Source organism: Flindersiella endophytica, from assembly GCF_054779015.1.
Map to the genome: position 1 here is coordinate 331,456 of NZ_BAAGYY010000023.1, position 56,433 is coordinate 387,888.

The 56,433-nt window shown below is 68.8% G+C and carries 54 protein-coding genes and 1 pseudogene (2 of these 55 cut by a window edge); 26 read left to right on the plus strand and 29 right to left on the minus strand.

Translation table 11 applies throughout. From position 1 onward, the window contains the following. The 7 genes from ACYVF6_RS25865 to sigE form a co-directional block, all read right to left on the minus strand. A protein-coding gene (locus ACYVF6_RS25865) for a DUF6973 domain-containing protein (RefSeq protein WP_460525119.1) crosses the window boundary here: on the minus strand, positions 1 to 647 show its 5' portion. Its footprint begins 460 nt before the window's first position; only the first 647 of its 1,107 coding nucleotides appear in the window; its start codon is at positions 645 to 647; the stop codon falls past the left edge of the window. An 11-nt stretch (positions 648 to 658) separates the two neighbouring features. Continuing rightward, the gene (locus tag ACYVF6_RS25870; RefSeq protein WP_460525120.1) at positions 659 to 970 is read right to left on the minus strand and encodes a hypothetical protein; all 312 of its coding nucleotides are present in this window, start codon (positions 968 to 970) and stop codon (positions 659 to 661) included. A gap of 99 nt (positions 971 to 1,069) precedes the next feature. Then, positions 1,070 to 1,525 (minus strand): sec-independent translocase, encoded by a 456-nt coding sequence (locus tag ACYVF6_RS25875; protein WP_460525121.1) that lies wholly within the window; start codon positions 1,523 to 1,525, stop codon positions 1,070 to 1,072. An 87-nt stretch (positions 1,526 to 1,612) separates the two neighbouring features. Then, a complete protein-coding gene (locus ACYVF6_RS25880; protein ID WP_460525122.1) occupies positions 1,613 to 3,181 on the minus strand; it encodes a S1C family serine protease in 1,569 nt (522 codons plus the stop codon). A gap of 81 nt (positions 3,182 to 3,262) precedes the next feature. Continuing rightward, positions 3,263 to 4,363, minus strand: a complete 1,101-nt coding sequence (locus tag ACYVF6_RS25885; protein WP_460525123.1) for a sigma-E factor regulatory protein RseB domain-containing protein — start codon at positions 4,361 to 4,363, stop codon at positions 3,263 to 3,265. Between the two features lie 7 nt (positions 4,364 to 4,370). Beyond that, the gene (locus tag ACYVF6_RS25890; protein ID WP_460525124.1) at positions 4,371 to 5,360 is read right to left on the minus strand and encodes an anti-sigma factor family protein; all 990 of its coding nucleotides are present in this window, start codon (positions 5,358 to 5,360) and stop codon (positions 4,371 to 4,373) included. After that, entirely contained in the window at positions 5,357 to 6,013 is a 657-nt protein-coding gene (sigE, locus tag ACYVF6_RS25895) for an RNA polymerase sigma factor SigE (protein WP_460525125.1), read from the minus strand. Before sigE ends, ACYVF6_RS25890 begins: the two co-directional genes overlap by 4 nt. A 221-nt stretch (positions 6,014 to 6,234) precedes the next feature. On the opposite strand from sigE, the gene ACYVF6_RS25900 reads away from it, so the two are divergent. Beyond that, positions 6,235 to 6,867 carry an O-methyltransferase gene (locus ACYVF6_RS25900; protein WP_460525126.1) on the plus strand — a complete coding sequence of 211 codons (633 nt, stop codon included), beginning with the start codon at positions 6,235 to 6,237 and terminating at the stop codon, positions 6,865 to 6,867. A 15-nt stretch (positions 6,868 to 6,882) separates the two neighbouring features. Here the strand turns inward: ACYVF6_RS25900 and glgC are convergent, their stop codons facing one another. After that, positions 6,883 to 8,109 (minus strand): glucose-1-phosphate adenylyltransferase, encoded by a 1,227-nt coding sequence (gene glgC / locus ACYVF6_RS25905; protein WP_460525127.1) that lies wholly within the window; start codon positions 8,107 to 8,109, stop codon positions 6,883 to 6,885. Between the two features lie 54 nt (positions 8,110 to 8,163). Between glgC and ACYVF6_RS25910 the strand changes: the two genes are divergently transcribed. Genes ACYVF6_RS25910 through ACYVF6_RS25920 form a run of 3 tightly spaced genes read left to right on the plus strand, consistent with a single transcriptional unit; the run spans position 8,164 to position 10,305 of the window. Continuing rightward, complete coding sequence (locus tag ACYVF6_RS25910) at positions 8,164 to 8,703, plus strand: GNAT family N-acetyltransferase (protein WP_460525128.1); 540 nt, start codon at positions 8,164 to 8,166, stop codon at positions 8,701 to 8,703. A gap of 55 nt (positions 8,704 to 8,758) precedes the next feature. After that, positions 8,759 to 9,913 carry an alpha-maltose-1-phosphate synthase gene (gene glgA / locus ACYVF6_RS25915; RefSeq protein ID WP_460525130.1) on the plus strand — a complete coding sequence of 385 codons (1,155 nt, stop codon included), beginning with the start codon at positions 8,759 to 8,761 and terminating at the stop codon, positions 9,911 to 9,913. A 5-nt stretch (positions 9,914 to 9,918) separates the two neighbouring features. Continuing rightward, complete coding sequence (locus tag ACYVF6_RS25920) at positions 9,919 to 10,305, plus strand: hypothetical protein (RefSeq protein ID WP_460525131.1); 387 nt, start codon at positions 9,919 to 9,921, stop codon at positions 10,303 to 10,305. Positions 10,306 to 10,333: 28 nt separating this feature from the next. Here the strand turns inward: ACYVF6_RS25920 and ACYVF6_RS25925 are convergent, their stop codons facing one another. The 4 genes and pseudogenes from ACYVF6_RS25925 to ACYVF6_RS25940 all read right to left on the minus strand — a co-directional run bounded on the left by ACYVF6_RS25925 (position 10,334) and on the right by ACYVF6_RS25940 (position 18,320). Further along, positions 10,334 to 10,762, minus strand: coding sequence for a nuclear transport factor 2 family protein (locus ACYVF6_RS25925; RefSeq protein ID WP_460525132.1), 429 nt, complete (start codon positions 10,760 to 10,762; stop codon positions 10,334 to 10,336). Between the two features lie 151 nt (positions 10,763 to 10,913). Continuing rightward, the gene (locus ACYVF6_RS25930; RefSeq protein WP_460525133.1) at positions 10,914 to 14,321 is read right to left on the minus strand and encodes a S8 family peptidase; all 3,408 of its coding nucleotides are present in this window, start codon (positions 14,319 to 14,321) and stop codon (positions 10,914 to 10,916) included. 337 nt (positions 14,322 to 14,658) lie between these two features. After that, positions 14,659 to 17,494: pseudogene (locus ACYVF6_RS25935) on the minus strand (S8 family serine peptidase). 658 nt (positions 17,495 to 18,152) lie between these two features. After that, complete coding sequence (locus ACYVF6_RS25940; RefSeq protein WP_460525134.1) at positions 18,153 to 18,320, minus strand: DUF3117 domain-containing protein; 168 nt, start codon at positions 18,318 to 18,320, stop codon at positions 18,153 to 18,155. A gap of 189 nt (positions 18,321 to 18,509) precedes the next feature. Here ACYVF6_RS25940 and ACYVF6_RS25945 point away from each other — a divergent pair, with 189 nt between their 5' ends. Next, positions 18,510 to 19,307, plus strand: a complete 798-nt coding sequence (locus tag ACYVF6_RS25945; RefSeq protein ID WP_460525135.1) for a PaaX family transcriptional regulator — start codon at positions 18,510 to 18,512, stop codon at positions 19,305 to 19,307. Then, positions 19,304 to 20,089: an enoyl-CoA hydratase/isomerase family protein gene (locus ACYVF6_RS25950; protein WP_460525136.1), complete on the plus strand. Its 786-nt coding sequence runs from the start codon at positions 19,304 to 19,306 to the stop codon at positions 20,087 to 20,089. The genes ACYVF6_RS25945 and ACYVF6_RS25950 overlap by 4 nt, the downstream gene beginning before the upstream one ends. Here ACYVF6_RS25950 and ACYVF6_RS25955 read toward each other — a convergent pair. Genes ACYVF6_RS25955 through ACYVF6_RS25965 form a run of 3 tightly spaced genes read right to left on the minus strand, consistent with a single transcriptional unit; the run spans position 20,086 to position 21,517 of the window. Beyond that, entirely contained in the window at positions 20,086 to 20,487 is a 402-nt protein-coding gene (locus ACYVF6_RS25955) for a RidA family protein (RefSeq protein ID WP_460525137.1), read from the minus strand. The genes ACYVF6_RS25950 and ACYVF6_RS25955 overlap by 4 nt on opposite strands. Further along, complete coding sequence (locus ACYVF6_RS25960) at positions 20,484 to 21,056, minus strand: DNA-3-methyladenine glycosylase I (RefSeq protein WP_460525138.1); 573 nt, start codon at positions 21,054 to 21,056, stop codon at positions 20,484 to 20,486. Before ACYVF6_RS25960 ends, ACYVF6_RS25955 begins: the two co-directional genes overlap by 4 nt. Then, entirely contained in the window at positions 21,053 to 21,517 is a 465-nt protein-coding gene (locus tag ACYVF6_RS25965) for a DivIVA domain-containing protein (protein ID WP_460525139.1), read from the minus strand. Before ACYVF6_RS25965 ends, ACYVF6_RS25960 begins: the two co-directional genes overlap by 4 nt. Positions 21,518 to 21,567: 50 nt before the next feature. Here ACYVF6_RS25965 and folP point away from each other — a divergent pair, with 50 nt between their 5' ends. Together folP and ACYVF6_RS25975 are read left to right on the plus strand one after the other, a co-directional pair. Further along, positions 21,568 to 22,440, plus strand: coding sequence for a dihydropteroate synthase (gene folP, locus ACYVF6_RS25970; protein WP_460525140.1), 873 nt, complete (start codon positions 21,568 to 21,570; stop codon positions 22,438 to 22,440). After that, positions 22,437 to 23,141: a nucleotidyltransferase domain-containing protein gene (locus tag ACYVF6_RS25975; RefSeq protein WP_460525141.1), complete on the plus strand. Its 705-nt coding sequence runs from the start codon at positions 22,437 to 22,439 to the stop codon at positions 23,139 to 23,141. Before folP ends, ACYVF6_RS25975 begins: the two co-directional genes overlap by 4 nt. On the opposite strand, the gene ACYVF6_RS25980 is transcribed toward ACYVF6_RS25975, so the two are convergent. From ACYVF6_RS25980 to ACYVF6_RS25990, 3 genes are all read right to left on the minus strand, one after another. Continuing rightward, positions 23,116 to 23,913, minus strand: a complete 798-nt coding sequence (locus ACYVF6_RS25980) for a hypothetical protein (RefSeq protein ID WP_460525142.1) — start codon at positions 23,911 to 23,913, stop codon at positions 23,116 to 23,118. The genes ACYVF6_RS25975 and ACYVF6_RS25980 overlap by 26 nt on opposite strands. A 145-nt stretch (positions 23,914 to 24,058) precedes the next feature. Beyond that, complete coding sequence (locus ACYVF6_RS25985) at positions 24,059 to 24,832, minus strand: LOG family protein (RefSeq protein WP_460525143.1); 774 nt, start codon at positions 24,830 to 24,832, stop codon at positions 24,059 to 24,061. 56 nt (positions 24,833 to 24,888) lie between these two features. Next, the gene (locus ACYVF6_RS25990) at positions 24,889 to 25,599 is read right to left on the minus strand and encodes a hypothetical protein (protein ID WP_460525145.1); all 711 of its coding nucleotides are present in this window, start codon (positions 25,597 to 25,599) and stop codon (positions 24,889 to 24,891) included. A 112-nt stretch (positions 25,600 to 25,711) separates the two neighbouring features. Between ACYVF6_RS25990 and ACYVF6_RS25995 the strand changes: the two genes are divergently transcribed. Continuing rightward, a complete protein-coding gene (locus tag ACYVF6_RS25995) occupies positions 25,712 to 26,830 on the plus strand; it encodes an NlpC/P60 family protein (RefSeq protein WP_460525146.1) in 1,119 nt (372 codons plus the stop codon). A gap of 96 nt (positions 26,831 to 26,926) precedes the next feature. Here ACYVF6_RS25995 and dapE read toward each other — a convergent pair whose 3' ends face one another. Then, a complete protein-coding gene (gene dapE / locus ACYVF6_RS26000; protein WP_460525147.1) occupies positions 26,927 to 27,982 on the minus strand; it encodes a succinyl-diaminopimelate desuccinylase in 1,056 nt (351 codons plus the stop codon). A 115-nt stretch (positions 27,983 to 28,097) separates the two neighbouring features. Between dapE and dapD the strand changes: the two genes are divergently transcribed. The 3 genes from dapD to ACYVF6_RS26015 all read left to right on the plus strand — a co-directional run bounded on the left by dapD (position 28,098) and on the right by ACYVF6_RS26015 (position 31,204). Beyond that, positions 28,098 to 29,051 carry a 2,3,4,5-tetrahydropyridine-2,6-dicarboxylate N-succinyltransferase gene (gene dapD / locus ACYVF6_RS26005; protein WP_460525148.1) on the plus strand — a complete coding sequence of 318 codons (954 nt, stop codon included), beginning with the start codon at positions 28,098 to 28,100 and terminating at the stop codon, positions 29,049 to 29,051. A gap of 49 nt (positions 29,052 to 29,100) precedes the next feature. After that, positions 29,101 to 29,958 carry a hypothetical protein gene (locus ACYVF6_RS26010; RefSeq protein WP_460525149.1) on the plus strand — a complete coding sequence of 286 codons (858 nt, stop codon included), beginning with the start codon at positions 29,101 to 29,103 and terminating at the stop codon, positions 29,956 to 29,958. Positions 29,959 to 30,043: 85 nt separating this feature from the next. Beyond that, positions 30,044 to 31,204, plus strand: coding sequence for a PrsW family intramembrane metalloprotease (locus ACYVF6_RS26015; RefSeq protein ID WP_460525150.1), 1,161 nt, complete (start codon positions 30,044 to 30,046; stop codon positions 31,202 to 31,204). A 219-nt stretch (positions 31,205 to 31,423) separates the two neighbouring features. Here the strand turns inward: ACYVF6_RS26015 and ACYVF6_RS26020 are convergent, their stop codons facing one another. From ACYVF6_RS26020 to fdxA, 3 genes are read right to left on the minus strand one after another with little or no spacing between them, the layout of a single operon-like run. Beyond that, positions 31,424 to 32,713: a type II citrate synthase gene (locus tag ACYVF6_RS26020; RefSeq protein ID WP_460525151.1), complete on the minus strand. Its 1,290-nt coding sequence runs from the start codon at positions 32,711 to 32,713 to the stop codon at positions 31,424 to 31,426. A 47-nt stretch (positions 32,714 to 32,760) separates the two neighbouring features. Further along, the gene (gene dapC, locus ACYVF6_RS26025) at positions 32,761 to 33,858 is read right to left on the minus strand and encodes a pyridoxal phosphate-dependent aminotransferase (RefSeq protein WP_460525153.1); all 1,098 of its coding nucleotides are present in this window, start codon (positions 33,856 to 33,858) and stop codon (positions 32,761 to 32,763) included. Then, the gene (fdxA, locus tag ACYVF6_RS26030; RefSeq protein WP_460525155.1) at positions 33,855 to 34,184 is read right to left on the minus strand and encodes a 4Fe-4S dicluster domain-containing protein; all 330 of its coding nucleotides are present in this window, start codon (positions 34,182 to 34,184) and stop codon (positions 33,855 to 33,857) included. Before fdxA ends, dapC begins: the two co-directional genes overlap by 4 nt. 88 nt (positions 34,185 to 34,272) lie before the next feature. Between fdxA and ACYVF6_RS26035 the strand changes: the two genes are divergently transcribed. Further along, positions 34,273 to 35,283 (plus strand): GNAT family N-acetyltransferase, encoded by a 1,011-nt coding sequence (locus tag ACYVF6_RS26035; protein ID WP_460525156.1) that lies wholly within the window; start codon positions 34,273 to 34,275, stop codon positions 35,281 to 35,283. Positions 35,284 to 35,608: 325 nt separating this feature from the next. Here ACYVF6_RS26035 and ACYVF6_RS26040 read toward each other — a convergent pair whose 3' ends face one another. The 3 genes from ACYVF6_RS26040 to ACYVF6_RS26050 form a co-directional block, all read right to left on the minus strand. Then, on the minus strand, positions 35,609 to 37,492 hold the full coding sequence (locus ACYVF6_RS26040; protein WP_460525157.1) for a VanW family protein: 1,884 nt from the start codon (positions 37,490 to 37,492) through the stop codon (positions 35,609 to 35,611). Positions 37,493 to 37,598: 106 nt separating this feature from the next. Further along, positions 37,599 to 38,183, minus strand: a complete 585-nt coding sequence (locus tag ACYVF6_RS26045; protein WP_460525158.1) for a flavin reductase family protein — start codon at positions 38,181 to 38,183, stop codon at positions 37,599 to 37,601. Then, positions 38,146 to 38,547 carry a DUF6113 family protein gene (locus tag ACYVF6_RS26050; RefSeq protein WP_460525159.1) on the minus strand — a complete coding sequence of 134 codons (402 nt, stop codon included), beginning with the start codon at positions 38,545 to 38,547 and terminating at the stop codon, positions 38,146 to 38,148. Before ACYVF6_RS26050 ends, ACYVF6_RS26045 begins: the two co-directional genes overlap by 38 nt. 148 nt (positions 38,548 to 38,695) lie before the next feature. Between ACYVF6_RS26050 and ACYVF6_RS26055 the strand changes: the two genes are divergently transcribed. Further along, positions 38,696 to 39,589: a dienelactone hydrolase family protein gene (locus ACYVF6_RS26055; protein ID WP_460525160.1), complete on the plus strand. Its 894-nt coding sequence runs from the start codon at positions 38,696 to 38,698 to the stop codon at positions 39,587 to 39,589. A gap of 87 nt (positions 39,590 to 39,676) precedes the next feature. Here the strand turns inward: ACYVF6_RS26055 and mshB are convergent, their stop codons facing one another. Beyond that, positions 39,677 to 40,570 carry a PIG-L family deacetylase gene (gene mshB, locus ACYVF6_RS26060; protein WP_460525161.1) on the minus strand — a complete coding sequence of 298 codons (894 nt, stop codon included), beginning with the start codon at positions 40,568 to 40,570 and terminating at the stop codon, positions 39,677 to 39,679. A 112-nt stretch (positions 40,571 to 40,682) separates the two neighbouring features. On the opposite strand from mshB, the gene ACYVF6_RS26065 reads away from it, so the two are divergent. From ACYVF6_RS26065 to ACYVF6_RS26090, 6 genes are all read left to right on the plus strand, one after another. Continuing rightward, on the plus strand, positions 40,683 to 42,809 hold the full coding sequence (locus ACYVF6_RS26065; protein ID WP_460525162.1) for a S9 family peptidase: 2,127 nt from the start codon (positions 40,683 to 40,685) through the stop codon (positions 42,807 to 42,809). Between the two features lie 74 nt (positions 42,810 to 42,883). Next, the gene (locus ACYVF6_RS26070; RefSeq protein WP_460525163.1) at positions 42,884 to 43,453 is read left to right on the plus strand and encodes a DUF6318 family protein; all 570 of its coding nucleotides are present in this window, start codon (positions 42,884 to 42,886) and stop codon (positions 43,451 to 43,453) included. Next, positions 43,423 to 44,364 carry a hypothetical protein gene (locus ACYVF6_RS26075; protein WP_460525164.1) on the plus strand — a complete coding sequence of 314 codons (942 nt, stop codon included), beginning with the start codon at positions 43,423 to 43,425 and terminating at the stop codon, positions 44,362 to 44,364. Before ACYVF6_RS26070 ends, ACYVF6_RS26075 begins: the two co-directional genes overlap by 31 nt. 464 nt (positions 44,365 to 44,828) lie before the next feature. After that, entirely contained in the window at positions 44,829 to 45,188 is a 360-nt protein-coding gene (locus ACYVF6_RS26080) for an ArsR/SmtB family transcription factor (RefSeq protein WP_460525165.1), read from the plus strand. 5 nt (positions 45,189 to 45,193) lie between these two features. Next, on the plus strand, positions 45,194 to 45,688 hold the full coding sequence (locus ACYVF6_RS26085; protein WP_460525166.1) for an SRPBCC family protein: 495 nt from the start codon (positions 45,194 to 45,196) through the stop codon (positions 45,686 to 45,688). Between the two features lie 147 nt (positions 45,689 to 45,835). After that, entirely contained in the window at positions 45,836 to 46,372 is a 537-nt protein-coding gene (locus tag ACYVF6_RS26090) for a dihydrofolate reductase family protein (protein ID WP_460525167.1), read from the plus strand. Between the two features lie 17 nt (positions 46,373 to 46,389). On the opposite strand, the gene ACYVF6_RS26095 is transcribed toward ACYVF6_RS26090, so the two are convergent. Further along, positions 46,390 to 47,790, minus strand: coding sequence for a hypothetical protein (locus ACYVF6_RS26095; protein WP_460525168.1), 1,401 nt, complete (start codon positions 47,788 to 47,790; stop codon positions 46,390 to 46,392). Between the two features lie 192 nt (positions 47,791 to 47,982). Here ACYVF6_RS26095 and ACYVF6_RS26100 point away from each other — a divergent pair, with 192 nt between their 5' ends. Continuing rightward, entirely contained in the window at positions 47,983 to 48,402 is a 420-nt protein-coding gene (locus tag ACYVF6_RS26100) for a DUF3592 domain-containing protein (RefSeq protein ID WP_460525551.1), read from the plus strand. Positions 48,403 to 48,424: 22 nt separating this feature from the next. Here ACYVF6_RS26100 and ACYVF6_RS26105 read toward each other — a convergent pair whose 3' ends face one another. Together ACYVF6_RS26105 and ACYVF6_RS26110 are read right to left on the minus strand one after the other, a co-directional pair. Beyond that, positions 48,425 to 49,291 carry a hypothetical protein gene (locus tag ACYVF6_RS26105; protein ID WP_460525169.1) on the minus strand — a complete coding sequence of 289 codons (867 nt, stop codon included), beginning with the start codon at positions 49,289 to 49,291 and terminating at the stop codon, positions 48,425 to 48,427. 1,137 nt (positions 49,292 to 50,428) lie between these two features. Then, complete coding sequence (locus ACYVF6_RS26110) at positions 50,429 to 51,628, minus strand: NUDIX domain-containing protein (protein WP_460525170.1); 1,200 nt, start codon at positions 51,626 to 51,628, stop codon at positions 50,429 to 50,431. Positions 51,629 to 51,779: 151 nt separating this feature from the next. On the opposite strand from ACYVF6_RS26110, the gene ACYVF6_RS26115 reads away from it, so the two are divergent. From ACYVF6_RS26115 to ACYVF6_RS26135, 5 genes are all read left to right on the plus strand, one after another. Beyond that, a complete protein-coding gene (locus ACYVF6_RS26115; protein WP_460525171.1) occupies positions 51,780 to 52,574 on the plus strand; it encodes a hypothetical protein in 795 nt (264 codons plus the stop codon). Positions 52,575 to 52,595: 21 nt separating this feature from the next. Continuing rightward, a complete protein-coding gene (locus tag ACYVF6_RS26120) occupies positions 52,596 to 54,398 on the plus strand; it encodes a succinate dehydrogenase flavoprotein subunit (protein ID WP_460525172.1) in 1,803 nt (600 codons plus the stop codon). Continuing rightward, positions 54,398 to 55,162, plus strand: a complete 765-nt coding sequence (locus ACYVF6_RS26125) for a succinate dehydrogenase/fumarate reductase iron-sulfur subunit (RefSeq protein ID WP_460525173.1) — start codon at positions 54,398 to 54,400, stop codon at positions 55,160 to 55,162. The genes ACYVF6_RS26120 and ACYVF6_RS26125 overlap by 1 nt, the downstream gene beginning before the upstream one ends. Positions 55,163 to 55,420: 258 nt before the next feature. After that, entirely contained in the window at positions 55,421 to 55,717 is a 297-nt protein-coding gene (locus ACYVF6_RS26130; protein WP_460525552.1) for a chorismate mutase, read from the plus strand. A gap of 372 nt (positions 55,718 to 56,089) precedes the next feature. After that, positions 56,090 to 56,433, plus strand: the start of a protein-coding gene (locus tag ACYVF6_RS26135; RefSeq protein ID WP_460525174.1) for a glycoside hydrolase family 27 protein. 952 nt of this gene lie beyond the right edge of the window; only the first 344 of its 1,296 coding nucleotides appear in the window; its start codon is at positions 56,090 to 56,092; its stop codon lies beyond the right edge, outside the window.

The window sequence follows — 56,433 nt, forward strand, 5'->3', positions numbered from 1 at the left end:
CTCTTGGGATCCGGATCGTCGGGCGTCTGGTACGACTCCAGGCGGTGCTTCCACGCCGTCGTCAGGTCGTTGTCGACGTGATCGTTGAAGTTGCCGCGATCTCCACCTGTGTCGTGGCCGAGGCCCCAGGCCGCGGTCGTGCTGGCCCGTTCCGCGTCGATCAGCAGCGGGCGGATCATCGCGGAGACTCGTTTGTTGGCCTCCTGCCAGTCCCTCGAGGCCTGCTCGACGCTCGCCTTGCCGCGCCAGGTCGCCATGTTGTCGCCCTCGATCGGCGGCTCCGGCATGCAGTAGCCGTCGGTCATCTGGTCTACGGGTCGCAACTGCTCCTGCTTGACCACCCCGTCGGCCAGGCGGTAGAGCCCGTTCTGGTCGTCCTGCAGCCGCTTGTGAGCGTCCTGGAGCAGGTCGCGGATGCCGGTTGCCTCCTTGACCGCGTCCTCGAACTCCTTGCTCATCTTCTTGATCGAGGCGAACCCCGCGTCCGCGTCCTTGCCCTCCCAGCCGGACTCGTGCAGCGGCTTGGCAACGGAGTCGTCCAGGTCGCCGGTGAGCTCCTCGATCTTCTTGATCATCGCCGTCCAGTCGTCGACGGCCCGCTGCAGGGCGTAGACGGGAGCGCGGAAGAGATTGCCGTACGTCAGCATCGCGCGTCACCTCACTGGAAGCGGCTGGTCAGCTGGTTCAGCCGCTGGGAGTTCTGGTCCTCGACGGCGCGGTTGTTCTTGGCGCAGGCGGCGAGCGCGGCCTCGAGGCTCGCGCAGGCCTTGTAGAGCGTGTTGACCTGGAACCACCAGGTCTCGGCGGTCTTGGCCATCGCCCCACCAAGAGCGAAGTGCTGGTCGCTCAGCAACGTCCCGGCCTGTTTCGTCGACGCGTCAGCCAGGTCGCCGTACTGGCCGAGCTTGTCCTTGATCTCGCGAGTGGCTTTGGCCGCCTTCTCGAGGGCGGCTGGATCGCAGGTTCCCACCGTGTGTCCTCCTCGTCGGATGCTGACGAGTGTCGGCCACGGACCTATGCGATCGCCTTACGAATTCCTTGTCGCCGGCCCAGCCGGACTGGACGCACCTCAGGTGGCGTCGGTGTCGAACGGCGGCGGCTTGCGGGTGAGCGTCGCCGTCGTGCTGTCGGAGTCGTTGAGCTCCGCGTCGGTGTCTGCCTGGTCGCTGCCGTTGACCGTGGTCGAGGAGGAGCCGTTGGAGTACGTCGTCGGCTCGGCGTCGAGGTCGACCCGGAGGTCGTCGCGGATGTCGAGGTCGCGGTCGACTCGAAGGTCGTCCTCATCAAGACCGTCGAGCACGTGCTTGCGCACGAACTGCCGCGGATTGAGGTCGCGAATGTCGAAGTCGTCGAACTCCGGCCCCAGCTCACGGGTCAGGTCACGCCGGGCGTTGGCCGCCATGCCACGCAGCTGGCGCAACCCCTGCGCGGCCTTCCTCGCCATCTCGGGCAGCCGGTCGGGCCCGAAGATGAACAGGGCCGCGATGCCCAGCACGAGGAATTCGAGGGCTCCGATGTCGAACACTGCCACAGGGTAGCTCGCGAACCTGCTGGTTCGCCTCCGGATCTACCCTGACCCGTCCGCGATCGGCCCGAAAACAGGTAACCGAACCTAGTCGGTTTCCTCACCAAGCGTGACGATGACGTCTTTCGGCTGGCCGGAACGCTCGTAGGTGATCCGCACCGTCTGCCCCGGCTGCTGGCTCCTGATCTGCACGATCAGGTCGTCGGCGCCGGAGACCTTGTGCCCGTTGATCACCGTCACCAGGTCGCCGCGCTTCAGGCCGGCCCGCTCCGCGCCGCTGCTGGGCATCACTTCGGAGATTCTGGCGCCGGGCCCTTCGAACGAGCGGTCGATCGTCGCGCCGACCACGGGGTACTTCGCCTTCCCGGTCTTGATGATCTGGTCGGCCGTACGCCGGGCCTGGTTGATCGGGATCGCGAACCCGAGCCCGATGTTGCCCTGCTGCTGTTCCTCGCCGAACCCGGAGTCGTCGCTGCCGAGCGTGGCGATCGCGGAGTTGACGCCGATCACCTCGGCCTTCAGGTTGACCAGCGGGCCACCGGAGTTGCCGGGGTTGATCGCCGCGTCGGTCTGGAGCGCGCTGATGAACGAGGTCTCGCCGTCCTGGTCGCCGCCCGCGGTGACCGCACGGTTGCGTGCGCTGACGATGCCGCTGGTCACGGTGCCGGCAAGGCCCAGCGGCGAGCCGACCGCGACGACGGGTTCACCCACGATGACGTCATCGGAGTCGCCGAGCGAGACAGGTTGCAGCTTCTTGCCGTCGACCTTGATCACAGCGAGGTCGTACGACGGCGAGCGTCCGATGATCTTCGCGGGGCGTTCGTCGCCGTTCTGGAACGCGACGACGATGCTGCCGCCGCCGCTGCCCGCGGCCATCGCGATCACGTGGTTGTTGGTGAGGATGTGGCCGTCCTCGCGGACCACGAAGCCGGAGCCGGTGGCCTTGCCCTCGGCCGCGCTGACCTTGATCTGAACGACGCCCGGCAGCACGGCCGAGGCGACGGTCGAGACGTCCTGGGGCTTCGGGAACGCACTCTTCTGCTTGTTGCCGAGGTCGTCGACGATCGGCTGCTGGGAGTTGAGCTCGGCGGGCCGGGCCCAGCGGAACGCCCCGTAGACACCGGCCGCGGCGCCACCCATCGCGGCCACCACGGCCACGGCGGCGATGATCGCGATCAGTACGCCGGGGTTGCGCCGGCGCGGAGGTTCGGGCTCGACGCGGCCGCCGCCGAACGGCATGCCGCGCGGCGGGCCGCCGGGTACGCCCGGACCGGGCAGCGCCCACTGCGGCGGAGGTTCGAAGTCGGGACGTTCGCTCGGATAGCCGATGCCACCCTGCGGACCGCCGGGACCACCCGGCGCACCTGGCTGCCCGGGACCACCGGGACCACCGGGACCACCGGGACCACCGGGACCTGGATGAGCGTACGGGCCAGGAGGAGGCGGGCCCTGCCGGCTCGGCGAACCAGGCGGAGCGTACGGGTTGCCCGAGCCAGGCGCGCTGCCCGGCTCTCCCGGTTCGGCCGGAGCGCCGCCGCCTGCCGGAGGTCCGGAAGGAGGGACGGCAGCCCATGCCGGCGGGCTGTCCCCGGAAGACTGGCTCGAGCTCTCGGCGGGCAGGTTCCCCTCCCCCGCGGAGCCGGACGTGTCAGTCATCTCCTCGCGTCCCTTCCATGCCGCCCACTGGACGGCCGCACAACTGATCAGCTCCTGGCCGGTCTGTCAAGATCGACCAACCTAGTCGAACGGATTCAACCAGGAGACCATCCGTGTCATGCCCCGGTCGAGTCGTTGGCCAACGCTGTCCGGACCACTGCGTGACACAGGCTCGTGCGGAAGTGCCGTCAACGCGGCGTCCAGACCGTACGGAGTATCACTTACGACGGTATAGACCAAACCTCCGGACGACCACACGGCCGATGAGGAAAGTCCGTACCGTACGTACACCGTTCCCTCCGACGCACCGGACCCAACCGAACGTTTCTCGAATCCCGTCAGCGCCGTCTCGTCGAGCCGGCCACGCTGCTGGAACACCGAGGTGACGGTGAGCCCGTCGGAGTACGTGAGGTGCAGTGCGCCACCGTCGTCGACGGTGCGTACGCCCGTGAGCTCCAGGAACTCCGAGAGCGTGTCCGCGCAGCAGTTCCAGCCGGCGGCGGCGAGTTCGGTGTACGCCGCGGGCTCGACCAGCTCGCCCGCCTCGGCGTCCATTGCGGGCGGCGGGTGGGCGACGAAGCCGTCACCGCCGACCGTCAAGTCGGTGAAGCCGCTCGACCGGACCAGCTTGCCGCCCGGACCGTAGAGCTCGCGCCGCAACTGCAGCCCGGTTTCCTCATCGATCCAGAACCGCGCCGCGATCGAGCCGTCGGGGCGGCCGGCCTGCACGACCACGGCCTGGCGGCCGGCCGAGCGGGCCTTGCCCGCGACCGCGAGTGTGTAGCTGCGGCTGAGTCCGTTCTGCGCCGGCGCCCGGTCGGGGTCTGGCAGGTCGCCCGTACGCGGGACGAACCACGCCTGCCTGGCGGTGCCGCCGTGCAGCTTGACGACCGTGCCGTGTCCGGGGCTGTTGACCAGGTCGACGAGCTTGGTGGTCTGGGCGTCGTCGTCGCCCCAGACCGAGACGAACTGCGTGCCGGTGTAGGCGACCTTGTGCTCGGCGAGCGCGGCCTCCCTGAGCACGCGCAGCGCCTCGGGGTCGTCGGATGGGGTGAGTCCGCCGGCGGGCTCGGCGAGCGACGCGGTGTCGCTGCGCAGGGCCAGGCCGGCGGCCAGGACGAGGCCCGTGACCACGACGATCGCGATCAGGTGCGTGCCGGTCAAGGACAGCTGACGTCTCATCACCGGCTCACCGATTCGGGCTGAGGAGTCCGGTGAGGTTGGAGTCTCCGATACTCGCCGTCGCCCCACCGGGGTCGGAGTAAGGGAGGTTGACGGCGCTGTCCGCGTGCTGGACGGTGTAACGCTGGATCGGAGGAACGACCTTGACGTCCGCGGTGGTGGGCGCGGTAGCGCCGCCGACGGTGAACGCGGTGACCAGCGCCATTCCGGCGAGCGAAGCGGCCCCGGCCACACCGACAGTGAACCTGCGCCCCAGCCGGCTGGAGTGCAGCCGAACCCCGCGCAGCCGACCGGGCCGGCGGGATCCGTGCAGGTCGGGGTAGCCGAACGGCCGGCTGGCCGCCGGGCGGGACGGAGCACTGAACGGCCGGCGGGAGCGCCGCAGGCCCGGCTCGCTGGTGCTCATCGCGGCGGCGTACGGCTCGCCGGTCCTCACCTCGGCCGTCGTCGTCTCGTCGGCGCTCAGCTCACCCGGCTGCGCGTCGCCGGTGCCGGTCGCGAGGGCCTCGGTCGGTTGCCCTGCGGCTCGCAGCACACCGAGCTGGTAGCCGCCAGGCGTGAGGACGCCGGTCTCTAGCGCGGCAGCGATCCCGTCGCCGGCCGGCGGAGCGCCTTCCGGCGGCAACCCGAGTTGGAGTGTGCCAACGCTCGGCCGGCCACTCTCCGTAACGGGTGCGGTCGGCGGCATGGGCTGGGTGGCGCCGGAATGCTTGGAGCCGGCGGACCGGCCACGGCCGACGATCCGGCGCTTCGCGGGCGCCGGCGGCTCGACCACGGGCGCGGCGCTGGGGTCGCCGAGACTGTTGAGCCGAGCCAGGAAATCCCCGCCCGGCGATGCCTCCGGCATGCCGCTGAGCAGGGATTTCACGCGTCGTTCGGTCTCGACCACGGCTCGGCACTCGTCGCACTGGGCGAGGTGTGCCAGTACGCGGTCTCGTGCGTCATGGTCGAGCTCACCGTCGACCAGCGCAGAGAGCCGCGCGCGGTCATGACTCACGCGGTTGCCCCCTCGGGGAGTCCAGCGGGGCCGATCGTGGTCCTGGCGGCCGTCGTCTCAGTGGTGGTTCCAGTAGATGTCTTCGCAACGCCCTCGGCAGCCGGTTCGGCGGCAGCGGCCGGCATCCGGTGCGCGAGCGCCGCACGCAGCTGTGCCCGGCCACGGTGGATCCGGCTACGCACAGTGCCCAGCTTCACGCCGAGTGTGGCAGCGATCTCTTCGTACGACAGGCCTTCGATGTCACACAGCACGACGGCCGCCCGGAACTCCGGGGGCAGCCCGTCGAGGGCAGCCTGGATGTCGGCGTCGAGGTGGCGCTCGTCGTAGGCCTGGGCAGGGCTCGGCTCGGAGCCGGGCAGCCGCTCGGGCGCGTCGTCGGGCAGCGCGTCGAAGCGAATCCGCTGCTTACGCCGGGCCTGGTCGAGGAACAAGTTGGTGGTGATGCGGTGCAGCCAGCCCTGGAACGTGCCCGGGGTGTAGGTGGACAGCGAACGGAAAACGCGGACAAAGACCTCCTGTGTGAGGTCCTCGGCGTCATGGCGGTTTCCGGTCAGGCGGTAAGCAAGCCGATACACCCGGGAAGAGTGCGTACGCACGATCTCTTCCCAGGAAGGCGGAACCCACGCATCATTGGCGGTCAGCTGTTCCGTCACGGGATTACCTCCCCACGTCCACACCAGGGTCCCCGTCGTTACCACTGGCGCCACTTTGGCATCACCTCCATTCTCTCCAACGCACATGCCGTTGTCGCTGGTTCCGACCCTGGTCTTAGCCGCTTCTTAGGTAGTCGGAAAGTTCAGGGATATCCCTGATAGCGCCTGAATGGTTCGGAGACTACGCGGTATAGGACCCGGATAGGACTAAAGTCGTGGTCGTGACCGGGATTGCGCCTGAGAGCTGGGCTTACGCCGAAAACTACATCGCCGAGGACGAGGTGCTCATCAAAGCACGCGGCCGGGCGGCCGAAGTCGGGGCCGTGCCGATCGGGCCGGGCGGTGGCGCCGCACTGCGGTTCCTGGCCGCCTTGATCAGCGCGAAGACGGTCGTCGAGATCGGCACCGGTTGCGGCGTCTCGGGTGTCTGGCTGCTGCGCGGCATGCGCCCCGACGGCACGCTGACCAGCGTCGATCTGGAAGCTGAGCACCAGCGGCTGGCCCGCGAGTCGTTCGCCGACGCCGGAGTGCCGTCGCAGCGCACGCGGCTGATCACCGGCCACGCGCTCGACGTCCTCCCTCGCCTCACCGACGGTGCCTACGACCTCGTGTTCTGCGACGGCGACAAGCGGGAGTACGGCGACTATTACGAGGAGGCGCTGCGCCTGCTTCGTTCGGGCGGCGTGGTCGCGATCGACAACACGCTGTGGCACGACCGCGTGGCCGACCCGGCCCAGCGCGACCCGGAGACGGTCGCGGTCCGTGAGCTCGGCCGCCGGATTTCCGACGACGATCGCGTGGTTCCTGTGCTGCTGCCCGTGGGCGACGGCCTGCTCTGCGCCGTCAAGCGCTGAGGCTTCTCCAGCTGCTCAGTCCTCCGGCACGTGCTGGCCCTTGCCCAGCACCGTGATGCCGCTTTCGGTCACCGTGAAGCCGCGCTCGAGGTCACTCTCCCGGTCCACGCCGATGCGTACTCCCGGCGGCACCACGATGTTCTTGTCGAGGATCGCGTTGCGGATGACCGCGCCCCACCCGATGACGGTGTCGTCGCAGATCACCGAACGCTCGACATGCGCGCCACGCAGCACGCGTACACCCGGCGACAGCACCGAGTGGTCCACCACCGCACCGTCGACGATCGTGCCCATCGACAGGATCGACTCCGCCACCCGGCCCGCACCCACCAGCTTCGCGCCGGGTAGCTGCGGGAAGCTGGTGTAGATCGGCCAGTCGCGGTTGTAGAGGTTGAAGATCGGGTCCACGGAGACCAGATCCATGTGCGCCTCGTGGTAGGAGTCGAGCGTCCCCACGTCGCGCCAGTAGTCCTTGTCGCGCGAGGTCGAGCCCGGCACGTCGTTGTCGGCGAAGTCGTAGACGTTCGCCTCACCCTTCGCGGTCAGCAGCGGGATGATGCTGCCGCCCATGTCGTGCACGGAGCCCTCGTCCTCGGAGTCGAACTGCAGCGCGTCGAGCAGCGACTCCGTGGTGAAGACGTAGTTTCCCATCGACACGAAGCTCTCGTCCGGACTGTCCGGCAGCCCCGGCGGGTCGGCGGGCTTCTCCAGGAACGCGTCGATGCCGTAGCCGTCCGGCGCGGTCTGGATCACGCCGAACTGCGACGCCGTGTCGCGCGGCATCCGGATCCCCGCGACCGTCACACCGGCGCCGGACTCGACGTGCGCCTGGACCATCTGCGCGGCGTCCATCCGGTAGACGTGGTCGGCGCCGAAGACCACGACGTAGTCGGGCTTCTCGTCGAAGATGAGGTTGAGCGACTGGTAGATCGCGTCCGCGCTGCCCTGGAACCACCGTGGCCCGAGTCGTTGCTGCGCCGGAACGGGCGTGACGTAGTTGCCGAGCAGTGTCGACATTCGCCACGTCAGCGAGATGTGGCGGTCGAGCGAGTGCGACTTGTACTGCGTGAGCACACAGATCTGCCGCAACCCGGCATTGACCAGGTTGGAGAGCACGTAGTCGACGAGCCGGTATTGGCCACCGAACGGAACCGCCGGTTTGGCCCGGTCCGCGGTGAGCGGCATCAGCCGCTTACCTTCGCCGCCGGCGAGAACGATGCCCAGCACCCTCGACGTCCTCATGCACGCACCCTAATCCTCTCGCGTTATCAACGCATCACATTGACAATGGTGGACATGCCCCAGTTGGTACGTCCGACAACTGACGTTCAGCAGTCGTTTCTGGCCGCGATGGCTGAGTTCCGCGCCGAGGGACGTGCCACGCCCGCCGACCGGTCGATGATCGGGCACGAGCACCGAACCTACGGCGACACCTGGCACACGCCGGAGGGGTTCGCGACGTTCGTGTCCGAGCTCCGCGCCGATGCGCTGGAGGAGACGCCGCGGCCGGAGGGCCGCGTACCGTCGACGACGCTGTGGTACGTCGACGGTGCCGAATACCTCGGCCGGCTGGCGATCCGTCACCGGCTGAACGCGTTCCTGCTGGAGGAGGGCGGCCACATCGGCTACGACGTCCGCCCTTCGGCACGCCGCAAGGGCCACGCGACCGCGATGCTGCGGGAGGCCCTGCCGGTCGCGCACGCGCTGGGCATCGCCCAGGTCCTGGTCACCTGCGACGTCGACAACGAGGCCTCGCGAAAGGTGATCGAGTCCGCAGACGGCCAGTTCGAGGACGAGCGGAGGGGCAAGCTCCGCTTCTGGGTCCCGACCAGCTGAGCCACCACGGCCTGCGCCGGTGCCGGCGTCGCCGCGACCCGCTAGCGTTCGCGGCATGCGGGTTGCGATGCTGACCAGGGAGTACCCGCCGGCCGTCTATGGCGGTGCCGGCGTACACGTCGACTACCTCAGCCGCTGCCTGCGGCCGCTCGTCGACCTCGAGGTGCACTGCATGGGCGAGCCGAGGCCCGGCGCCACCGCCCACGACGAGAACGATCCCCGGCTCGCCGGCGCGAACTCCGCGCTCCGCATCTTCGGTGCCGACCTGTCGATGACCGCCGCCATCGGTTCGGCCGAGCTGGTGCACTCCCACACGTGGTACGCCAACCTCGCCGGTCACCTCGGCAAGCTCCTCTACGGCATTCCGCACGTGCTGACCGCCCACTCGCTCGAGCCGCTGCGCCCCTGGAAGGCCGAGCAACTCGGCGGCGGCTACCGCCTGTCGTCGTGGGCGGAACGCACCGCCTACGAGGCCGCCGACGCCGTGATCGCGGTGAGCTCCGCGATGCGCCAGGACGTGCTCGCCTGCTACCCCGCGCTCGGCCCGGACGACGTGCACGTCGTCCACAACGGCATCGACACCACGGAATACCGTCCCGATCCGGCCACCGACACGCTCGAACGCCTCGGCGTCGACCCGGAACGCCCGTACGCCTGCTTCGTCGGCCGGATCACCCGGCAGAAGGGCGTGCCCCACCTGCTGCGCGCGGCCGCCGGCTTCGATCCCGAGGTGCAGCTGGTACTCCTGGCAGGCGCCCCGGACACCCCGGAGCTGGCCGCCGAGACCACCGCCCTGGTCGACGGCCTACGCGAGCAACGCAGCGGTGTCGTCTGGATCGAACAGATGCTGCCGCGCCCGGACGTCATCCAGGTGCTCACGCACGCGACGGTCTTCTGCTGCCCGTCGGTCTATGAACCCCAGGGCATCGTGAACCTGGAGGCGATGGCCTGCGAGACCGCCGTCGTCGCCAGCGCGGTCGGTGGCATCCCCGAAGTCGTCGACGACGACACCACCGGCGTCCTCGTCCCCTACGACGAGAGCGACCCGCGCGCGTTCGAGGAGAGCTTCGCCGAAGCCGTCAACCGCGTGGTCGCCGACCCGGCGCTGGCGAAGCGATTCGGCCAAGCGGGAAGGCAGCGCGCGGTCGCGGAGTTCAGCTGGCAAACGATCGCCGAACGCACCCTCACCATCTACCGCGACCTGCTCTGATCCCGATGGACCCCGCACTCGCGGACGAGATCGTCGCGGCCACGCTCGCCGACGGAGGAGCCACCGTCGACGTGACATCCGGAACCCTCCTGGCCGTCGACGACTCGTGGTACTTCCCGCGCTATCCCGAGCACACCAGAATCGTCCCCGTCGACGGCCTCGCCGCTGCCGTTCTGGCGTTCGCCACCGATCACGACGGCGCACTGCGCACCGAGCGGAGATGGCTGGGGACGTGGCTCAACCCCGGCTCAGGGCAGTGCTACCTCGATGTCATCACGCGCTCGGCCAGCCGCTCCGAAGCGCTTACCCTGGCCCGGCGCTACAGCCGGGAGGGTGGCCGACGGATCCTGGCGATCTGCAACCCGCTCCGGCAGGCGACGGAGTACGTCTGAGCCGGGAGCCAAAGGCTGCTGCCCCGGCTCAGGACTGGAACGCCTGCGCTACGGCGAGGCTGTCCTCGTACACGTGGTAGCGCAAGATGCGGCCGCTCTCGACCGTGACATGCAGCGCGAACCGGGCACTGTACGCGCGTCCGGTGGGCCGAGCGGTCTGGCGGATCTCGCCGAGCACGACCGCGTCGTCGCCGTCGACGAGGACGCGCTCGATCTCGGTGCCGACGGCTTCGGGCACGTGGTGTTCGGTGAGCTCGCGGAAGTGCGCGGCCACCTCGGAACGGGTGGAACGCCGGCGGATCCATGGCGTGGCGGCGCGGCCGTGTTCGGCGGCGGGCCAGTCCAGCTTCCAGTCCACCTGGTCGGCGAAGAGTTCGGCGACGCGCTCTGGGCCATCGGCGCCAAGCCGGCGCAGCAGCTCCTCGACCACAGCACGGGTGCTCGTCACAGTCGGCATGCCCGCCATCGTCGCCGGAGCACATCGGCCGGGCAATTACCTCTCAGGTAAGCCCCGGAAAGACTGCTGCCCCGGCCGCCCGGCCCTGCTCCCGGGCGGCCGGGGCTAACCCCGGCGATGGTCTGGTTCCTCCCGTAGAGGGGTTGTACTTTCAGCCGACTTTGTACGCGCGGATGATGGTTTGATCCACAGCGTTGCCCCTGCTGTCTACCGCCTTTGCCCGTAATGAAACGTACCCACCAGTCTTGGGTAGCGAAACCACGGACGTCGTGCAGCCGCAGTCGACCGGAGAGCTCTCCAGCCGGGTGGGGGTCCAGGTCTTGCCGTCGTCCAGCGAGGCCTCGACGGTGATTCCCCGGAGCAAGCCGGCGTTGGCTGCCGGCTGGGTCTCGGCGCGGACGTTGATCCGGGTGTAGGGCTGCCAGGGCAGCCGCCCGGTGTCGTCGACCGCCGGCTCGAAACGCACCACCCACAAGGGGAGTTCGACTCCTGGCTTCGGCGCCTTGACCGAACGGAACAACCACTTCGCGCGGATCTCGGTGGAGTAGTCGGATACGCCCGACCGCTTCGCCGACGTCTCCAGGCGGTAGTCGGCGGCTCCGGGAGGCAGCGTCGCCGACACGAATCCCGGCATGTCGGACTTCGCGATCCGCTTGTCGCCGCGATACAGCTCCGTTTTCGCCGAGTCGGTTTCAGACGAGCCCATATGCCCGGCCGAATCGGAGAACAACGGGATTTCGGCAGACACGTCGTTGCCGTTGCGTACGGCCCACGGGAGATAGTGCTTGGGGAACGCCGGCCCGAACACCGGACTGTTCCAGTTTTCCTCGTATTTCTTCCCCGAGTCGTACTGCCGGTCGACGACAGTCAGCGAGCTCTCCTCGACCGGCAGGTCGCCGTGCTTGACCTCCTGCGCCAGCGAGATGTCCCAGCTGTGCCGGGCCGTCGTGTGGTAGGTGCGCACGGTCGACGGCAGCCTCACCGGGAAGCCGTAGGCCCAGCCCCCCGGCACCCCGTCGATCGCCGCGCTGAGCAGCACCGTGCCGGCCCGGTCGGACCGCTGCGCGCCGAACCGCCGGGTCACCGAGGCCAGCTGCGAGTCCTTCAACGTCCTCCGAAATCCGTTGAAGAACGTGCCGTCCTGGCGCCACAGCAGGGCGTAGATGTAGGGGGTGCCGAAGAAGTCGCCCTTCTTCCCCGGCTCGCCCATCTGGGTGCCGATCCGGCTCCGCAGCTCGCCCTTCTTGACGGCCGGGCCGAGCTGCGCCAGCCGGATGCCGCTGAAGTCGCCGGCGGTCAGCGACGAGTCGAGCGACCGCCCGGCCGGACCGTCGCGTACGTAACCGACGTCGAGGATCGCCGGCCGCGCGGACTTCTCCGATACGCGGATCGAGATCGGCTTGGCCTGCCGCGCGTCCATCGTGAACGCGAGGTCGCGATCGAGCGTGACCAGCGGCCGCACCAGCAGGTCGGAGTCGGGGTCGGACTTCGGGCCGGACTCGAAGCCCGACTCGAGGGAGTAGGTGCCCTTGCGCAGCCGGACCGTGGTCGTCGAGCCAGTTTCGGCGGAACCCGAGAACTCCTGCATGGTCTTGTTGTCGACGCCGAACACCACGTCGTGGAAGTCGGTCGTCGCCGCGCCGGACCGGTCGAGGTGCTTGATCTTCACGTTGTAGCTCTCGGGCTCCTTGTCGAGTCCGAGCGGCGTCACCACCGACAGCCCGCCTGGCCCCTTCGCCTGGATCCGGCCGCCATAGAGCCCGTCCTTGCCCCTGTGGTTTCCGGACGCCGTGACCGTCACCTCAGCGCGCCCGTTGGCGGGCACCACGATCCGGCGCGCGGAGAGCCGCAGCGCACTCGCCGGCGCGAGGTTGCCGCCCGGCCCGCGGAATACCGTGGAAAGCCGCAGCGCCATGGGTTTCGAGCCGGCATTGCGGTACGTCAAAGTCTTCTTGACGGCGGCGTCGTCGGAATGTGGCCACAGCGCCCGGCCGAACGACAGGCTCACCGGCATCGACAGCACCGCGGTGTTGACCGCACGCCCGACGTCGACCATGCCGGCACCCTGGTCGTAGACCGTGCCGGACGCCTGCGGCCGGGCCGAGGAGACCAGCGCGGCCTTCAACGCCGCCGACTTCCACTGCGGGTGCCGCTGCAGCAGGATCGCGGCCGCGCCCGACACGTGGGGCGTTGCCATCGAGGTGCCGTCGGAGCTGACGTACTGGTCGCCGACCAGCGGCCCGAGCTCCGTGCCCTTGGCTCGCGCCGCGACGATCCCCACACCCGGTGCGGTGATCTCGGGCTTCAGCGAGCCCTCTCCGGTGGCCGGGCCTCGGCTGGAGAAGTCGGCGATCCGGCCCTGACCGTCGACCGCGCCGACGGCGAGCGCGGCGCTGGCCGTCGCCGGCGAGGCGACCGTGCCGGGGTCGGGGCCTTCGTTGCCGGCCGCGACCACGAACAGCGTGCCGCTCTTGGCGGTCAGGGAGTTGATGGCCTTCTCGACCGGGTCGATGTCGGGGGTGTTCGGCCCGCCGAGGCTGAGGTTGACGACCGGCGCGTGCTGCGCGACCGCCCACTGGATCCCCGCGATCATCGCGGACTCGTCGCACCAGCCCTCGGAGTCGCACACCTGCGCGTCGAGCAGCTTGGCGCCGGGGGCGACTCCCTTGTATTTGCCGCCGGACGCCTTGCCCGTGCCCGCGATCGTGGACGCCACGTGGGTGCCGTGCCCGATTCCGTCGACGGCCGGGCCCTTGGTGAAGTTCTTGCGCCCGATCACCTGGCCGGCGAGGTCGGGATGAGTGCGGTCGACGCCGGTGTCGACGACCGCGACCGTGACGCCCTTGCCGGTCAGGCCCGACTTCCACGCAGCGGGCGCGTCGATCTGCGGAACGCTCTTGTCGAGCAGGACCTTGCGCCGGCCGTCGAGCCAGATCTTGCCACCGGGCAGGCCCTGCACGACCGAGCCGTTGCCGGCCAGGCGCTGCCAGTAGGAGCCCGCGAGCCGCTTGGGCAGCGCGACCGCGGCACCGTCGACCGCGCCGAGCGTGCGGTTGACCAAGATGCCGGCTGTCGCGATCGTGGTGGACAGCACCGAACGTCCGGACGTGATCAACGGGACCGTGGAACGGTGGGCGTCGTCGTAACCCGAGCGCACCAGCTCGGTCACGTCGAACAGCCGGTCGTCGAGCCGGCCCGCGGACACCAGCCTGGAAGCATCAGACGGTATGACGTGCAGATGATCGTCGACCCGGTACGTACGGAACGGAACCCGCTCGCGTCCCGGCGCCGGCACCACGCGGACGGACTTGCCCGACACCAGCACGCGGTCACCGGTGATCAACGTGACCGAACGGACCGCCTTCCCGGCCTCGGCCGCACCGGCCCTGCCCACGTCGCTGCCCTGCACCGGCAGCGAGCGGGCGCCTTCGACGGCGGGCTCCGCGGCCCAGCCGGCAGCCGGCCCGCCTCCGAGCAACAGGCAGGCTGACAACACGGCGGCTCCCGCCGCCGCGACCGCTGATCTTCTCGCTGTCTTCAACGTCTCCCACGCCTCCACAACACGCGATAGCTCCTCCGATCAGGCCTCGCTGACCAAAAACTGCACGGAGGATCATCACACATTGAACCTATGTCCACACAGTGGGTAATGGTTCGCCAAAAAGTGGAGGACGCAAACGGCGGAGCCGCAGATTTCTGCGACTCCGCCGTCCTGCCGACGCTCCCCGGGCCCGGGGCGGGGCCTGTCGCCCTGCCCCGGGCGGAAGCGAGGACGGCCTCCGCGCCACGCTGGCAAGGCGGAGGAGCAGCCTGGAGGGGCCTCCGGCGATCGACAACAACGCAGCTAGCGTGGATGCGGAGGTCACCGCAGTCCGTCCGGGGCGGGGTGAGAGGCCCTAACCAAGGGCGACGGCTTGCGAAATGGTCTGCTCAACCGCGTTTCCGAGGCTGTCGGAGGCCGCGGCCCGAAGCGACAACGACTCCGCGTCGTCGCCCGGTGTGAGGACAGCGAGGTAGACGCCGCCCGTGACCGGAACCAGCGGCACGCCCGTCCAGGTCTTGCCGCCGTCACTCGAAACCTTGACCGCAACTTTGCGCAACTGTCCAACCTTCGAGTCAGGCTGCGCTTGGACCCGGACCGGCACGAACAGCACCGGCGCCTTCGCGGTCACGTTGTGGTCGTCGACCTGCGGGAAGTACCGCACGGTCCACAGCGGCAGGCTCTCGCCGTCCGCGCTCGCCGTGCCGGACGTGAACGTCCACTTCGCGTCGGTCTTGGCCGACAGTCCCGAGACCTTCGACCGGTCGGCCGTGCTCTCGAGCGTGTACGTCGCCTTGCCGGCCGGCACCTCCGCCTCAGCGTACGCGTCGAAGTCGGACTCGGCGACCTTCTCACCGTTCCGGTAGAGCACCGAGGCGGCCTTGTCGGTCGCCGAGAAGCCGGCGTGCCCAGCCTGGTCGGAGTACATCGGAACGCTGATCCCGATCGTGTTCTCCCACCGCGTGCCGAAGCCCGCCTCCGGGAACGCGCCGGTGAACACGCCCTGGTTCCACCGCTCGGAGTAGCTCTTGCCGGCCTGGTAGGCCCGCGGCGAACGCGACAGCGCCGTCTGGTCGATCGGGAAGCCGTCAGGATCGAGGAGGTACTCGCCGAAGTCGGCCTGCCACTTGACCTTGCCCGGCTCCAGCAGGTGCACCGCGCTGGACGGGAGGTCACGGCTGAACAGCGACGACCAGCCGCCGTCGACGCCGGGTGCGGTGCCGAACGCCGACGTCTGCCCCTTCCGCCCGTCGACCTGAGCGGAGTAGTGCGCGGTGACCTTGGCGAGATCCCTGTCCTTGACCGCCCGCTGCAGGCCGGTGAGGAACGCACCCGGCAAGGTGTCGAGCAGGCCGTAGATGTACGGCGAGTTCTCGAACGAGCCGTTCTTGCCCGGCTCGGCCCACTGCGACGAGACGTAGCCGGTCATCTCCTCCGGGCTCGCCGCCGGGCCGAGCGCCGCGGAGTGCAGGCCCTCGAATCCGAACGAGACCAGCGATCCGCTGAAGCTGCTGTCGTCGAAGTTCCGGACGAACCCGAGGTCGACCAGCGCGGCCTTGGCCGTCTTGCGTTCGACGGTGACCGACAGCGGCTTGGCCGTCCGGGCGTCCACGGTGACGGTCTGCTCCTTGTCGAGCGTCAGCGTGGGCTGCACCAGGCGGTACCACTGGAGGTTCTCGTCGCTGCCCTCGAGCACGTCGCCCATCACGAGGTAACGGCCCTTCGGCAACCGGGTCCTGACCGTGCCGGACTCGTCGGACAGGTCGGTCCAGACGTCGGCGTCCAGGCCGAACAGCATCGTCATGCCCGTGGGAGACGGCTTGCCGTCGGTGCCGATGCTCTTGACCGTGAGGTCGTAGCTCTCGACCTCCTTCTCCACACCGATCGGCGTGATCACCGTCTGCTCGCCGGCGGTGGCCGTGACGCGTCCGCTGTAGGCACCGTCGGGTCCGTCGTGCTTGGTGTCGGAGGTGACCGTGACCTTCGCGGTGCCGCCGGCGGGGACGGTCACCTGGTCAGCGCTCAGTTTCACCGCACCCTCGGGCGCCGGCTCGCCGTCCGGACCGGAGAACTCCGCCTTCAGCGTGAGGTCGACCGCCGCGTCACCGAGGTTGCGGTACGTCAGCTCCTTGGCCACCGGCGTGTCGTCGTTGTGCGGCCACTGCTGCAGTCCGAACGAGATGCCGCCCGGCTCGCTCACGACCGACTGCTTGATCGCCTTGGTCAGGTCGATCCGGCCGGCACCCTGGTCGAACGCGGTCAGCTCGGGGTTGGGCTTGGCGGAGGCCATCAGCGCCGACTTGAGCTGTGTGGCCTTCCAGTCCGGGTGCTGCTGGGCCAGCAGGGCGGCCGCACCCGCGGTGTGCGGAGTGGCCATCGAGGTGCCCGACAGCGTGACGTAGTGCTCGCCGACCGGCTCCCCGAGCTCGGTGCCCTTGGCCTTGGCCGCCACGATGTCGACGCCGGGCGCGGTGACGTCCGGCTTCAGGCCGCCGTCGCCAACCCGCGGGCCACGGCTGGAGAAGTCGGCGATCTGGTCCTTCTTGTCGACCGCTCCGACGGTCAGCGCGGCGTCCGCGCTGCCGGGGCTGCCGACCGTGCCCGCCGGGGCCCTCGTTGCCGGCCGCGATCACGAACAGCGAACCGGTCTGCTCGGTGAGCGTGTTGACCGCTTCCTCGAGCGGGTCGATCTCGGGCGTGTCGGTGCCGCCCAGGCTGAGGTTGATGACGTCGGCCTTCTGGTCCTTCGCGGCCCACTCCATGCCGGCGAGGATCGCGGAGTCGGTGCAGGAACCGCCGTTGTCGCAGACCTTGCCGTCGAGCAGCTGCGCGTCGAACGCGACACCCTTGTACTTGCCGTCGGACGCCTTGGCCGTGCCGGCGATGATCGAGGCGACGTGGGTGCCGTGGCCGAAGCCGTCGCCGGCCGGACCATCGGTGAAGTTCTTGGCGGCCTTGACCTGGCCGGCCAGGTCGGGGTGCTCGCCGTCGATGCCTGTGTCGAGTACGGCGACCGTGACGCCCTTGCCCGTGAAGCCGGCCGCCCAGGCGTCAGGCCCGCCGATCTGCGGCACGCTCTGGTCGAGCACCACGCGGCGCTTGCCGTCGAGCCAGAGCTTGCCGACGCCGGACTTCGCGCCCGGCTTGAGGGAGTTCCACGTGACGCTCTGCTGGTCGGCCTTGGCCGCCATGCCGTTGATCGCGGGCAGGTCGCGCGTCTTGCGTACGCCGGCGCTCGGCCGGCGTACGCCGTCGGCATACGAGACGAGCACCGGGGTCGAGGCGCCCTTGGCATAGCCGTCCTCGATCAGGCCCGTGACGTCGAACAGCCGCCGGTCGAGCCGGTCGCCCGCGACCAGGAGTGCGGCGTCGGACGGAATGACGTAGAGATGATCGTGGGCTCGGAACGACTCGAACGTGAGCCGCTCACGTCCCTTTCCAGGTTGGATTGTCGAGCGCTTACCGTCGGCCGAGACTGTCACCGTGTCGCCGGTGATCAGCTTGACCTGCTTTCCGTGAGCGGCCGTTGTCCCCGGCTGCTCCGGAATCGCGGGTCTCGCCGTGCCGGCCGCACCGGCCGGCCCGGTCGCGATGACCAGAGCTGCTGCCAGCGCGACCGCGCCAAGCGTTCGTACTGCTTTGTCCACCACCGTGAATGTCCTCCCCGACACGCTTCTGCAGGTGTTTGCAGATTCATGTCCGGACCGGACGGTCGGTGCGGAACGTGGCCGCTAGAGGCCAATCGGTTGAGGATCGGTACGTGGATGTGAAAAGGGGGGCGTTTGTAGAGACGAAGCCGGCCCCGGCGGAAGCAACCGGGGCCCATGCTTCTGGTCTGTCGCGGGACTCCTAGCCCACGACCGACTTCAGCGCGTCACCGAGCTCCTTGGCTTCGTCGGCCGAGAGCTCCACGACCAACCGCCCGCCACCTTCGAGCGGCACTCGCATGACGATGCCGCGTCCCTCCTTGGTGACCTCAAGCGGTCCGTCGCCCGTCCGCGGCTTCATGGCCGCCATGCGCGCACTCCCTTCCTCTTCAGCTGTGCGCGACGACTCACACCACATCCGGTGACACGCCGCCGAGCGCCTTAGTCGGTACGAGCGCCTATTATCCCGCAACGTGGGGGCAACCTGGCAACTCGCCACCTGGGCCGTGTCTCGCACAGCCTGGCGGCGTCTGTCGGCGCGATCAGGCAAACTCGGAACATGCAGGCTCGGTCCGCTCTGTTCGACGTCTACGGCGACCATCTGCGCTCCCGTTCCGGCCAGGCGCCGGTCGCCGGCCTGATCCGGTTGCTGGGTCCGCTCGACATCGCCGCACCTGCCGTACGCACAGCGATCTCGCGGATGGTTCGCGAGGGCTGGCTGCGGCACTGCCGGCTGTCCAACGGCCCGGGCTATGCCCTCACCACGCGTGCGCTGCAGCGGCTCGACGACGCGGCCGCGCGGATCTACCGTTCGCGAGACGTTGCCTGGAACGGCAACTGGCACCTGCTGGTGATCGAGCCGTTGCCCGGGCGGAGCACCCGGCAGCGGCTGCGCGCAGCGCTGGCCTACCTCGGCTACGCCCCGCTCGGCGGGCTGGGCTCGGGTGGCGGCACCTGGATCGCCCCGCGACCGTCGTCGGAGGTGTCGGCGTTGCTCGAGGCCGAGGGCGCGTGCGCCGAGCAGTTCATCGCGGGCGGCAACGGCGATCCCGCCGGGCTGATGCGGCGGGCCTGGGACGTCGACGCCATCGCGGCGGCGTACCAAAGCTGGCTGGCCGACGCTCGTTCGCTGGTCTCCGGCGTCACGCTGACCTCCGACGAGGAGGCATACGCCGTTCGCAGCCGGCTGGTCCACGAGTGGCGTAAGTTCCTGTTCCAGGATCCCGGGCTGCCCAGGGAGCTCCTGCCGGCCGACTGGCCGGGCGACGCCGCCGCCGCGTTCTTCGACGCCGAGGCGAGCCGCCTGGCGCCCGCGGCCAACCGTTTCGTCGACGCGTGCCTGGAGGGTTCGCCGTGAGCGTTGTGGAATACCTCAGCAAGGACGCCGTGGCCACGATCCGGCTCAACCGGCCCGAGACGCGCAACGCGCTCGACAACGCGACCAAGGACGCGCTGGTGGCGGCCGTCTCCGAGGCTGCCGGCGACCCCGCGGTGCGTTGTGTGGTGCTGACGGGCACGGGACCGGCGTTCTGCGCGGGCCAGGACCTCCGCGAGCACGCGGCGAAGCTCGGGGTGGCGCCGGAGGAGCTCTTCGAGAGCGTGCCGCGGCACTACATCCCGATCGCCCGAGGCCTGGCGACGATGCCGAAGCCGGTGATCGCGGCCGTCAACGGGATCGCGGCCGGGGCGGGCGCGGCTCTGGCGTTCGCGTGCGACTTCCGGCTGGTCGCCGACTCCGCCGGCTTCAACCTCGCGTTCGCCGGGATCGGGCTTTCCTGCGACACCGGCACGTCGTGGACGCTGCCGCGGCTGATCGGGCACGCGAGGGCGATCGACCTGCTGCTGCGGCCGCGCACCATCTCGGCTACCGAGGCGCTGGAGCTTGGGCTGGCGACGTCGGTCGTGGCTGCGGACGAGCTGCCCGACGCGGCCGCCTCGCTGGCCGCCGAGCTCGCGGCCGGGCCCACGCAGGCCTTCGCCGCGATCCGCGACGCGCTCAACTACTCCGCCACGCATGGCCTCGACGAGTCGCTGGTGCACGAGGGCGAGCTGATGCGGTCCACCGGTGCCACCGAAGACCACAGCAACGCCGTCAACGCGTTCCTCGCCAAGCAGCGGCCTACGTTCGAGGGACGCTAGGAGGCTTCCTCGTCCGGCAGTGTCAGCACGGCTTCCGCCTCGATCTCGACGCTCCACCTGGGATCCAGCAGGCCGGCGACCACCACGAAGCTCGTCACCGGCCGGATCTCGCCGAACACGTCGCCGTGCACCGCACCCACCACGTCGGCGTCGTCGCGGTCGGTGAGGTAGACCCGCGTACGCACGACGTGCTCCGGCCCCGCGCCCAGCTTCTCCAGGCACGCCAGGATGATCTGCAGGCAGCGCTTGGTCTGCTGGCTCACGTCGGGATCCACGAAGTCGTCCGGCCAGATCGGTGCGGTACCGCTCAGCAGGATCCGGTCTCCGACGGCCACCGCACGGCTGAAGCCGTACTCCTTCTCGTACGGCGATCCCGAGGCAACTCGCTTGCGCGTCATCGGGCCACGCAATCGGCCAGGTGGTCGTTGACCAGGCCGGCGGCCTGCATCAACGCGTAGGCCGTCGTCGGGCCGACGAACACGAACCCGAGCTTCTTCAGTTGTTTCGCCATCGCTTTGGACTCCGGACTGGTCGGTGGTACGTCGGCCAGGGTCTTCGGGGCAGGGCGCTCCGGCGGCGCGAACGACCAGAGCAGCTCGGCCAGGCCGCCGCCGGTCTCGTTCAACTCCAGAGTCGCGCGGGCGTTACGGATCGCCGCGTCGATCTTGGCCCGGTTGCGTACGATCCCGGCGTCGGTGAGCAGCCGTTCGACGTCGCCCTCGTCGAACTCCGCGACCTTGGCCGGCTCGAAGCCGGCGAACGCCTCGCGAAACGCCGGGCGCTTGCGCAGGATCGTGAGCCAGGACAGGCCCGACTGGAACGCCTCGAGCACGAGCCGTTCGTACAGGCCCTGATCGGTGCGGATCGGACGGCCCCACTCGGCGTCGTGGTAGTCGATGTAGTCCGGGCTGGAGTTGCCCCAGGGGCAACGGAGCTTGCCGTCGGCTCCGAGCGTCGAGCCCGTCACTGGCGAGTCTGTTCGTGTGCGTCGAGGTCGCGGACCTCGCGGACTCGGTGCCGGCCCGGCCTGCCGTCGGGGTCGATGTCGACCTGCTGGTCGGCGGGCGGTCCGGCCAGCGGTCCGGCCGTCGCGCCGGCGCTGCTGGGCCGGTGCTGCGGCGCCCGTGGATCCGGCTCCGCCGCGCTCGCGGCGAACGCGGCGGTCAGCTCGGAGAGCCGCGCGTCGCGTTCGGCGATCTCGCGGACCAGACGGCGCACGACGTCGTCCACCTCGTCCATCCGGTAGCCCCGCATGACGACCGAGAACCGTACGTCCTCCAGGTCGTCGGCGGAGACCATCCGGTCCGCGGGAAGGAGTAGCTCTGGCCGGTCGGGATAGGCACGCCCCATCGAGCCTCCGTAGCCCACTGCCACCGCGGCGGTGACACCGAGCAGGAGGATCGCCATCAGGACCCAGATCCAGGTCATGCGGACGATCGTGCCACGCTGCTCTGCGAGTTGTACAAAGGAGGGCCGGTATGGCGCAGGTTCTCAAGCTGGGGGCGCGCACGTTCGGTGACCATGAGCACGCGGTGATGGCGATCGTCAACCGCACACCGGATTCGTTCTATGACAGAGGCGCCACTTTCGGTTACAACGCGGCTCTCGAACGCGTGGACCGGGTCGTCTCCGAGGGCGCGGCGATCGTCGACATCGGCGGCGTCCGAGCCGGTGCGGAGGGTGACGTGGTCGACGCGGAGGAGGAACTCCGGCGTACGGCACCGTTCGTCGCGGACGTTCGCTCGCGCTATCCGAACCTGGTGATCAGCGTCGACACCTGGCGGTCGGAGGTGGCCCGGTCGCTTTGTGAGGCCGGGGCGGATCTGATCAACGACACCTGGGCGGGGCACGACCCGAAGCTGGCCTCAGTGGCGGCGGAGTTCGGGGTTGGACTGGTCTGCTCGCACACCGGAGGGCTGCCGCCGCGTACCGATCCGCACGGCGTCCGCTACGACGACGTGATGGCCGACGTGATCACGACGGTGACGGGGCTTGCCTCGCGCGCGGTCTCGCTCGGCGTACGGGCAGACGGGATCCTCGTCGACCCCACGCACGACTTCGGCAAGACGACGGCGCACTCGCTGGAGGTCTCCCGCCGGCTGGACGAGCTGGTGGCGACGGGGTGGCCGGTGCTGGTCGCGCTGTCGCGGAAGGACTTCGTGGGCGAAACGCTGGACCTGCCGGCGGGCGAACGGCTGTCCGGCACGCTGGCGGCGACGGCTCTCGCGGCGTGGCAGGGGGCGCGGGTGTTCCGTACGCACGACGTGCTGGAGACCGTGCACGTACTCGACATGATCGCCTCCATCCGCGGCGACCGGCCACCCGCGGTCGAACGCCGGGGGATCGCGTGAAGGCCGAGACTTCGCTGGTCAGGGACTATCTGGAGGCTGCGTATCCGGAGCTGCGGGCCGCTCTGCTGACCGGCTCGATCGTCCGCGGCACGGCCACTGCGACGTCCGACCTGGACGTGGTGGTTCTGTTGCCTTCCGGTTTCGGGTCGGTCCGCGAGACGGTCGGCTGGTCGGGGCGCACGGTCGACGTCTTCGGCTACGACCTGGCGGCGCTGGAGCGCTGGCTCGCGGTGGACACGTCCCAGCGGCGGCCAGGCTTGTCCTCGATGGTGCTGGACGGCGTGCTGATCGCGGGCTCCCCGTCGGTGGCGGCCGAGGCGCGGGCAGCGGCCCAGCGGGTCTACGAGGCGGGCCCAGCGCCGTGGACGGAGGCCCAGCTGCTGCGGCTGCGCTACGGCGTGACCGACGTACTGCTCGACCTCGAAACCGCCGGCGACCGCGCGGAGTCCCTCCTCCTGGCATCGACGCTGGTGACCGAGGCTGTGACCCTTCTCTTCGCAACCGCCGGGCACTGGTCGGGGAACGGCAAGTGGCTCCTCCGGGAGCTGCGGGGCTATGACGCCGAGCTGGCGGCGGATCTGGAGGCGGCGTACGACGAGCTCGCCCGGGCGGCTCGGCCGGAGCCACTGGTCCGCGTGGCCGACCGCATCCTCTCCCGCTGCGGCGGTCGCTACCTCATCGGCCGCTCCGAACGCAGCTGACCTGCGACTTTCTGAGCCGAGGGGTTATGTCGGTGGCCACGTTTAGTGTGGATGCATGTTCGAAGAGAGACCAGCCATCGGCTCCACTGCCACCAGTGGCACCGCCCCGCGCGCCCTCCGCCAGGCGAACCAGCCGCGCGACCATCACCCCAACCCTGACGCCCCCGCTGAGCGCGAGCCCGGCCACCACCTGCCACGCCAGCCGCACGACCAGCGCCGCAGCGACTTGGGCGAACGCCCGCCAGACCGCGACACCCAAGACCCGCACCGGCCTGGCCGCCGCGTGCCCAGCCGCATCGAACCCGACCCCGGCGGACGCCCGCCAGGCCGCAGCGAGCTGGACCGCCCGCTTGGCCGTCCCGAATCCGATTCCCGCGAACGCAAGCCCATCCACCATCAGCTCCGCGACCGCGATCTTGATCACCGCGATCCTGACCATCGTCAGGCGGATCACCGCCGAACGGACCAACCGCTCGAGCATCGCCGGCTCCGCCAGCGGGATCTCAGCGAGCACGAGCCCGGCCACCGTCCGCCCGAGCTCGGTCGACGGAGCTATCCGCTCGGTCACCGTGATCCGGGCGAGCTCGGCCGCGGCGAGCGTCTGACGGACCGCCTCACGCTGAGCCGTCGACAGGTCGATAGCCGAGCGCCCGCGGAGCGCGACCGGCCGGGCGGGTGCGAGCTCAGCCGCCCAGGGCTGCGACCCGCTCGAGGATGGCCAGGATCGCTCGGACGCGCCCGGCCACCGCCCGCTCAGGGCGCTCGGCGGCACCAGCCGCTCAGGGCGCTCGGCAGCACCAGCCGCTCAAGGCCATCGGTAGCGCGAGGCGCTCGGGTCGGCTCGGCAGCCCTCAGCTGCTCAAAGGGTTCGGCAGCGCCAAGCGCTCGGGCCGGGCCGGCTGCTGCGAGCGCTGCGGCTACTCCGGCCGGCCATTGGTCTTCGCGGGATCCGGCGGCTCCACCGACTCGACCGTTTCCATGGGGCGGTCACTGGTCCGGATGATCTTGACCGCCTCGTCCACGTCGTCCGTTATCTGGAGCAGGTCGAGGTCGGCCGGCTTGATCTTGCCGTCCGCCAGGACGGTGTTGCGCAACCAGTCGATCAGGCCGGACCAGTAGTCCGAGCCCATCAGCACCAGCGGGAACGACGTCACCTTCCGCGTCTGGATCAGCGTGAGCGCCTCGAACAGCTCGTCGAACGTGCCGAAGCCGCCGGGCAGCACCACGAAGCCCTGCGCGTACTTCACGAACATCGTCTTGCGCGCGAAGAAGTAGCGGAAGTTGATCCCGATGTCGACGTACGGGTTCAGGCCCTGCTCGAACGGCAGCTCGATGCCCAACCCGACCGAGACGCCGCCGGCCTCGTCGGCGCCTTTGTTGGCCGCCTCCATGATGCCGGGGCCACCACCGGTGATCACGGCGTAGCCGCACTCGACGAGGGCGCGGCCCATCCGCTCGGCCAGCTTGTACATCGGGTCTTCCGGCTTGGTGCGCGCGCTGCCGAACACCGCGATCGCCGGGCCGAGCTCGGCGAGCATGCCGAAGCCCTCGACGAACTCCGACTGGATGCGCAGCACCCGCCACGGGTCTGTGTGCACCCAGTCGCCTGGGCCGCGCGTGTCGAGCAGGCGCTGGTCCGTCGTCGAGGTCTGAGCTTGCCGGCCGCGCCGGAACAACCGTCCATCGGACATAACCGAAGGCTATCCGGACAGCTGAAGCACGACGTTAACCCGGGAGGTCACACTGGTCAGAACTTGGCGAAGAAGGCGTTCGCGAGCCCCGAATACGCCTGGACCTTCGCGCTCTGCGGCGCGAGGATCAGCAGCGCGGTCATGCCCGAGTCAGTCTTCTTGGCGGCGGCCAGCCCACCGATGCCATTGCCGAACGTCGTCTTCCGGTCGATGCCCGCCGCCTCACCGGCGCCGCCGACCTCCTCGTAGCCCTCGCCGAGCACGGACGTGACGAACGTCTTGGCGTCCGGCTGCCCGGTGTCGGAGAAGATCGTCACGGTCACGACGTCGTTGGGAGGCTCACCTTTGCCCCATTTGTAAGTGCAGTGGTACGGCGTCGCGCCCGGGATTCCGTAATCCTGGTCTTTCTCGCCGCCGGCCGCCTTGGGCGGAGCGCCCTTGCGTCCGAATACCTGGGCCACCTTCGCCGGTGGCACCAAGCTGCAAACGTCGACGGGCGTCGAGGTAGCCGTCGGGGTGGGGGAACTCGACGTCGGCTCCGGATTTTCCGACCGGATCGGCTTCACGGGTGTGGCCTTGGTGTCGAACTCGCCGGCCTCGTGGACCTGCCCGCCGCAGCCTGCGGCGACAGATCCAAACGCCAGGAGCAGCCCGAAGGCAGCGGCTGCCCGCATCGCCAGCTTCACACCGCGGGTGGTCATGCGGCACACGTTATCGTCTCGATTTTCCACCTGCCTCCGCGCGTCCGACTCGTCCGTGTTGCCCACAGGTTCACGTCGAGCCAGTTGCTGACTCCGGGCCAAGTTTGTACAGTGCTGACTGCGTACATCGTCGTTACGCCGGGTTAACCAGGGAAACTCAGGGCGGTGCAGGATGTCGGTGTCACAGCAATCCCCGTCACACCGTGGTGGCGTCATCGGCACGATAGTTGCCGCGCTGACGCTGCTGTCCGCGTGCCTCACCACCGGAGTGATCGTCGCCGCACCGGCCTACGCGCTGCCGTGTGAGGGCCGCAACGACGTCCCCAACAGCGTCCCAGCCAGCAACTCGCCCGACACCCGTAACGGCAGCATGGTCGGCGAGCCGATCACGCCCGACGAGGCTCTGGCCAGGGCGGTCGACTGGGAGAAGGCCAACCCGACCTACTGCCAGTTAGACCCGTATCCCGACCGCTACGGCACGATGTACCGCGCCGACTGCTCGGGCTTCGTGAGCATGGCCTGGCAGCTCAAACCCCCGGCGCGTACGACCGGCACTCTGATCGATCCCGCGATCTCGCACCGAATCGACATCGCCGAGGTGCAGCCGGGCGACGCACTGATCAACGACCACCACACCGAGCTGGTCTGGGCGGTCAACGGCAACTCCATCGAGACGATCGGCTTCGGCTCGACCCCCGTCGACCACTGGGGACCTGTGCCGATGTGGCTGGCCGACGGGCTCTACGACGCCTACCGCTACAACAACATGCAGGTCATCACCGACGAGATCGTTCGCCAGCTGATCAGGGACAACGTGCCGGAGCCCAGCCTGCAGCTCCAGCCGCCCGGCGGCCAGTCGGTGGTCAACCTCGAGACGCTGTTCCGCATCAACCCCGACGGTGACGACGACGCCGACAACCGCTGGGACGCGACCGTCCCCGTCGTGATCGACGGCCGCCAGGTCGGCGGTCTCACGGTCCGCCTGCGCGCGACGGCGACCAACTTCCACTGGAACTTCGCCAGCCCGAAGCGCAAGGACGAGCCGGCCACCGCCCCGGCCAACGCCGACACCACCTACCCCGGCGTGCCGTACAGCCAGGCCGGCGAGCAGGTCGTCCACAAGTACATGACGGCCGACGTCTTCCACCCGAACGTCAACGTCACGTGGACCAACTACCAGTACCAAGTGGTCGGCCAGGAAGACGAAGGCTGGCACAACGTCGACGGCGAACACGTGGACGAGGGCCCGGAGACCACGCTCACCATCCGCGAGTTCTCCTCGGTGCTCACCCGCTAGCCGGCCGAAACCAGGCAGCAAGCTGCCACGCTTCACCCGGCGAACGTGAGCGGCCGCCCGGAAGACAACAGGCGGCAGCAGCAGCGCAAGCTCCCGTCAGCTCGTCAGCCAGGTACGCAGGCGTTCCTCGCACCGGTGCAGTTCCGCCACCGGTACGTACTCGTCCTTGGTGTGCGCCAGCGCCGACTCCCCCGGCCCGTAGTTGACCGCCGGCACGTTCAGCTCCGCGAAGCGCGCGACGTCCGTCCAGCCGAACTTCGGGTGTGGCTCGGCCTCGACCGCCTTCAGGAACGCCGCGGCCGCAGGCCGGTCCAGGCCTGGCAGCGCACCCGGCGCAGAGTCGCACAACGACACGTCGAAGCCGTCGAAGACCTCGCGTACGTGCGCGAACGCCTCTTCCTCCGAACGATTCGGCGCAAAGCGGTAGTTGACAGTCACCTCGCACTCGTCCGGGATCACGTTGCCCGCAACGCCTCCGGTGATGCCGACGGCGTTCAGGCCCTCGCGGTAGCCCAGCCCGTCGATGTCAACGACCCGCGGTTCGTAGGCCCGAAGCCGCGCCAGCACCTCGCCGGCCGAGTGGATCGCGTTCGAGCCCATCCAGGAACGCGCGCTGTGCGCCCGCGCACCCGGCACCGTGATCGCCGCGCGCAGCGTCCCCTGGCAGCCACCCTCGACCTGGGCCGACGACGGCTCCATCAGCACCGCGAAATCAGCCGCGAGCAGGTCCGGCGACTGACGCGCCAGCTGCCCCAGCCCGTTGCGCTCGGCCTCGACCTCCTCGCAGTCGTACGCGACGTACGTCACGTCCCGCACCGGAGCGACCACCGTCGCCGCGAGGCGGAGCAGCACTGCCAGCCCGCCCTTCATGTCGCAGGCGCCCAGGCCGTAGATCCGGTCGTCGACCCGGCGGTGCGGCAGGTTGCCGGCCTCCGGCACGGTGTCGAGGTGCCCGGCGATCACCACCCGGTCCGCCCGGCCGAGCGTCGTCCGCGCCACGATCGTGTTGCCGCGCCGCTCCACCTCGAGGTGGGCGTGCGCGCGCAGCCCTGCCTCGACCGTGTCGGCCAGCGATTTCTCGTTCCCGCTCACCGACTGAACGTCGACGAGCGCACAGGTGAGTTCTTCCACATCCACGGTCAGATCGAGCACCCTGGCAGTCTGCCATCCGGTACGTCGGCCAGGTGCCACCTGCCCGTCATCGGCCTGCTATCCGTCCGGCACCTCCCTGCCCCGCTGCCCACGCCTCTCTGGCAAGCTTTGGCGCATGTCGAACCTGGGATATCGGTCAACCGGCGCATGGGGTTTCGGGCTCGCAACCACCACATACGAGGGCAAAGTCCTCGACACGTGGTACCCGAAGCCCGAACTCGGCGAGCCCACCAGCTCCGAGGGTGACAAGCCGGCCGAGTTGGCGGCGCTGGAGACGGACGACGAGATCCGCCGGGTCCGGCGTACGGTCGTGCGCACCGTCGTCGCCTCGCTCGAAGAGCCGCCGGCCGACGCCCACGACGCGTACCTCCGCCTGCACCTGCTCTCGCACCGGCTGGTCCAGCCCAGGCAAGCCAACCTCGACGGCATCTTCGGCGTCCTGTCCAACGTGGTGTGGACGAACGCCGGCCCCTGCTCGCCCGACGACTTCGAACTGACCCGCGCCCGGTTGCAGGCCGCCGGCACAGCCGTCACGGTCTTCGGCATCGACAAGTTCCCGCGCATGGTCGACTACGTGATTCCGAGCGGCGTCCGGATCTGCGACGCCGACCGCGTACGGCTCGGCGCCCACCTCGCCGACGGCACGACTGTCATGCACGAGGGTTTCGTCAACTTCAACGCCGGCACGCTCGGCGCGTCGATGGTCGAGGGCCGGATCAGCCAGGGCGTGATCGTCGAGGACGGGTCCGACATCGGCGGCGGCGCCTCCATCATGGGAACGCTTTCCGGCGGCGGCAAGGAACTCGTGTCGATCGGCAAGCGTTGCCTGATCGGTGCCAACGCGGGAGTTGGCATCTCCCTCGGCGACGACTGCGTTGTCGAGGCGGGCACGTACGTCACGCAAGGCTCGAAGGTTCGGATGTCGGACGGCGAGATCGTCAAGGCGGTCGAGCTCTCCGGCGCACCCGGCCTGCTGTTCTGGCGCAACAGCGTCAGCGGCGGGCTCGAGGCCAACCCGCGCAAGCGTGCCGACTTCGAGCTCAACGAGGCACTCCACTCCAACACGTGAGGGCGATGACGGCTCCTAGATCTGGGGAACGACACCGGCAGGTACTGACATGCGGCGAGTGATCGCCTGGTTCGTAGCGATCGCGGTCGTGATCGGAGTTGTCGTCGCCGGCGCCAACCTACTCTCCACCTGGCTGGCTCGTCCTCTCGTGCAGGACGGCTGCGTCGCGCGCGCGAACCAGCAGAATACCGAGCTCAGCTTCGAGCAGGCCGAGAACGCGGCGTTGATCTCCGCGATCTCGGTCCGCCGCGGCCTCCCCGCCCGGGCGGCGACGATCGCGATCGCGACCGCGTTCCAGGAGACCGACATCCAGAACCTCGACTACGGCGACCGCGATTCGGTCGGCATCTTCCAGCAGCGGCCCAGCATGGGCTGGGGCGATCCCGAGCAGCTGATGGATCCGTACTACGCGACGAACAAGTTCTACGACCATCTGGTGAAGATCGACGGTTACGAAACCGCGCCCATCGACGAGGCCGCGCAGGCCGTCCAACGTTCGGCCGACGGCACGCTGTACGCCCAGCACGAGCCGGACGCGCGCGCACTGGCGTCGTCGTTGACCGGGCAGTCGCCGGCGGCGTTCTCGTGCACGGTGGCCGACCCGCCGAGCGAGCACGATCCCGCGGGCTTGCGTTCCGAACTGGCGAGGGCGTTCGGCTCCTCCGCCACGACGTCTTCGTCGGCATCGTCCGACACGATGACGGTGCCCGTGGCCTCGGGTACGGCAGCGGCGGCCCGCGGCTGGGCAATGGCCCATTTCGCGCTGGCCTACGGCCGGCAGTTCGGCGTGAGCACCGTGTCGTACGCCGGGCAGACCTGGAGCGCCCAGCAGTCCGACGCCGGCTGGCAAGCCGACGAGGGCGCGGCGGCGAACCGCATCGTGATCGGCTTCCAGTCGCCTGAGTAACTCGCGCGCCCCGGCTGGTGTATCGGATCGCTCACCTGGTTAGAACAGAAGTATTCCGGGGAGCGGTCGGAGAAAGGCGTTCGCGATGGCGGATATCCCTGCCGGCCGGCATGTCAGTGCCGCGCCTGCCGTCGGCCCGGCCCAAGGCATCCGGCGGCTGCCGCAATGGCTGCGCCTGCTCGGCGCCGGCTTGGCGCTGTGGGCGCTGACGGTCGTTGTCATCTTCTACACCGGCAACGTCAACCTGCTGCCGACACTCATCCTACTCGGCAGCTTCCTCGTACCCGTGACGTTCGTCGCCTGGGCGTTCGGACGTGCACACGCCCGCGACCTCCACATCGGGCAGATCGCGCGCGCGTTCCTGGTCGGTGGCGTGCTGGGCGTACTCGCCGCCTCGACGCTGGAGGCCTACTTCCTTTCACCGTCGCCGTTTCTGTACGTCGGCGTCGGGTTGATCGAGGAGCTGGTGAAGGCGTTGGCACTGGTCTTCGTCAGCCGCAGGGTCGTCCACCGTACGTTGCGCAACGGGCTCGTGCTCGGCGCGGCGGTCGGGTTCGGCTTCGCGGGCTTCGAGACCGCCGGCTACGCCATGACGTCGCTGCTGACGGTCCACGGGCTTTCGTTGCGCGCGCTGGTCGAGACCGAGATCCTGCGCAGCGTCCTGGCGCCGCTGGGCCACGGCCTGTGGACCGCGATCCTCGGCGGCGTCATCTTCGCGACGACCCGCAACGGCCACTGGCGCGTCACGCGCAACGTCGTCACGGCGTACGCCGGCGTCGTGATCCTGCACGCGTTGTGGGACTCCATGAGCATGATCGCGATCTACGTCACCGCACAGCTCACCCGGCCCGGCTGGGCCGCGCGCATGTGGGACAACGGCTTCTTGTCGAGTCCGACGGACCTGCAGGTGCACCTGTACACCGCGATCAACTGGATCGGCCTGATCCTGGTATCGACGGTCGGCCTGTTCTGGCTCGGCACGCTCCGTCGGCGGGTCGCGGTCGAGGAACGCAACGAGGCCGAGACCGAACGTCTGCGTGCCCGGATGGCCGCATCTCCGAACACGAGCGACGACTCACCAGACGACGACCCAGACGCTTCCGAGGCACAGGCGGCCGAAGCGCACCAGTCGGCGCCGGACGCAGAGCCGGAACCGGAGTACGGGGGGTACGAGGAGTACGTCGAGCCGTCTCCGGGCGGCCAGCACACCCCGCCTCCGGGCGGCCAGCACGCCGCCCGCGAATGACCACGTTAACCACGGACTTACGTGGTTAACGTGGTCATGAGGTGCCTCGCCACGCCAGTAGGTGCCTCGCCACGCCCCGGGGCGTGGTTAACCCGCCAACGACGTGGTTAACGTGGTCATTCGGGCCTGGCGATCCAGCCTGAACAACAGCGAAGCGGCGGCAGGCTGGTCGGTCCGTCCCAGCCTGCCGCCGCTTGGGCAGCGTGTGTGCGGATCAGCTCAGCGCCGGTCCATCGCGACGTAGTTGCGCTCGGCCTCACCGATGTAGACCTGCCGCGGCCGGCCGATCTTCGTCGCCGGGTCGCTGTTCATCTCACGCCACTGCGCGATCCAGCCCGGCAGCCGGCCCAGCGCGAACAGCACCGTGAACATCTTCGTCGGGAAACCCATCGCCCGATAGATCAGCCCGGTGTAGAAGTCGACGTTGGGGTAGAGCCTTCGCGAAATGAAGTAGTCGTCGTGCAACGCGACCTCTTCGAGTTCCTTCGCGATGTCGAGCAGTTCGTCCGACACCCCGAGCCGCTCCAGCACACCGTCGGCTGTCTTCTTCACGATCGCGGCCCGCGGGTCGTAGTTCTTGTAGACCCGGTGGCCGAAGCCCATCAGGCGGACGCCCTTTTCCTTGTTCTTCACCCGTGTCACGAAGCTCGACACGTCGCCGTGGGCGGCCTGGATCTCTTCCAGCATGTCGAGCACTTCGGCATTCGCCCCACCGTGCAGTGGACCGTACAAAGCCAGAATGCCCGCCGCCACCGAAGCGAAGAGATTCGCCTGCGACGAGCCCACCATGCGCACAGTCGAAGCCGAACAGTTCTGCTCGTGGTCGGCGTGCAGGATGAACAGCAGGTCGAGCGCCTCGGCGATCACCGGGTCGACTTCGTACGGCTCGGCAGGCAGCCCGAACGTCATCCGCAGGAAGTTGGGTACGTAGCCCAGGGCGTTGTCGGGGTAGAGGAAAGGCTGTCCAACCGTCTTCTTGTAGGCATAGGCGGCGATCGTCGGCAGCTTCGCCAGCAGGCGTACGGTCGAGATCTCGACCTGCTCGGGGTCGAACGGGTCGAGGCTGTCCTGATAGAACGTCGACAACGCGCTCACCGCCGACGACAGCACCGGCATCGGGTGCGCGTCGCGCGGGAATCCGTCAAAGAAGCGCTTCAGATCCTCATCGAGCAACGTGTGCCGCGTCACGCGGTTGGCGAAATCGTCGAGTTCGGACTGGCTTGGGAGCGCGCCGTAGATCAGGAGGTACGACGTCTCGAGGAAAGTGCTCTTCTCTGCCAACTGGTCAATGGGATATCCGCGATAACGGAGAATGCCCGCGTCACCGTCGATGTAGGTGATCGCGGACGTGCACGAAGCGGTGTTGACGAAGCCGTTGTCGAGTGTGACGTGCCCGGTTTCTTTCAGCAGCCGAGAGACATCGATACCCGCAGCACCTTCGGTCGCGTCCACGACCGGAAGCTCAATCTCGCCGTCGGCGTGCTTCAGCGTGAATTCTGCATCGGTCACGCTCGCGTCCTTTCGTCCCTGCGGCCTGGGGTCTCCAGCGCAATAGGTCAGAATCGAGCCGCGACCGCGGCGACTCGTTCGTTGGTTGCCGTGAAGGCTACCCTCACGTGCCCGGCGCCGCTCGTACCGTAGAACTCGCCAGGCGCCACGAGGACGCCTCGCTCAGCACACCACCGTACGCTCTCCCAGCACGACTCCTCGCGGGTTGCCCACAGGTAGAGGGCGCCTTGCGAATCGTCGATGCGAAAACCGGCTCGGGTGAACGATTCTCGCAGAATCGCCCGGCGTTCCAGGTAACGCGCCCGCTGTTGGTCAACGTGAGCATCGTCACCAAGCGCAGCCGTCATCGCATCCTGAATCGGGCGCGGAACCATCATTCCCGCGTGTTTGCGAATCTCCAGCAGGCGTGCGATGTAGTCCGGATCGCCCGTGACGAAACCACCGCGATAGCCGGCGAGGTTGGAGCGCTTGGACAAGGAATGTACGGAGAGCAGGCCCTCGTGAGTTCCGCCACAAACGTCAGTGTGCAAAGTCGAAACCGGCGTTGAATCCCAGCCGAACTCCAGATAACACTCGTCGGACACGACGAGAATGTGGCGTTCGCGCGCCCACGCCACGATTTTGGCGAGCTCGTCGCCCGGCGTGATCCGGCCGGTGGGGTTGGCTGGTGAGTTCAGCCACACCAGGCCGATCCGCTGTCCTTCGTTGACCGCGGCCTCGGCCTGGCCCATGGGTACGACCCGGCAACCCGCGATCAGCCCCCCGACTTCGTATGTCGGGTAAGCCGTGTCGGGCACGACGACCGTGGTGTCGGTGCCGTCTTCGGGGCCCAGCCCGAGCATCGTCGGCAGCCAGGCCACGAACTCCTTGCTGCCGATCGTCGGGAGCACCGCCTGCGGGTCCACCCCCTCGATGCCGAACCGGCGCCTGAGGTAGTCGACGACCGCCAGCCGCAGCTGCGGCGTGCCGTGGGTCGTGGGGTAGCCGGGCGCGTTGGCGGAGGCGGCCAGCGCCTCCTGCACAACGCTCGGCGTGGGGTCGACGGGAGTGCCGACCGACAGGTCGACGATCCCACCCACATGCTCGGCCGCCTGGGCCTTGTAGGGCTCCAGGCGGTCCCACGGAAAGTCGGGTAAGGGCTTCACTCTTCTTCGGTGTTCTGCGGTGGAAGCGCCGCGATGAACGGGTGATCCTTCTCGATCACACCGGTCTTGGACGCGCCGCCGGGAGAGCCGATGTCTTCGAAGAAGTCGACGTTGGCGGTGTAGTAGTCCTTCCACTGGTCCGGCACGTCGTCTTCGTAGAAGATCGCTTCGACGGGACAGACCGGCTCGCACGCACCGCAGTCGACACACTCGTCTGGCTGGATGTAGAGCATCCGCGTGCCCTCATAGATGCAGTCGACAGGACACTCGTCGACGCAGCCCCTGTCCTTCAGGTCCACGCATGGTTGCGCGATGACGTAGGTCACCGGGTCCTCCTCCTTCGTGCCGTCTCCCCCTAGTATCTCCGCCGATTGAGCGCCGCGCCGCACCAGGCCACACCGTAAGGTCTGATCCGTGCTCGAACCTGCTGATGTTGGCCGGAGAGTGGTGGTCCGGCGACGGCTCGAAGTCGTCGACGGGCGGCAACTCTACGGTGACGTGCTCGGTGATCTCATCTCGTGGGACGGCGGTGAGCTGGTCATACGTACGCGGGACGGCTCGCTGGTGCGGGTGAACTGGGTGGATGTCGTGGCCGGCAAGCCGGTACCACCGCCGCCCGCCGCCCGGGCCCCCCAGAGGGGCGAGACGCTGGCGAGGGTGGCCGCTTCCGGCTGGCCGGCTGTGGAGATTTCGCACCTCGGGGACTGGTGGCTGCAGGCTTCGGACGGCTTCACGGGACGGGCGAACTCCGTACAGCCGTCGGGGTCGCCGGGCCTGCCGCTGGATGCGGCGCTGGAGCGGGTGCGCTCGTTCTACGCCGAGCGCGGGCTGCCGGCCTGGATCCAGGTGGTGGTGGACTCGCCGCTGGAGTCCTCGCTGCTCGACCGCGGCTGGGAACTGCAGACCAGCGGCAAAGAGGCCTGGGCGACGACCGAGGTGTGGGTGTGCCGAGTCGCTGAGCTGATCGAGCGGCTGGAGGCGCTGGGGGTGCCTCCGGAGTCGGCGATGACGCCGCCGGTCGAGCTCGGAGACCTGGACGAGGAGTGGGAGCGGTTGTACGGGCGCTCCCTGTCGTCCGCGGCCGCCCACCACGTCCTGACCGGCGGCGACGGCGCTGTGCCGGTGGCGCTGGCCCGCCTCCGCGCCGGGGCGGGGCCGTCGGCGTCCGACCTGATCGCGATCGGCCGCGGAGTGGTGACCGGCGTGTGGCTCGGCCTCGCAGCGATCGAGGTCGCCCCTGCCCACCGGAGGCGGGGCTTGGCGCAGCGGGTGATGGCAGAGCTCACTCGCTGGGGAGCCTCTGCCGGCGCGCGGTGGGCGTACCTGCAGTTCGGTGAGGAGAACGCGCCCGCCCGCGCGCTCTACGAAAAGCTCGGCTTCCGCCCGGACCATCGCTACCGCTACTACGCCGCCCCGCCCGCCTGACCAGCCAGCTCGCCGGGCGCCCCGACCGCCGGGGCACGCACCCGCGGGCGCAACCTGCACAGCTCCACCTGCACAGCTCCGACTGCGACCAGCGTGGCCGGCAGAGCGGGCGAGCGCGCTCACCAGCAGCGCCGCCCCCGCATCCAGCCGCCATCTCGCAACCGCCATCGCGTCATGCCATTCCGCCACCGCTGTCGAGCTGTGGCGGCTGCGAGGTGACCTGGGCGGTCGGCACGCGCGGCTTGTCATCACAAAGACGCGCCGGTGGCCGGGGCGCTACACCCCACCACCGGCGCGAAAGACGCTCGGCCAGCCCTGTCGCCCGTTATTGGGACGGCGGCGGGTCTTCTGGCTTCTTGCCGCAGATCACCTTGTGCTCAGGGTTGTACTTGACGTGGTCCTTCTCCTCGTCGACCTGTTTGCCGTTGTGGTAGAGCCAGCGGTACACGTCGACCTGGAAGCCGGGCAGTCCTTCGGGCTGCTCGACGCACGTTTTCTTCTCGTCGTACTTGGTCTCTGGCGCCACGGTGTTGTAGCGGTCGGAGGTCTTGGTCTTGACGGTGTAGTACTTCGTGCTCCACAGCCGTACGGTCACCGATCCCTGCGAGCCCGGGGAGCTCTTGTCGCGCCAGGCTTGGACGTAGACGGCGTACGGGGTGGTGTTCTTCCACTTCAGGTCGAGCGAGCCCCAGTAGACGGTGGCTTCGCGCCCGACGGGGTAGCGCGAGATGTAGAAGCCGTGCGGCCGGTGCTCGACGTCCTGCATGCCGGCGAAGAAGGCCGCGTTGTAGGTCGTCGTGGCGACTTGGGAGACGCCGCCGCCGAGTTCTTCCTGCAGCGCGCCGCCCTTGATCACCAGGCCGGTGGTGAAGCCGTTCGCCTCGGTCCGCTCACCCACGATGCCGTTCATCGAGAACGTGCCGCCCGGCTTGACCAACGTGCCGTTGATCAGCTCGGCCGCGCGTCCGATGTTGACGTTGCGGTATTCGGGCGTCGGGTTCGTGGCGTGCGGGAAGTTCGTGGAGAACGAGCCCACGACCTCCTTGACGCCGTACGCCTCGACCTCCTTGGTGGTGAGGTCGGGTTCCGACTCCTCGGTCTTGACCTCGGCCACCCGCTCGTCGCCGGACTTGGCGAGCGCGGGTACGACAGCCGCCGACAGGGAGACGGCCGGCACGGTGTGACCCGGCTTGGCCGGAACGACCTTCGGCTTGCCGCCGCTGATCTCGATCTTGGCGTCCTTCGGCTTGGTGAGGACGTTCTTCAGCGAGGAGTCCAGCGACTTCAGCAGCTTCGCGCCGTCGAGCTTGGGTTCGAGCTTGCCGCCGCCGGCCGAGACCATGCTCAGCGCGGGTCCGACCTGCTCGGGCGACGCCTGCACCGACTTGCCGGCGATCTTGAGCGTGACCGGCCCGGACATCGCGGGCTCGGCGAAGTCGTTCATCGCCCGCTCGACCTCGGCCTTCGACACCTTGGGCGCCGCGAGCTTCGTCGGCAGCTCGATCGGGCTGCCACCGACCAGGAACGACGACTGGAGTACGTCAGACGCCTTGTCGAGGTCGAGCACCTGTCCCTCGACGGGCAGCACCGCCTTGGGCGTGCCGCCGGCGAACGTGATCGCGCCCTCCTGCGCCTTCTTGTCGGTCTTCGCGGCCACCTGCTTCAGCGCGGCGGAGAGCTTGGCGTCGTCGACGGTGAGTACGGGCGCCACGGCGTCACCGCCCGCGAGCGCGCCGAACAGCGTGACGGGGTTGATCGTGCGCCCGACGTAAGCCTTGTCGACCGTGCCCGGAACGTCGAGCGCGAGGCCCGCGTCGGCCGGCTTCAGGTCGTAGGTGCTCTTGCCGACGGCGAGCTGGATCTCCTTGTCAGCCTTGGGTCCGAGCTGCTCGCGCAGCTCCTGCTCGGCGGCGGCCTTGGAGAGCCCACCGATCGGCACGCCCGCGACGGTCGTGCCGGACGGGACCTTGCCGCCCGCGACGAAGACGAGCCCTGCGTAACCGAGCACGATCAGCGCGACCGCACCGCCGATGATGAACGGCGTGGGCGAGCGCCGCTTGCCCTCCGGCGGGAGGAGCGGCGGCTGGGCCGGCCCCGGGCGTCCAGGCTGGCCTGGTTGCCCCGGCTGACCCGGCTGCCCTGGGTACGGCGGGCGCCCTGGCTGTCCCGGCCGCTGACCAGGCCGGCCTTGCCCCTCCGGCCGGGTCATCTGAGGCGGTCCCCCGGGCTCGTACACGCTTTACTCCAAGATGTGACGTTCGACGATGATTGTGTGGCTTGACCCATAGTGGTCTTAAGAACGAGGCACGTACGCTCTATGACGCCCGACCGGGCGCATTCGTTGCAGAGATGTAGCGTCCCGCGTAGTAGACGAGCGGCCCCACTCGAGCCTCGTCGTTGATCGCCTCGGCGCTGACGACCTCACCGACCACGATCGTATGGTCTCCGCCGTCGTGGGTCGCAGTGGTACGGCATTCAAGCCGCGCCAGAGCGTCGGTGAACAGGGCAACACCGGTCACGCCGCGCTTGATGGCGTACGCGGTGAGCTGTCCGTCCAGCTCACGGCCGCGGATCGCGAGCGAGTCGGCGGCCTCCTGGCCTGTTTCGGCCAGAATGCTCACGCCCCACACGCCCGCGTCAAGCACCGCCTGGTGGAACCGCGCGATCTTCTCCACGCACACCAGCACGAGCGGCGGATCGAGCGAGAGCGACGTGAACGCCGTCGCCGTCATGGCGTGATCGACTGTGTTCTCAGCTTTCTCAGCGTTTCCGGCGTTTCCGGCGTTCTCGGGGGCATCGATGGTCGTGACGATCGTCACGCCGGAGGCGAAGCGCCGCAGCGCCGCGCGGTATGCCGCTTGCTCAGCGGAACCACGGCTCGGCGTCAGAGGCACGTTCATCGACGATACCCGGCGAACGCCCCATAACCGATCGCCCGATCGTCCACGTGGCCAGGCCGACACCGGCCAGCAGGTACGCGATGCCGAGCCAGTCGCCGCCAAGCAGGATGTCTCCCTCGGCGCGCGGCACGAGGAACACGATGGTGGGCACGGCCCAGCCGAGGGTGGCGGCGAGGGATCCGCCGACGCCGAACCGGCGAGCGGCCCCGAACAACCCGATCACCGCCGCGATCGCCAGCACGATGCCGTACGGGACGCCGAGACCGAGTACGTGGAGGTACGCGCGGGAGACGAAGACGGCACAAACCCCGGTGACCAGACCAATGACGAGCAGTACGGGGTAACCGAGCAGCCGGGCGAGCACGGCACGCAGCCTAAGCGGTGTGCCTGACCGGCCCGACGGGGCCTGCGTACAAGCCTTTCCGGCCGGTCCGGCGTTCGACGTGCGGTTGAACCGATCGCGGCCCGCATCCGATCTACTTTTGGGCAGACCTTACCTTCCGGGAGAGGCGATGACGGAGATCAAGAAGTATCTCGCCGAAGAGGTGGCGGAGGACCTCGCCGACGGCATCATCTCGCGACGTGAGGCGGTACGGCGGCTGGGCCTGCTGGGTGTCACCGGCGCGGCCGCCACGGGGCTGCTGACGACGTTCGCCTCCGGCGAGGCGGCGGCCGCCGCTCCGACGCCCATGCACGACAAGTTGGTCACGAGCTGGGCACCCGTCCCGCGCGAGTCGATCACGTTCGACGGTCCTCGCGTTCCGTTGCTGGCTGCCTGGGCGCCGGCGGCGAAGCCACGCGGCGGCGTGCTCGTCATCCACGAGAACCGTGGCCTTACCGTGCACATCCAGACGGTCGCCGGACGGCTCGCCGCCAGTGGGTACTCCGCGCTCGCGCTGGACCTGCTCTCCGAGGAGGGCGGCACCGGGGCGTTCCCGGACGAGGCGGCGGTGGCCGCGGCGCTCGCGGCGATCCCGCCGGAACGGTTCGACGAGGACATGAAGGCAGCGGTTACCGAGCTCAAGCGGCGGCTTCGCGGCAAGCAGCTGGCGGCGATCGGCTTCTGCTTCGGTGGCGCGATGGTCTGGCGCCTGCTCGCTGCCGGCGAACCGCGGCTCGCGGCGGCGGCGCCGTTCTACGGCCCGTTCCCCGAAGGCGGCGACCTCGATGGCTCCCGCGCCGCGGTGCTCGGCGTGTACGGCGGGCTCGACACACGGGTGAACGCGACCGTGCCCGCGGCGAAGGCGGCGCTGGAGGCGGCGCACCTGGAGCACGAGCTGCTGACGTTCACCGAGGCCGACCACGCGTTCTTCAACGACACCGGCGCCCGCTTCAACCCCCACGCGGCGACCGAGGCCTGGCGCCGAACGCTGAACTGGTTCGACGAAGCGACCCGCAAGCGCTGACCGAAGCCGGCGCGATGCCGGCCGGCGCCAGCCCAGACCCGGCGCCGCCAGCCCATGCCCGGCGCCCCCGCCTCAGCCCCGGCGGTCTCAGACGTCCAGCCCCGCGAAGAGGTCGGACTCGAAGCCGGTCGCCGGGTCGGTAGGGCCTTGGGTGCCGTGGATCAGGCGATAGCACTCGATGCCCCACACCTGGTTGCCCAGGTTGTTGGACAGCGCGAAGAACGGCCCGTCGACGCTGATCTGGGTCGCGTGGGCCCGCATCGCGTCGAGCTTCTGCTCGACGTAGGTCCCTGCCTCGATCCGCGCCGAGATGTATTCGTCGGGCACGAACATGCGCGGCAGCTCGCCTTCGGGATCCATACCGTCGAAGAAGAGCTCGTCGCCGGCCTCGCGCACCCGGCGCAGGCCCTCGCGGAACATCGACTCCCCCATCGCCGTCCAGTAGACCTTCGGGACGTTCCACGCGGCACCCAGATCGGGTCGGTACGACGGCACGCCGGCCAGCAGATAGGCGTACATCGCCACCCGGTGTGACTGGATGTGGTCGGGGTGGCCGTAGCCGCCGAACTCGTCGTAGGTCACCAGCACCTGCGGCCGCAGCTCGCGGATCACGGGCACCAGCAGGTCGGCCGCCGCCACCAGGTCGGCCCGCCAGAAGCAGTCCGGCCGCTCGTTGGCGGGAGTGCCGATCATGCCGGAGTCGCGGTAGTGCCCGGCCGAGCCCAGCCACCGATAGTCGGAGACACCGAGCACGGACATCGCCGCGGCCAGCTCTTTCTCACGGTAAGTGCCCAGGCCGTCGGACTGGTCCGCGGCCAGGTGGGCCAGGTCGGGTACGAGGATCTCGCCCTCTTCGCCGCGCGTACAGGTCACCAGCGTGACGTGTGCGCCCTCCGCGGCGTACTTGGCCATCGTCGCGCCGTTGCCGATGGTCTCGTCGTCTGGATGTGCGTGTACGAACAGGATTCGCCGGTCTGCCATGGCTCCCAACCCTACGAGGACCCACCGACAACCGGGCGCGGGACAAGACGGCGCAAAACGAGACGGCGCCGCGTCCGGCACCGGTTTGGGCGGTCGTGCCAATATCGGGCACGTGACGACGAAAGAGCCGGCCGATTCCGTGTCCTACCCGCGCCTGTCCGCCCGCACCCTCCGATTCAGTCTCGGAGCACCCCGCAACTTCACCGTCAGTCCCGACGGCGAGCGGGTCGTCTTCCTGCGCGCGCCAAGCGGCACCGATCGCGGGACGATGCTGTGGACGTACGACGTCGCGAGTGGCGCGGAGCGGGTGATCGTCGAGCCGGCCGCGCTGCTGTCGGCCGCCGACGAGGAGCTCTCGCCGGAGGAACGCGCCCGCCGTGAGCGGCTGCGCGAGGGCGCGGGCGGCGTCGTCGGGTACGCCACCGACACCGCCGTCAAGGTCGCGGCGTTCGCCCTGTCGTCCCGGCTCTGGGTCGCCGACCTCGACACCGGTGAGGTCCGCGAGCTCCCGGCCCAGTCCCCCGTCGTCGACCCGCGCCCGGACCCGACCGGCACCTACGTCGCGTACGCCAGCAACGGCCAGTTGCGGGTCAGCCGCGTCGACGGCACTCTCGACCGCGCACTCGCCGAGCCCGGTAGCGGGCCAGGATCGGACACCATCGCCTGGGGTACGGCCGAGTTCATCGCGTCGGAGGAGCTCGACCGCTTCCGCGGCTTCTGGTGGTCTCCCGACGGCACGAGCCTGCTGACCGAACGCTACGACGAAGCTCCGGTCCACCAATGGTCGATCGCCGACCCGGCCAACCCCGACCGCGAGCCGGCCAAGGTGCGCTACCCCGCCGCCGGCACACCCAACGCCGACGTCTCGCTGTGGTTCGTCGACGTCGGCGGCCACTCCAGGCTCGAGGTCGAGTGGGATCGCGAGCGATTCCCTTACGTGGCTGACGTTTCCTGGCCGGCCGATGCCGCGGGACCGCTGCTGTGGGTGCTGAGCCGTGACCAGCGCACCGCCCAGCTGCTCGCCGTCGACACCGAGTCGCGCACCACCAAGCTGCTGCACGAGGCCACCGACGACGCCTGGATCGACGTCGTGCCCGGCGCTCCGGCGCTGCTCCCCGACGGCCGCCTGCTCACGATCGCCGACGAGCCCGGCACCCGGCGGCTCGCGGTCGACGGCAAGCCCGTCACGCCAGAAGGCCTGCAGGTCGCCGCCGTCCTCCACACCGGCGAGCACGGCGTCCTGATGGCCGCCACCACCGAACCCACCGAGCAGCACGTCTACCGCGTGGCGCCCGATGGCACCCTCACCGCGCTGACGCGGGCCCAGGGCGTCCACACCGCCCGCGCCGGCGGCTCCGTCGTCGTGCTGACGTCGACCTCGCTCGACTACTTCGGCGTCCAGGTGCGCGTGCTGAAAGACGATGCCGAGGTCGGCCAGATCGCCTCCCTGCAAGCGAAACCGCCGCTCGAGCCGAACGTCACGCTGGTCAAGCTCGGCGAGCGCGAGCTGCGCGCGGCCGTCCTCTTCCCGCGCGACCACACGCCCGGTTCGCGGAAGCTGCCGATGCTGCTTGCTCCGTACGGCGGACCGCACGGCGCGATGGCGCGGGCCGCGCTGAGCTTCTTCCTCACCCCGCAGTGGCTCGCCGACCAGGGTTTCTGCGTGATCGTCGCCGATGGTCGCGGCACACCCAACCGCGGTCCGGCCTGGGAACGCCTCGTGCTCAACGACTTCGCCAGCACGCTCGACGACCAGGTCGAGGCCGTGCAGCGGGTCGCCGAGCTCTACCCCGCGGACGTCGACGCCGATCGGGTGGCGATCCGCGGCTGGTCGTACGGCGGCTACCTCTCCGCGCTCGCGGTCATCGAGCGCGGTGACGTCTTCCACGCCGCGGTGGCGGGCGCGCCTGTCACCGACTGGAGGCTGTACGACACGGCCTACACCGAGCGCTACCTCGGCGATCCGAACGAGCAGCCGGAGGTCTACGACCGGAACGGCCTGATCGACACCGCCGGCAAGCTCGAACGGCCGCTGCTGCTGATCCACGGCCTGGCCGATGACAACGTCGTGGTCGCCAACACGCTGCGACTGTCGGGCGCGCTGCTGGCGGCCGGTCGTCCACACACGGTGATCCCGCTGTCCGGCGTCACGCACATGACGCCGCAGGAAGTCGTCGCGGAAAACCTCCTGCTGCTGGAGGTCGAGTTTTTCCACAGGGTGCTGCCCGCTGTGGACTGATTTCTGCGGCGTTTTAGCCTGTCCTGCTAGCCTAAAGTCCGAATCGAGGGGTTTTACTCGGAAAGGGCTTTGGCATGCGGTTCAGGCGAATCGCCGGGTTGGCGACGCTCATCACTGCCTGCGCGCTCGCGATCTCCGGCTGTAACGGCGGTGGCTCTCCAGAGGGCACGACGCTCACCGGTGATGGCGACACCACGACCGCATCCGCCTCGCCGACGACGACCGCGTCACCCACTCCCACCAAGACCACTGGCACCACGCAGCCGGAGACGGAAGAACAGAAGGTCATCCGTACCTTCGTGGCGGCCCTCAACACCATGACCGCGAGCGGCGACACCAAGCCGTTCCTCGCACTGTGCACATCCAAGAGCGAGGGCTGCGCCGTGGCGGCGAAGTCGATCGCCGACGTCTACAAGGCCGGCGGCTCGTTTGACGGCCCGACCTATCGGATCACCGACTGGGCGCTGGCGCCCACTGGCAAGAACCCGGTGAAGGTGCAGGCCTATCTGGCATATGACGCCTACACCTACACCGAGAAGAAGGGCACCGCGCCGAAGTCCGGCAAGGCGGGCAGCGATCTCTACGAGTTCCACCTGGTACGGGAGGGAAGCACATGGAAAGTCCAGCAGTACTTCGTTCCATAGGCAGACGACGGCCGCGCCTACTGGTGTACGCGCTCCTGCTCGCGCTGCTGGTGGCACCCGGCACCGTTGCGGGCACGGCACTGCTCGCCGGTCCGGCTTCCGCCGAGAAGCACTGCCGGATGGTCGACAGCCCACCGCCCCGGCACCTCGAGTGCAGCGGCAGCGAGAACGATCCGGGCGACCCAGGTGATCCGGGCGACCCCGGCGATCCTGGCAACCCGGATCCGGGCCCACAGCCGGAGCACTACTACACCCCGGCCTGCTCGATCAACGGCCCGCCGCCGAACGACCCTGGCGTCATGTGCATGGGTGCGGCCAACGGCTGCGACGCTCGTGGCGAGGAAGACGCCATCATGATGCGTCACTACATCCAGAACGAGCCGCCGAACGGACCCTGGGAGCTGGTCGGCACCGAGTGCCGCGGGCCGGATGAGCCCAACGAGCCGCAGCCGCCCACACCGGACCAGATCCGGGAGGCGCTGATCGACCGTTACCTGCCGAAGGGCACTGTCGGGCTGAGCCCGCCGAACGGCCGCACGCTCGTCGGCCTGGAGACCGTCTTCTACACCGACGCTCCCGAGAGCTACAACGAGACCGTCGACATCCTCGGCACACCGGTCACCATCGACGCCGTCGCTGTGCGCTACATCTGGCACGCCGGCGACGGCACGTTCGAGAGCAACCACCGCGGCATTCCGTACCAAGCCGGTGACGACGACATGAGCAAGTACGTCACGCACAAGTACCTCCAGACCACTGGTGAGGACGGATACGCCGTGTCCGTGGACGTGGTGTGGAACGTCAGCTACACCATCGGCGGTGCGACCCAGTCGCTCGGCGAACTGCCCACGCCGGGAACCGAGACCACGCAGGTCGTGGTGATGCAGGGTGACCCCCGCCTGACCGGCTGACCAACTCGATCGACAGACGCCAGACGCAGACGTGGCCATCAGGGCGATTCGCCTTGGTGGCCACGTTGCATGTGCCTGGGTCGTCCTACTCGGGCAAGCACCAACGGCATGCGGTCACGGCTGCAGGCGCTGGTGGACCCGTATGGACGGTAGTTGTGGGTCAGCCACGGCCTACCGGCAGCGTGCAGGAGCTGGCCGCCGCCCACCGCCCCACGGCCTCAGCGCCGTGACCAGCGCTCAAACGCTGGAGCATCCTGCAACACGCCCCGATGCCCGCGTCGCATCGGCACCATCGCCAAAGCCATCCACACCCTCCTCATCCGCACCTGAACCAGGATGAGAAGGCTCGATGACCACGGTTGCAGGGTCGTTGCGGGCGCTTCCCGGGTTAGGAAGTAGCGCGGACCGCTCCTCCCCGCCGAGCGCAGTTGACAACCCTCAGCCGAACGCTAATACTTAGTCATATGGCTAAGTATTCGGACGAGGCCGGCAGCGACGCCGAGCTCGACCGGATGTTTCGCGCGCTGGCGGACGGCACCCGCCGGGCGATGGTGGCCCGGCTGGTCCACGGACCGGCTTCGGTGAGCCAGCTCGCGGAACCGTTCGGCATGGCGCTGCCCACAGTCGTCCAGCACCTGCGGGTGCTCGAGGAGGCGCGGATCGTGTCGTCGGAGAAGGTCGGCCGGGTGCGCACCTACCAACTCGTACCCGACGCGCTGGTCCCGGCCAACGCCTGGATCGTGGCCCACCGCCGCCCGCAGGAACGCCGGCTCGACCGCCTCGGCGACTACCTCACCAAACCATCCCCGACTCAGGAGGACTGACCGACATGACCGACCGCACCCAGACCCACGCCACGTTCGTGCTCGAGCGCGAGTACCCCGTTCCGGTCGACCGCGTGTGGGCAGCCTTCGCCGACCCCGAGATCAAGCGCAAGTGGTTCGGCAGCGACGACTTCGTTTACGTCGAGCGCGCCGACGACTTCCGGGTCGGCGGTGCATCGGTCGACGACGGGCGGCACCGGGACGGCGGCCTGCTGTCCCAGTACCACGCCACGTACACCGACATCGCACCCAACGAGCGGATCGTCTACACGTACGACATGTGGCTCGACGGGGCGCACGCCTCGACGTCGATCGCCACGATCGTGTTCGCGCCCACGGACGACGGCGCGGGCCAGGGAACCCGGCTCACGTTCACCGAGCAGGGCGTCTATCTCGACGGTGTGCACGGCCCCGGGCCGGACGCCGCGGCCGGTCGCGAGTCCGGTACCGCCGGCCTGCTCGACGCGATCGGCAAGCTACTCGTCACCGAACAACGATAGGAACAGCAAACCGATGGCTGGCAAGGTGTTTTTCAGCATGACGATGTCGCTGGACGGATTCGTCGCACCCGAGACCGTACCCGCCGAGGATCTCTTCGGGCCCGAGAGAAAGCCGGACGACCCGAGGGTGCGGCGCTGGATGTCGCAGTGGTCCGAACTGCATCAGGCGGCGTTCCGCAGCGGTTCTTCCGGGAGAACCTCAAGCTCGGCAACGGCGGCGAGGAAGGACTCGACAACGACCTCGCGCGGGCGACCCACGAGCGCACCGGCGCCAGCGTCATGGGCAAGCGTATGTTCGACGCCGGGGAGCTGTCCTGGCCGCGGGAGGCGCCGTTCCACACCCCGGTCTTCGTCGTGACGCACACCAAGCGGGATCCCTGGGAGCGGCCCGGCGGCACGACCTTCCACTTCGCCAACGACGGTATCGAAGCCGCGCTCGACCAGGCCCGCGAGGCCGCCGGCGACCGAGACGTCCGCATCGCCGGCGGCGGCACAACGGTCCTGGAGTATCTGAACGCCGGCCTGGTCGACGAGTTCATGATCACCCTGTCGCCCGTGCTGTTCGGCTCCGGAATCCGCCTGTTCGACGGCGTCGACCCCGACCGCGTGGTCTTGGAGCCGGTCCGTGCGGAGCCCTCCCCGCAGGGAGTGACGTACCTGAGCTACGCGGTCCGACGACGGTAGGCGCACCGGCAGGCCGTTCAACGTTGGTCCGAGTTGGCGTGTGGTCCGACTTTCACATGGCGCGAGCCGTGGAGCGCGGGACCGCGCTTGGCGCGCAGCACCACCCCCTTGTTGCCGGCCGACCAGGAAGGCAGTGTGGGCCAGCGTCGCATGAGGGCGTTGCGGAGTTCACGGCCGCGCACGTTGACGATGCCGCTGCCGAGCAGCGCGGCGACGAACACGCTCACCGAGATGATCAGTGCGATGAGTGACTCGGTGCGATAGGCGGCGAAGACGTCCTGCGAGCCCAGCCCCATACCCTGGCCGAGCAGGTACGAGGACGCGCTGAACACCAAACCGGCCCCTGACATCGCCGCACCGACCAGCGCCAGTGGATGCGTGCGCCGCCGCGCGTGATAGGCCAGCAGGTCCTCGGCCGGCCGGCCGGACCGAGGGTCGGCCAGGCTTGCGCGCAGGTCGGCACGCTCGGACCGGCGCCGCCTCCAGTCGAGCAGTACGCCGACCACCGCGAGAAGCATGGCCAAGGCAAGCAGGACCGCGAAGATCCAGAATCCCCAGGCGAGAATGTCCTCGACGAACGACGAGTAGGTGGTCTCATCACACTCGGTGGTCCCACCTCCAGGGACGCGTGCGCAGCGCATCCCCAGCGCCCCGGTCAGCGCGACGAAACCCACGCCCGCGAGAACAGCCGCGCCGTAGATGTAGCGATCGCCGATCGAGGACCCGAACAGCTTCTTCTTGCCCGCGTCGCCCCGGCTTGCCTGGTGGGCCGGCCTCCAGGCCTTTCCTTCGTCCTCCACGCTCCAGTGCGCGGCGATCCGAGCCTTGCGCCGTTCATGAGCCGCGGTGAACCACTTGCGGGCGGCCAAGCCGACCAGAAGCATGACCAAGGCGTAGCCGGTCACGATCGAGAAGATGAGCAGGCTTTCCGAATCCGCTCTGTCGAACAGCATCACAAGCAGTCCGATCACACCCACCAGACCGGTAACGGCTGCAGTCGCCCACGCGAAGAAGATGAGCTGTTCCGCGGGCTCACGGGTGACCGACTCAACCTGTTGGGGAGAAGGCACCTCGTAGCGGGACGCGCCCCGCGCGGCGGCCCGGACAAGTGCCTTCGACGTGGCCACCTCACGCACGTAACTCGCCACCGCGGACGCACCCCACGCGACCGACGCGAGTGCCGCCAGAACGCCGACGCTCATGCGACTGAGATGGTCGATGGCCTCCTCGACACCGGGATCGCCCAGCAGAGCCTCTTCGGCCAGCAGGCCCACACCCAAGATCAGCACGAAGGCGCATCCCAGGCCGATCAGGAAGGCGACCAGAGCGCCGGCGCACGCGCGCGCTACCTCACCAACCAGCCCGACGTCGTACTCATGCCAGTGCCACGGATTCGACCGGCTGCCGTCGTCACTCACCGAGAGTCTCCATCACCTGAAACGATCCCCCGTCACATCCCTGGTAAAAGCGGAGCTGCCCCGCAGTCTGTCACTTCAGGCTTGCGTACTCCTCGGGCGGTCCACCGGAAATGGCGAAGTCGGTCCATGGCAGTGGGCTGGTACGGTCTTCGAGAACGTCATCCGAGTAAAGGGCGAGACGGCGTGGAACCAATGGAGATTCCGGGGTTCGTCGGAGCACCGCTCGGCCTGCTCTTCATCGCGATCCCCCTCGTCGCGGGGTCCGTCGTCACGGCTCGCATGGTGGGACGGCGGCGCAGTTGGACGCGCGTCACCGGGACCGTGACGAGCGTGAAGACGAAGCGGGCCGACAACGGTACGACCACCACCACCGTCCGGTACCGCTTCTCCGACGTGACGGGTGAGCAGCGCACAGGCACCGAAACCACCCTTCGTACGCCTCGGAAAGGCAAGCAGGTCGGGGTCATGTACAACCCTGACAATCCCGACGACAACGAACTGTCCTCGGTCGCCTACCTCGTACTCGTCCTGCCGCTCATGGCGGTGATGTGCGCCTTCGGCGTCTACTTGTTCCTGTCGGGATTGGCCGACCTGTCCGGCCGGGCCCAGTAACACCCTCGACAGACAGGCGGCGTCAGCCGTCGGTGGGGTCGTGGAGGTCCTGGTTGTGGAAGCGCTCGGCCGCCACGTGCGTGCCCAGCTCCCACCGGAGCTCCGGATGCTGGTGGTAGAACCGCAACGACCGGTAGACCAGCACCGAGTCGGCCGCCAGCGCGCTCACCGTCAACCGCCGGCGGCCTGCCGCACCAGAGCCACCGCCGAACATCCGGCCCGCGCTCGGCGGCAGCGGCCACCACAGCCACGTCCCCGACAGCACATGGCCGTCCGCGTCCGAATCGGAGGGGGATGCCACTTCGAGCTCGATCAGCGGTCCCGGCTTCGAGACGCTCCGCCGCCCGAATCGCAGGGCGTACGGTGCTCGCGCTCCCGCCCGGATTCCCGAGATGTGCTGCCACGGCAGGAAAACCGAATACAACCACCAGCGGTGGTATACCCCCTCCGACGTCAGCGCCAGCTTGCCACGCCAGCCCTGCACACCCCCGCCCCACAGCCGGCCGCGAAACGCCCGCACCAGCACGACCAAAGCCAGACCGAACAGCAGGAACGCGCCCGCGAACACCAGTACGTCATCAGCCCGCAGCGCTCGCAACGCCAGTGGTCCGAACGCCACGAGCGCCAGCAGCCAGAAGACTCGCACGCCGATCTCCACCGACCAGCGGTACGGAAACTCCGTCGCCCACTGCGTCAGTTCGTCGACATAACCGAGCCGAATCCCCCCACCTCGGGGAGAGTGCCCGAATTCGGCGACGACAATGCTGTCGGCCACCAGCGCGAGATTCAGCAACCCCACCAGAACGAACAGGAGAGCCGGCCCCAGCGCCCCGTCCAGCGCGTACCGGACGCCGACGATGCCCACGACGATGCCACCGAGCAGAACCACAGCGACCCCGGCGTACCACCACACATTAGGCCGGGACGGTCCTCCGGCTGGCCACGCCGGGTCACTCTCCGACATACCCAACCCTCACGCCGTAGTCGATGGCACCCATACTGCCGACAAACGTAGACGAACCACCGCAGACGCACAAGGCAAACAGAGACGAACGGCAGGCCCACCGAGGACACCTCGCCGGACGGCCCAAACGCTACACCGAAGGCAGTCCCAGCTGCTGCCGAACGAGGTCGAAGTACTGGTCGCCTCGGACCGCAACCGCGTTGGTCCCAAGGGCTTCCACCACGTCGGCCCATGACGAGGCCGATATCGGTCGGCGTCAGCTCCCACGCCGGGATCCCGACCGCGATGAACAACGGCTTCGACCCGTCGTGGTCGGTCCGCACCTGCCCCAGGATCCGCGACACCATCTCGTCGCGGTTGCCGATGCCGAGCTGTGACGACACCGGCAAGGTCTGGTCGGCGACCACCAGCTCGCTGCGCGTCCCCCACATGTTGAACACCACGCCCCGCAAGCCGAGCTCCCGGTTGAACGCCTCCGCCACGTTCTCCGGCGGAAGCGGTCCGTCGCCGAGCGCGTACAACACGTCAAGCCCGAGTTGGCGAAGGTACCGATCCCTGGACTCCCGCAGGAACGCCGGCAGCCGGTCGGCCGGCCACCTCGCCATCGGACCGAACCGTCACGTGGTTGACCGCCGGCCCCCAGCCGTCGGCCGGGAACGAGTCGGTGAATCGCAGATATACAGCCTCGCCGCCGAGGTACGGCGTGAGGTCGAGCTCGTGCACGGCCCGGTTCGAGGCGTCCCGGATCTGCCGACGCGACGTCGAGATGACGCGGCCTGGCGAACGTCGGCAGCTCCTGGCCACTCGGCCAGCGGATTCCCTCTGTGTCATCGCCTGCGAAGGCGGGTCTGGTGCCGACGGCGAACGCGGCGCCGACGCCCGCGACCGTTCCGAGCACATTTCGGCGAGAAGGCCTGTTCCAGCCAGCCATAGCTCCCCCTCCTGAAGCGTTGGATGCCATGGACGGTAATCAGGATCTGGCTGGAACAAAGGCTCAGCCGGACCGGATCCGGTCAGCGGTGGCGATACGTGCGACCCGCAGGCGATGCCTGCAATGACGGTTCATTCCCCGAGCGCGGTTTCGATTTCGGCGAAACGCGCCGCCAATGCCGCAACCGCTCTCTGATGTCCTTCCAGGTTCCCCGTCGAAAGCAGATTCCGCATTCCCGGATCGCCGGCAGCGGCGCCTTTTCGAATTCGTTCCACACCTGCGTTGACTCGCACCGGAATGTGCCGCAGGACCTCGGCCGCGGAACAGTCGCCGTACGCCGACACCTGCAGGCGCAGCTTGCGGGCAGCCTCGGCTGCGGAGACTTCGCCATCCCACAAGGAAAGGAAATGCCAGGCCGCGAACGCCAGGTCGTCGATCGGCTTGCCCGGTCCGGCGACGTCCCAGTCGAGCACGCCCGCGAGCCGCAGCTCGCCGGCCGGATCGGTGACCAGGACGTTGTACGGCGCGAGGTCGTTGTGACAGATCAGCTCATCGGACGCCAGCTCGCGCGAGTCGAGCCGCCAGACCGCATCCTTCGGCCGGAAGTCGCGCACCGCCTCGTGATACGCCGCCAGCCACCGCATCGCCTGCTCCAGCAAGGCGTCCGAGCGCGTCCAGGCCGGCCAGTCGTCGTTGCCGAACGTCTCGCCGGGTACGTACCTCAGCACTTCGCGCCCGAGCTCGTCGAACCCGAGCACCTCCGGGACGTACGGCAGGCCGGCCGCCCGGACGTGCGCCAGCAGCGCGTGCACGGCGGGAGTCCACGGCCCGGCCGGCCGGCGGACGGTGTCCCCGATCCGGACGGCGCCACCGACCCGGCCGCCGGCGAACCTCTCGCCTTCGTCCAACCGCGCCCGGACGGCCTCCACGATCGGCCGGTCACCCGGCAGCCAGTCGACGGAGTCGAGCTCGTCCGCCTCGAGCCAGCGGAGCTCGTCGTGATCCGACGACGAGTCCGGAAAGTTTGATAAGCCTTGCCTTAGCTGGGCGAAGTAGCACCGCAGCACCGCTCCACCAGGCAGCGGAACGTCCGGCCCGATGCGGTCCAGGACGTCGATGGTGACGCCGAGTTCTTCGTCACACTCGCGTATCAACGCATCGGCTTCGGCCTCACCCGGCTCGACCTTGCCACCAGGGAACTCCCACCGCCCGGCCAGCTCCGCGGGCCCGATCCGTCGCGCTGCAAGGGTTTTCCCGGCCCGTACGATCACGGCGCCGACGACGACGCGCACGGCATCGCGTTCCCCGCCTGGTTCCTGACTGACACCCATCGCACACAGTGTGTCGGACTCCACAGGCTTATGGGGCACCAGGCTCACATAGCCGGTCTAGGGTGCGAGTACGTTATGACACGCCGCAAGCACAGTGCGAGAGATCTGTGTCACATTGCCCGTGTCACATAACGACGAGAGGACGCCATAGATGGCCACAGGAGTACTGGGCCCAGGGCGCGCGCGGATTGAGCAGCGCACGCTTCGCCGTGACCGGTGGTGGATCTATCCCACTGTGACGTTCATCGGCTTTACCGCGTTCGTGGTCTATTCCACTTGGCGTGCATTCTCCGGTGCCGACTATTACTCGTCGCCCTATCTCTCGCCGTTCTATTCACCGTGTCTTTCCACTGCGTGCGTCGAAGGCGCCAGCGACTTCGGGCAGCCGATCAGTTTCCTGCCGGCGTGGTTTTCGCCGGCCCTCATCATTCTGATCTTCCCGCTGGGTTTCCGGTTGACGTGTTACTACTACCGGAAGTCCTACTATCGCGCGTTCTGGCAGTCGCCGACCGCGTGCTCTGTGGCCGAGCCGCACAAGAAGTACTCCGGTGAGACCCGCTTCCCGCTGATTCTGCAGAACGTCCACCGCTGGTTCTTCTACGCCGCCGCGCTGGTCGCCTGCATTCTCACCTACGACGCGGTTATCGCGTTCCGCAACGAGGATCACGAATGGGGCCACGCCGGCCTCGGCACGCTGATCCTCGTCGTCAACGTCGTGCTGATCTGGCTCTACACGCTCTCGTGCCACTCCTGCCGGCACGCGGTGGGTGGCCGGCTGCGCAACTTCGGCAAGCACCCGATCCGTTATCGCGCCTGGACGTTCGTCTCGAAGCTCAACGGCAACCACGGCAGTCTGGCCTGGGCTTCGCTGATCTCCGTCGCGGTCGCCGACTTCTATGTCTACCTTCTGGCGATCGGAGCCATCTCCGATGTCCGGTTCTTCTGACGAGCAAGAGGTGTTGTTCGCATGACAGAGTTCGAACGCCACTCGTACGACGTCATCGTCGTGGGCGCCGGCGGCTCCGGGCTACGCGCGGCGATCGCCGCACAGGACGCGGGCGCACGTACCGCGATCGTGTGCAAGTCGCTGCTGGGCAAGGCGCACACGGTGATGGCGGAGGGCGGCGCGGCCGCTGCGATGGGGAACCTCTACCCCGAAGACAACTGGCGAGTGCACTTCCGCGACACCATGCGTGGCGGGAAGATGCTCAACAACTGGCGGATGGCGCAGCTGCACGCGCAGGAGGCGCCCGACCGCGTGCTGGAGCTCGAGGAGTGGGGCGCGCTGTTCGACCGCACGCCCGACGGGCTGATCTCGCAGCGCGACTTCGGCGGCCACCGTTACGCGCGGCTCGCGCACGTCGGTGACCGTACCGGCCTGGAGATGATCCGCACCCTGCAGCAGCGCGCGGTCGCCATGGGCATCGACGTCTACATGGAATGCACCATTACCGAGATCCTCAAAGAGGGCGAGAAGGTCTCCGGTGCGTTCGGCTACTGGCGCGAGAGCGGCCGGTTCGTCGTCTTCGAGGCGCCGGCGATCGTGCTGGCAACCGGCGGCATCGGCAAGTCGTTCAAGGTGACGTCCAACTCCTGGGAGTACACCGGCGACGGCCACGCGCTCGCGTTGCAGGCCGGCGCATCGCTGCTCAACATGGAGTTCGTGCAGTTCCACCCGACCGGCATGGTGTGGCCGCTGTCGGTGCGGGGCCTGCTCGTCACGGAGTCCGTCCGCGGTGACGGCGGCATCCTGAAGAACTCCGAGGGCAAGCGGTTCATGTTCGACTACATCCCGGAGTTCTTCAAGGCGGAGACGGCCGACACGATCGAAGAGGCCGACGGCTGGTACACCGACAAGAAGAACAACCGCCGCCCACCTGAGCTGCTGCCGCGTGACGAGGTGGCCCGCGCGATCAACTCGGAGGTCAAGGCCGGCCGCGGCACGCCGCACGGTGGCGTTTATCTCGACATCGCGTCGCGCCGGTCGGCGGACTACATCATGCGGCGGCTGCCGTCGATGTACCACCAGTTCAAGGAGCTGGCGAACGTCGACATCACCAAGGAGCCGATGGAGATCGGCCCGACCTGCCACTACGTCATGGGCGGTGTCGAGGTCGATCCCGACACCGGCGAGTCGAGGATCGAGGGCCTGTACGCCGCGGGCGAGGTGTCCGGCGGCATGCACGGCGCCAACCGGCTCGGCGGCAACTCGCTGTCCGACCTGATCGTGTTCGGCCGGCGCGCCGGGCTCAACGCGGCCTATTACGCCGCGCGGGTCAAGCAGGCTTCGCCGGTCGCGGTCGACGAGGACCAGATCTCGGCGGCTGCCGAGGCGGCGCTCGGCCCGTTCTCCGAGGAGGGTGGCGAAAACCCCTACGACGTGCAGAAGGATCTCCAGGAGATCATGCACAACCTCGTCGGAATCATCCGTAAGTCCGAAGAGCTCTCGAACGCCCTGGAGGAGATCCAGAAGCTCAAGGAACGCGCGGCGAAGCTGACGGTCGAGGGCAACCGCCAGTACAACCCCGGCTGGCACCTCTCGCTCGACCTGCAGAACATGCTGCTGGTGTCGGAGTGCATCGCGAAGGCCGCACTGGAGCGTAAGGAAAGCCGTGGCGGGCACACCCGCGACGACTATCCGATGACCGACCCTGAATGGGGCACCAAGAACATCGTGCTGCGCTTGCAGAACGGTGAAGTCGACCTGTCCACACAGCCGTTGCCGGAGATGCCGGACGAGCTCAAGGTCTTGTTCGAGGAGCAGCACTGATGGGATACGACCTCTCGATGAGGGTTTGGCGTGGGTCCGACGAGGGCGGCGCGCTGCAGGACTTCACGGTCGAAGTCGACGAGGGCGAGGTCGTCCTCGACGCGATCCACCGGCTGCAGGCGACGCAGGCGGGCGATCTGGCCGTACGCTGGAACTGCAAGGCGGGCAAGTGCGGCTCGTGCAGCGCCGAGATCAACGGCCGGCCGCGGCTGATGTGCATGACCCGGCTGTCCGACTTCGAACCGACCGAAACGATCACGGTCACACCGATGCGGACGTTCCCCATCATCAAGGACCTCGTGACCGACGTCTCGTTCAACTACGAGAAGGCCAAGCAGGTCCCGGCGTTCAAACCAGGTCCCGCCGACGCCGACGGCAAGCGGCGCATGATGCAGGTCGATGTCGAGCGCGGGCAGGAGTTCCGCAAGTGCATCGAGTGCTTCATGTGCAACAACGTCTGCCACGTGGTGCGTGACCACGAGGAGAACAAGCCCGCGTTCGCCGGGCCGCGGTTCTTCCTGCGGTACGCCGAGCTCGACATGCACCCGCTCGACACCAACGACCGGCGCAAGCTGGCGCAGGACGCCGCGGGGCTGGGCATGTGCAACATCACCAAGTGCTGCACCGAGGTCTGCCCCGAGCACATCAAGATCACCGACAACGCGATCATCCCGATGAAGGAACGCGTCGTCGACCGTAAGTTCGACCCGCTGGTGTGGCTCGGCTCCAAGATCCTCCGCCGCGACCAGCGCGAAGAGGTCTGAGAGCACTCCTCCTCTTCTGGCGTCGAGTCCGCCCTCGTCCGGTCGTTGTCGGAGGGGGCGGACTCGCGTGTGCTGGAAGGTTTCGAACAGCCACCTGCCGTGGTGTTGACCGACAGGGCGTCCTCACTGCACGTGGTCCCGTCGTTCCACAGCACGCAGCCGGTCCTCACGATGACTGCGACCCGGCGGAACGAGAAGATCGGAAGCCCTGGCAGGATCAGGCAGGTGAGCGACCAACACAACGAGCCGAACTCGGGGATCGACGGCGAGGTAAAAGCCGAGCTGACGCGCCTCCGCAACAGCATCGACAACCTCGACGCCGCGTTGATCCACCTGCTCGCGGAACGGTTCAAGTGCACCCAGGAAGTCGGCCGGCTCAAGGCCAGGCACAGCCTGCCCCCCGCTGACCCCTCACGGGAGGCCGTGCAGATCGCCCGGCTACGCCGCCTGGCAGAAGACGCTCACCTGGACCCCGAGTTCGCCGAGAAGTTCCTGGCCTTCATCATCGACGAAGTCCTCCGCCACCACGAGGCGATCGCCCGCGGTCACAGGTAGCCGCCGCCCACCCCAAGCGCCGCCGCAGATCTCGCCAGACCTCGCGCTCGCCAGCCCTTCCGCAGCGTCGAGGCCGTCGACGCTCTTGCGGAGCTGCGCCAGCTCGGCTCACAACGAGCCAGCGACGTCACGCAGCACCTGGGAGCCCGCCGCCGCACCCCGCGGGTCGATCGCGCACACGCGGATCCGGTCCCGTCCGGTTCGCACGCGAGCAGTCTCGCCGCGCTCGGCGGCGCCCGGCTGAACACGAGATGAACCGTCGCCCGCGCCCACTTCGCCGACAACCACCGACGTAGCCACGGCCCGCGAGCCGATGGCTGAAACCGGTCCGTCCATCGGCCGGCCGCACTCCGCCGCGTTACGTTGTGCGGCATGACGCTCGCACCGACGCCGCCGATGGGCTGGAACAGCTGGGACTGCTTCGGTCCCTCCGTAACGGAGGCGGAGGTACGGGCGAACGCGGAGTTCATGGCGCGGCACCTGGCCGAGTTCGGCTGGGAGTACGTCGTCGTCGACATCCAGTGGTACGAGCCGGCCGCGCGCGGTGGCGGGTACAACGCGCACGCGCAACTCGTCCTTGACGAGGATGGCCTGCCGCAACCGGCGGTCAACCGCTTCCCGTCGGCGGCCGGTGGGGCCGGCTTCAAGCCGCTGGCCGACTTCGTACACGGCCTCGGGCTGAAGCTCGGCGTCCACATCATGCGCGGAATCCCCCG

Coding starts and splice junctions, on each gene's coding strand:
- ACYVF6_RS25880 (WP_460525122.1), bottom strand. CDS start 3,181: ATGACTGACACGTCCGGCTCCGCGGGGGAGGGGAACCTGCCCGCCGAG.
- ACYVF6_RS25885 (WP_460525123.1), bottom strand. CDS start 4,363: ATGAGACGTCAGCTGTCCTTGACCGGCACGCACCTGATCGCGATCGTC.
- glgC (WP_460525127.1), bottom strand. CDS start 8,109: ATGAGGACGTCGAGGGTGCTGGGCATCGTTCTCGCCGGCGGCGAAGGT.
- ACYVF6_RS25910 (WP_460525128.1), top strand. CDS start 8,164: ATGCCCCAGTTGGTACGTCCGACAACTGACGTTCAGCAGTCGTTTCTG.
- glgA (WP_460525130.1), top strand. CDS start 8,759: ATGCGGGTTGCGATGCTGACCAGGGAGTACCCGCCGGCCGTCTATGGC.
- ACYVF6_RS25920 (WP_460525131.1), top strand. CDS start 9,919: ATGGACCCCGCACTCGCGGACGAGATCGTCGCGGCCACGCTCGCCGAC.
- ACYVF6_RS25925 (WP_460525132.1), bottom strand. CDS start 10,762: ATGCCGACTGTGACGAGCACCCGTGCTGTGGTCGAGGAGCTGCTGCGC.
- ACYVF6_RS25940 (WP_460525134.1), bottom strand. CDS start 18,320: ATGGCGGCCATGAAGCCGCGGACGGGCGACGGACCGCTTGAGGTCACC.
- ACYVF6_RS25945 (WP_460525135.1), top strand. CDS start 18,510: ATGCAGGCTCGGTCCGCTCTGTTCGACGTCTACGGCGACCATCTGCGC.
- ACYVF6_RS25955 (WP_460525137.1), bottom strand. CDS start 20,487: ATGACGCGCAAGCGAGTTGCCTCGGGATCGCCGTACGAGAAGGAGTAC.
- ACYVF6_RS25965 (WP_460525139.1), bottom strand. CDS start 21,517: ATGACCTGGATCTGGGTCCTGATGGCGATCCTCCTGCTCGGTGTCACC.
- folP (WP_460525140.1), top strand. CDS start 21,568: ATGGCGCAGGTTCTCAAGCTGGGGGCGCGCACGTTCGGTGACCATGAG.
- ACYVF6_RS25985 (WP_460525143.1), bottom strand. CDS start 24,832: ATGTCCGATGGACGGTTGTTCCGGCGCGGCCGGCAAGCTCAGACCTCG.
- dapD (WP_460525148.1), top strand. CDS start 28,098: ATGTCGAACCTGGGATATCGGTCAACCGGCGCATGGGGTTTCGGGCTC.
- ACYVF6_RS26010 (WP_460525149.1), top strand. CDS start 29,101: ATGCGGCGAGTGATCGCCTGGTTCGTAGCGATCGCGGTCGTGATCGGA.
- ACYVF6_RS26015 (WP_460525150.1), top strand. CDS start 30,044: ATGGCGGATATCCCTGCCGGCCGGCATGTCAGTGCCGCGCCTGCCGTC.
- ACYVF6_RS26040 (WP_460525157.1), bottom strand. CDS start 37,492: ATGACCCGGCCGGAGGGGCAAGGCCGGCCTGGTCAGCGGCCGGGACAG.
- ACYVF6_RS26045 (WP_460525158.1), bottom strand. CDS start 38,183: ATGAACGTGCCTCTGACGCCGAGCCGTGGTTCCGCTGAGCAAGCGGCA.
- ACYVF6_RS26055 (WP_460525160.1), top strand. CDS start 38,696: ATGACGGAGATCAAGAAGTATCTCGCCGAAGAGGTGGCGGAGGACCTC.
- mshB (WP_460525161.1), bottom strand. CDS start 40,570: ATGGCAGACCGGCGAATCCTGTTCGTACACGCACATCCAGACGACGAG.
- ACYVF6_RS26070 (WP_460525163.1), top strand. CDS start 42,884: ATGCGGTTCAGGCGAATCGCCGGGTTGGCGACGCTCATCACTGCCTGC.
- ACYVF6_RS26075 (WP_460525164.1), top strand. CDS start 43,423: ATGGAAAGTCCAGCAGTACTTCGTTCCATAGGCAGACGACGGCCGCGC.
- ACYVF6_RS26080 (WP_460525165.1), top strand. CDS start 44,829: ATGGCTAAGTATTCGGACGAGGCCGGCAGCGACGCCGAGCTCGACCGG.
- ACYVF6_RS26085 (WP_460525166.1), top strand. CDS start 45,194: ATGACCGACCGCACCCAGACCCACGCCACGTTCGTGCTCGAGCGCGAG.
- ACYVF6_RS26100 (WP_460525551.1), top strand. CDS start 47,983: ATGGAGATTCCGGGGTTCGTCGGAGCACCGCTCGGCCTGCTCTTCATC.
- ACYVF6_RS26110 (WP_460525170.1), bottom strand. CDS start 51,628: ATGGGTGTCAGTCAGGAACCAGGCGGGGAACGCGATGCCGTGCGCGTC.
- ACYVF6_RS26115 (WP_460525171.1), top strand. CDS start 51,780: ATGGCCACAGGAGTACTGGGCCCAGGGCGCGCGCGGATTGAGCAGCGC.
- ACYVF6_RS26120 (WP_460525172.1), top strand. CDS start 52,596: ATGACAGAGTTCGAACGCCACTCGTACGACGTCATCGTCGTGGGCGCC.
- ACYVF6_RS26125 (WP_460525173.1), top strand. CDS start 54,398: ATGGGATACGACCTCTCGATGAGGGTTTGGCGTGGGTCCGACGAGGGC.